This window comes from Longimonas halophila, assembly GCF_002554705.1.
GTDB lineage: Bacteria > Bacteroidota > Rhodothermia > Rhodothermales > Salinibacteraceae > Longimonas > Longimonas halophila.
The window spans coordinates 1-57,671 of record NZ_PDEP01000012.1 but is presented as its reverse complement, the minus strand read 5'-3'; the positions used below and the strand labels follow the sequence as shown (position 1 = coordinate 57,671).

Sequence of the window (57,671 nt, the reverse complement as noted above, 5' to 3'; positions counted from 1 at the left end):
GTGCGCGAGTCGCTGCCGGAGGAGATCGAGCCGCCCCGGATCTGGCGTTTTGACCCAAACGAGACGTCGATTGTGAGCATTGCGGTGGCGTCGAGCCATGACCTGGAGACGCTCACGCGCATCTTAGACCGTGACCTTTCGAGTCGCTTTGAGCAGGTGCCCGGCGTGGGCACCATCGAGCTAAGCGGCAATGTCAACCGGGAGATCCGTGTCAACCTGAACCGTGACCGCCTCAAGTCGCTCGACCTCACCGCCGATGAGGTGCGCCAGGCTATTGCCGCTGAAAACGTGGTCGTGGGGGGCGGCAATGTGAAAGACGGGCTCAAAGACATGTATGTGAGGGCGCTGGGCGAGTACACCGACATCGCGCAGATCGGCAATACTGTTGTGGCGTACGCTGATGGAACGCCCATTCGGGTGTCCGACATCGCCACGGTCGAAGACGGATACGAGGACAACTTCCGGATGACGGAGCTCGACGGCATGCCCATCATCCAGATGCGCCTGCAGAAGATGAACGATGCGAACACCGTGGCCGTGGCCGACGGCATCCGCGCAGAGGTGGAACGTGTTAACGCGGAGCGTGATGACATGGAACTGACTGTCGTCAGCGATCAGAGCACGTTCATCCAGGCCTCCATCAGCAGCGTGCAAACGTCGCTCCTCTGGGGCGCGCTGCTGGCCATTCTGGTGCTGTACGTATTCCTGCGCAATGGCTCTACCACGTTCGTCATTGCACTCTCCATCCCGATCTCAGTCATTGCCACGTTCGGGCTGCTCTACTTTGGCGGACTCACGCTCAACATTATGACGTTTGGGGGGCTGGCGCTGGGCGTGGGCCTCATTGTGGATAACGCCATTGTGGTGCTCGAAAACATTGTGCGGCATCGGGAGGAGAACGGCAAGAGCCTGCCCGAGGCGGCATCTGTAGGGACGCGTGAGGTGGGGGGCGCCATCGTGGCCTCCACCCTGACCACGTCCGTCATCTTCTTGCCGCTGGTCTTTGCACAGGCGTCGAGCGCCTCGCTCTTTCAGTCGCTGGCGCTGGTGGTGGTCTTCTCGCTGGTGTGCTCGCTCTTCGTGGCACTCACGCTGGTGCCTATGCTCTCCAGCCGCTTTCTGACCATCAGCGCCAATCCCGAGGCCAACACGCAGTCGCGATTCCAGCAGTGGTTTTCGCGAGTTGAGGATGCGTACAAGGATCGCCTGCGCACCGTAGTCGCGTATCGTAAGACGGTATTCGGCGCCACTGCGCTGCTGCTGGCAGGTGCTATTGCTCTGTGGCCACTCCTGCCGGTGGAGTTGGCTCCGCAGACGGATGCCGATGAGATTCGTATTGACATGAGCATGGATTCGGGCACGAACTTAGCGGTGGTGCAGTCCTATTTGCAGGAACTGGAGACCGTCGTTGAGCCGCTCATCCCGGAAGAAGACACGCGCTTCGTGATTAGCGAGATACGCTGGGGGCGCGCCCGCATCGACATTGCGATGAAGCCGGCAAGCGAGCGCTCCATTGAGCCGTCGGAGTTGGCTGCGCAGCTACGCAACGAAATCGAGGGGGTGATTCCGGGAGTTGACACGCGGGTTCGGGCCCGCACCGGGCTCTGGGTGCTGCGCCGGGCCTTCAGTAGCGGAGGCGGCGGTGAGCAGGAGCTCGAAATTGAACTGCGAGGCAACGACCTCGACCAGGCGCGCCTGGTGGCAGCCGACCTGCAGCGCAGGCTCGAAGGCGTGCCCGGCATCGCGAGCGTAGACCGCGACGACGACGACCGGGGCAGTCCCGAGCAGAATATCCGGTTCGACCGCGCGCGTATTGCACAGGTCGGGCTCAACGTGCAAGATGTGGCCCAGGCGGTGCGCGTAAACCTTGCCGGAGCCCTCGCCGGGCAGTTCCGCGTGGATGGCGATGAGTTTCCCATCCGCGTGCGCCTGCGCCCCGAGGACCGCCTCACGGTGCAGGACCTCGACAATATTTCGGTGCGCACCCCTGATGGGGCCACCATACCGGTCGCCTCACTTGTAACGATTGAAGAGGGCCGCGGCCCCGGCACGATCCGGCGCATTAGCGGACAGCGTGTGACTTACCTGGAAGCCACCTTTGAGGAAGGGGCCACGCTCAACGAAGTGGTCGGAAGCGCCCAGGCCGCCATTTCACAGATGAACCTGCCCGAGCAGTTCTCTGTCACCTTTGGCGGCGAGTACCGCGAGCAGCAGGCGGCCCAGCGCGATTTCTTGATCTCGATCTTGATGGCGCTCGTGCTCATCTACATGGTGATGGCCGGGCAGTTCGAGCGCTTTCTGGATCCGCTCATTGTGATGCTGTCGGTGCCGCTGGCGCTCATTGGCGTGGTGCCCACACTGTTTCTTACGGGGACCACGGTAAACATCCAGAGCATCATGGGCCTGATTATGCTGATTGGGATTGTGGTGAACAACGCCATTGTGCTGGTCGACTACATCAACATTATGCGGCGCGAGCGCGGTCTGTCGATGATCGACGCGGTGGTGGAGGCCGGACGCCTGCGCCTGCGCCCCATTCTGATGACCGCGCTCACCACCATGCTCGGGCTCTTTCCGCTGGCACTCGGCTTGGGGGCCGGGGGCGACATTCAGGCGGCACTGGCGCGCGTCGTGATTGGTGGCCTCTTTGCCTCCACGCTCATTACGCTGGTGCTCATTCCCGTGGCGTACATCACCGTTGAGCAGGCGGCGGCCCGTGTGCGCGGTAAGCTTCCTAACTGGTCGTGGCTGCCCGAACCGGGAACAGGAACGGTAGATGTGAAGACCGCCCAGTCGTAGAGAGCGCAGGCCAGCCGCACATTCGTTTAGGACGCACGCGGAGCGGGTGCACGGCAATCGAGCTACTCTGGAGACGCTGAGGCAGCTTGCACCGCGCGCCGATAGGCGGCTGGCGTGGTATGCGTTATGATGCGAAAGCGGCGTGTAAGATGACTCTGGCTTGTAAAGCCGACACACAGCGCAATGTCGGCAATGGATGCCTCGGTGTGAGCCAGCAGGTGTTGCGCTTGTCGCACACGCTCATGCAGCACATACTGATACGGTGACATGCCCACCGTTTTCTTGAACAGACGGCTGAAGTGGGCAGGACTCATATCTACATGCGCGGCCAACTCAGACACAGAGAGTCCATCTTCAAGATGAGCACGGATGTAGTCATGCAAGCGCCGCCGCGTGGGAAGCAGGAGAGACCCCTCCGCTGCCTCAAGGAGGGATGACGTTTCCTCTTGCTCTGTGATGACACGGAGCATCATCGTGTGCACAACAGACTGCGCAAGCGTGTGCGCAGAGTCATCCATAATTTGGTTCAGCGATGAGGCCAGCAAGTATCGAAACTGGTCGTACGCTACAAACTCGGTACGCAGTGCTGTGTGAGCCGGTCTAAATCCGTATGCAGCACCGATATGATGGACTAATGCGGGCGGCACGTACACCAGCATGACAACACACGACTCAGCAGATCAGCCCCATTGGCCTTCAGTCCTCATCTCGATAAAGTATGCCGTTCCGGGACGCCCCAATATTGTGTGCGTCTTTGCATAAGGATCAAGACGATATTGGCCGTCTGCTTCGCCCTCCAGTATAACGCCCAGTAGGTGGTGCCGAAGCGGAGGCATGGCATGCAACGGCTCCGTGCTATTGAGCCGAATTTGCTCAATGAGTAACGGGACATCCGTAGGCACTGAGGTGGCAGGGGCCACGCGCCAAAGGCGCTCACCGCGAATATGGTAACGGGCCTCGAATGCATTGGAAGATGACGTATCAGAAGGCACTGCAGTGAAAACACTATGGGGGGACAGAACTCCGAGAGCGTATCAAGGCCAGGTAAGTTCGTGTTTATGAAAGAGTGCCATAAGGTCAGACTGCACGAAGGGTTTAGAAATGTATTCGTCAAATCCTTTGCGGAAGAGCTGAACTTCAGGATTTGGGTATCCCATTGCGGTAATGGCAACTGCTGGGACATCCTTGTTGCACGAGGTGTGATGATTGCGCGCAAAGTGAAGTACGTCAAACCCTGATCCGTCGGGCAGTCGAATGTCGAAGACCAGCAGGTCGAAACGCTGTGTCGTTAACACCGAGCGGGCCTCGGCACAGGTTGCGCAGGGTGTAAGGTGCCACGACGAGGGGCAGACATGTGCAATAAGAAGCCGGGTATCGGCATGGTCGTCCAGTACGAGCAACCGGGGGGTATCCACATCGAGAATAGAGGAGGGTTAGAAGAGTTGAATGCTGCGGAGAGATAGGAGAGCTGCCTTAAGGCTCCTCCTCAACGTAGTCGAACATCGAGGGCGGCGGGGCAGCCCCAGGCGTATCGTTGGTGGCAGAGGCGTCATTCGTACTCTGTTGCGTGGCCCCGTCGCTCTCCGCTGACGAAGATGGGGCTGCAGAAGCGGAATCGGTGCCTTTAGGACGCCCACAGAACTTCCTGTACTGGACGATCAGCAGGCGGATGAATGAGGCGGGCGAGCGGTTGCTACTCTGAGCTTTCTCTGACACCCAGTCTAACTGCCTCGTAGAGAGCGGAATATCCACATGACTGGAGGGGCCTGGGCTCTGTGCATTGGAGCCCTCGACCTCCGCATTGAGGTCTGTCATGGTATAGAATTACATAGCAGAGAAGCAAAACATTTATGTAAACACCGCTAAGGGTATGTGGCATGTGCTGCAATGTATTGCAGCATTGTGCGATTGATGGTAGCATCCTGCGGTTTTTGGATATGACACCAACTCTGCATGCTTCGTTGGTATACGAAGGTATTGAAGAGTGAACGCGTGCAAGGGATTCCAGCGCGTAGACCCAGGCCAAGCGTGAGCAGTCGGCGTTAGGATGATGACCTGCGGATGAGGAAAGGGGGATAGTGAACGTCTTTATGACGCAGGTAGAGAAATGCGTTTTCGAGGTAGGCGACAATCACTTGCAGTTCAATTGCCACTGTTTCTCTGGGTTGTACGTTACTCCAGCGTGTTGCTGGGCGTCCATCGGTAGGTGACGATGGCCGGGTCGGGGCTGGAGACGGCCAGTGTAATGTCGTAGCCGTCGCTGTGGGCACGGACGCTCAGGTCGTGCGGAAAGAAGTCGGTGTTGGGCTGCGGGTTTGCTTCGATGAGGCGATGCTGCAACGTGCCGTCGCGGCCAAACACATCCACCTGAACCCAGCCCGAGCGCACATTCAGCACAAAGAGGCGTCCATTGGCAAAGGTAGCCGAGGGGATGAGCAGGGGCGGCTCGTGGGTGTCGCCCTGTAGGAACGCGTAGCTGCGCTCCAGCATGGGCGAATCGAAGCCGCGCAGGGCCAGTGTGTCGGGGGATGCCGAGGCTGTCTCCAGGTCGAGCGGCAGGCGGTCGACCACGGGGCGAAAGCCGGAGAGGCTCCACAGCGTATCGCCCTGGATGCGTAGAAAGCCTGCGTAGCGCCAGTACGGCTGGGAGAGGGGGCGCTCGGCCTGCAGGGTGCCGTTCCAGTCGTACTGATACAGGGTGGATCCGATGTCTTCGCCCAGCACCTTCAGGTAGAACGCATCCGAGTGGGCGGCGGCATACACGAGCGAGGCCGCGTCGGCGCGCTCGATTGCGAAGCCGGCATCGGGCAGCACATCGCCATTTTCAACGCCGACCACCGTATCCGACCCGGCGTTAAAGACCCACAGGGTGTCGCCTGTGATGCCTGCAAGGTAGGGCACGTCGAAGGCGTCGCTGGTGAGTTCGCGGCCGTAGCTGCCATCGGGGGCAATGACGTGCAGGCTGTTGCGCTCGGCATCGGCCACGACAAGCGTGCCGCTGGGCCGGTAGCGCAGCGAGCGCGGGTAGCGCAGCGGATGGGTCTCTGTCGACGCAATGGTACGCACGTGGCGCAGCGAATCAGCCGCCACCGTGGCGGCGCGCTCACGCGAGAGCGAATCGGAGGGGGCAATCGCATCGAACGATCCGCTGCTACACCCCGACGGCAGACAGCCGCTGAGCAGCAGGGTCAGCATGGCCAGTGGGAGGAGCAGACGCGTGCGAACAGACGACAGCATAACGGTGGGGAGCGTGCACATGAGGATACCGCACACCATCATATCCCGACCGGCGGGGTTCGGTCCTGCTTTGCGGGGGCTTGATGCGGGACGTGCTGCCCTGATACCAAAAAAGGGTAGTGGGTAGACGCTAAGTGATAAGGCTATCGTAGAATGTAGGTTTGTCTTATTCGAACCCCCTCTCCCTTTATTCCGCTGCGCTCCATGAGTCGTCCTGCGGACTCGTTTGGGTTTCTCCCCCTTTTCCAAGGGGGAGATGTCGATAGACAGAGGGGGTTGTCTGGCTCCGATGATGTCGGCCATATGACAATCACTTACCATTGAACCGCTACCCAAAAAAGAAGCACCTGCCCGTGAAGGCGGGTGCTATCCAGGTCGTCATCGCTCCAGCTGAGCACGTAGCAGCTTTCAATCCTCACCTGCCCGTGAAGGCAGGTGCTATCAATCAGCGTGGCACTGAGCGCCGCCACCTGGTCGACCGTCTTTCAATCCTCACCTGCCCGTGAAGGCAGGTGCTATGCAAGCTCGGCGAAGCGCTCAATCGCGTCATCGGTCTTTCAATCCTCACCTGCCCGTGAAGGCAGGTGCTATATCCACTCACATGGACGCTCTACACCGACGAGTTCCTTTCAATCCTCACCTGCCCGTGAAGGCAGGTGCTATCCGAAGGCGACAGCGTGTCGCTCAGTGCTCACGTCCTTTCAATCCTCACCTGCCCGTGAAGGCAGGTGCTATCGACCGCCTGGAGTGCGAGCAGCGCGATCGTGGATCTTTCAATCCTCACCTGCCCGTGAAGGCAGGTGCTATTTGACGGCGCTGACCCGGAGGCCGTGCAGAGCTACGTCTTTCAATCCTCACCTGCCCGTGAAGGCAGGTGCTATATGAGACGCGCACGCGGGACTTCCAGGTGAAGGCCGTCTTTCAATCCTCACCTGCCCGTGAAGGCAGGTGCTATTGTGCTAACGGTTAGCACTGAGGCTTATGAGCAATACCTTTCAATCCTCACCTGCCCGTGAAGGCAGGTGCTATCTACGCACACAAACGCACACCCATCATGGCTGTCCTTTCAATCCTCACCTGCCCGTGAAGGCAGGTGCTATCGCCGCCTGGGCCGGATGGTCGATCGCCACGAAATCTTTCAATCCTCACCTGCCCGTGAAGGCAGGTGCTATCTCATCTGGACTTCGGGGTTGAGTTTGCAAAATTGCCTTTCAATCCTCACCTGCCCGTGAAGGCAGGTGCTATGGAAAAGACCTGCGGGGCGCGAGCCTGCACTTCCCTTTCAATCCTCACCTGCCCGTGAAGGCAGGTGCTATTCGTGAACACCTTGCGTGAAGACATGACGTCCATCTTTCAATCCTCACCTGCCCGTGAAGGCAGGTGCTATCGCGGTTGCTGTAACCTGATGTAAAACCAGTAGGTTTCAAAGCCGTTTTCGCGGACCCCTGTTTCCCCAGACCGGATGCGATATAGGTAACGCAAAGCGGGTATCTGTATCATGCTGGTTCTAAACGGCTTAGTGCAGATCGCGAACCCCCCAGGGAATGAGCAACCACTTGGGGTTCGCGATGCTTCTGTGTCACATAAGTAAACCGAAACACCGGCTGCATGTTCGCAGCATTTGCATCTTCGCTGTATGCCTTGTACTCTAATGTTACTTCTCTCAACTTCCTGTATTAAATCGTTATGTCTGCGCCTCTCATCGCCCATTCGGCTCCGGAGTCGGGCGGTCAGCCACAGCTGCTCCACGACCATGCCCGCAACGTCGCCGAGCGGGCGGCGGACTTTGCCGCGCCGTTCGACAGCGCCGCGATAGCCCGCTGGCTGGGCTGGTGGCACGACGCAGGCAAGGCGCATCCTCGTGTGCAGCGGTTTCTCGCCGATGAGAATTACAATCCAGGCGAACGCGATCACTCCAGCGTAGGCATGCTACAGGGGGCTGATGCGCCCGCGATCACGCCTGCTATCTGCGTCGCTGGGCACCACGGCGGACTTCCGAATGCGCTTCGGCTCAAGAAACGTATTGCCGCTAAAAAGAAAGAGCCCCGCATCCAAGAAGCGCTTGCAAAAGGGAACGCATTTATCGAGGCATCGGGCAGCGCGCATGGAGACGAGACGCAGATGCCCGAACTTACGGGAGCCAACGAAGAGCAGGTGCTTCAACTGGAACTCTGGACGCGCTTCGTGCACTCCGCACTCGTGGATGCTGACTACCTGGACACCGAGGCGCACTTCAACGCTGACATGGCGAAGCTCAGAAGCGCAGGCCCGCGGCCCGGCGTGCTCCTGGAGCGACTTGAAGCCGACCAAAAGCAGTTCGCGAACCCAACGACGGAGATCAACCGCATCCGTAACCAGATCTACGAAGATGCGCTCGCTTCGGGCGATGGAGCGCAGGGCATGTACAACATGACGGTGCCAACTGGCGGCGGAAAGACGCGTTCGGTCATGGCCTTTGCGCTGCGACATGCGAAAAAGCATAGCTTAGATCGCGTGATTGTCGCGCTCCCCTACACATCAATCATCGACCAGAATGCCAGGGAGTACCGCGACATCTTTGGGGCGGATGCTGTGCTTGAGCATCACTCGGCTGTACAACGTGCCCATAAGGCAGACTTTGCGCCTACCGAGAGCGAGAAACGTGACGTGCTGGCTGCCGAGAACTGGGAGGCTTCTGTTGTAGTCACGACCACAGTGCAGTTGCTCGAAACGCTTTTCTCCAACCAAAACAGTCGCCTGCGCAAGCTGCACCGGTATGCCAACAGCGTAATTGTGCTCGATGAGGTGCAGAGCGTGCCCGCTGGGTTGGTGGCGCCTACCATGTGGGCCTTGCGTGAGCTTACCCGTCTGTACACGAGTTCGGTTGTCCTCTGCACGGCTACACAGCCCGGTTACGGACCCGTGGGGCATTACCCGTCCACTCCGATTATTGATGGTGCAGACGTGTTGTACGACCGGATGCAACGGGTGCGCTACCACGATAAAACCGATGCAACATGGAGCGCGGCGCGGGTGGCCCGCGAGATGCAGCGTGCAGAACAGGCACTCGCCATCTGCAACACTACCGCCGATGCGCAGCGTGTTGCCGAAGCCGCTGATGCGTACTACCTCTCGACACGACTCTGCCGCGCGCATCGTGACGAAGTCATGAGCGTGGCAAAGAAGCAACTGAGCACGGGCACGCCGGTACGCCTGGTATCAACGCAGGTCATCGAGGCGGGCGTAGACATCAGCTTCCCGCTGGTGCTTCGAGACGCTGCGCCGCTCGACTCCATCATCCAATCCGCTGGACGCTGCAACCGCAATCGGGAGCAAGAGGCAGGGAGGGTCATCATCTTCCGGCTGGACGACGGATCGTGTCCGCCACCGCCCTACAAAACAGGCCGAGAAATAGCGCTGGGGATGCTTCGCGACGGTGTAGATCTCAACAGCCCCGACGCCGCCAAGCAGTACTTTGCCGAGCTCTACAACGATTTTCCAACAGACAAGCATGGCGTTCAGGATATGCAGCGCCGCTTCAACTACGAAGACGTAGCGGCTGCCTACCGTCTGATTACGCAAGACGCCACCGATGTGCTTGTGGACTACGGCGAGGCAATGCCCATTTTCAACACGCACCGCAGTCAGATTAAACACCTGGGCTACATCCCACCGCACGTGCGGCGTGCCTTGCAGCCGTACATGGTGAGCGTGTACAACTGGGAGTTCAACAAAGCGCTTGACAACGGCATTGTGCGGGAGGCCGAACCTGACGTTTGGGTCTGGGATTCGATGTTTTACGACGACACGTATGGGCTGCAACTCGATGTGGAACGGCCCGAACAAATCGAGCAGATGATCTGGTAACCCTTCCCGAGCCGCACCTGCGCTGGTCGCGCACACCCTCTCACTCTCTACCCATTTTCCGAGTTGATGTATGTCTGAATATGCTCCATTGCAAGTGGTTGTAGGCAGCACGTTTGCCTGCTTCACGCGTCCAGAGATGAAGGTTGAGCGCGTAAGCTACGACGTGATGACACCGTCAGCGGCACGCGGCATTCTGGAGGCTATTTTCTGGAAGCCAGCGTTCATGTGGCGCATCCAGACGATTACGCCGCTCCAGCCCATTCAGCACATTCAACTGCGCCGCAGCGAAGTCAAAAAGAAAGCCGTCTCCCCCAGCAAAAAAGACTGGATGGAGGGACGAGAGGTATCGACCATTGATGTGGATGCAAAAGAGAAAAGCCGCCCTAACACCCCGAGCGTCCGAGCCCTTCGTTCGACGCTGGCGCTCAAAGATGTTGCGTATCTGATTGAGGCTGATGTCCATCTGGTCGGCTACGGCAAAAATGAGCATCCGGCCAAGTACCGCGATCAGTTTCGGCGGCGTGTAGACCGGGGCGCGTGCTTTAAGCGTCCGTACATGGGCTGCCGCGAGTTTGCCGCCTGGTTTCGACCGCCGACCGACCAGGACACCCCGGTGCTTGGCGATCGCCCCCTCGGGCGCATGCTGTTCGACATTGCATACGATGAGATCAACGCCGAGACGCAGCATTACGAGGCCACGCCGCACTTCTTCCACGCCGCGTTAGATGACGGTGTGATGCACATCCCACAAGCGCTCTACCAAAATACCCATCCCGATGCTTGATTCGCTGCTTGATGTACATGACCAGATCACAGATCGCCTTCCTCCAGATGCTTACAAAAGGCGACCGGTGCGATGGATACTCAAACTAAGGACAAAAGACACCTCATATAATCTGATACCAACGGAAGGCAGAGCCAATGTGCCAGACCGTGGACGTGCCGGAACTGCAGTCCGTCCGCGCCTGATCGACACTGCTGAATATACATTTGGGCTGCGGGACAAGGTGTCTAAAAAAGACCGTGGCCAAAAGACACACCAGGGATACCGCGACTTGGTGAAGCAAGTAGCTAACGACCTCGACCTTCCGGAAGTACAGACCCTTTGGAAGTTTGTGCAAACCCACACTGCGGTCTTGTATGGCGACCTTCGTTTTATGGCTGAGGTACGGTACGGGCGTGTCCAATTGGCACCGATTGATCCAAGTATGGGACGCCAAGACATCGTCCTTGTGAACGTTGATGGCACGCTGCTTCATGAGATGCCTGCGGTACAAGCATGGTGGGCCGACTTCATGGCTTCACTGGAGAGTGAGAAAGCCGACAGGACGGGGCCGTGTGCACTAACAGGAAAAGATGGTGGAATAGCCGCTACGCACTACGAAGTTCGTCGATTTGGGAGTGCACTCTCGTCGTACAATGAAAAAGCATTCGAGTCATACGGATTGGGCCGCTCTGAAAATGCTTGGCTCACGCATTCATCGCAGCGCAGAGTTGGAAGAGCGCTTTCCTGGCTCGTAGATAGCGATGATTACACGTACACCCTCAACGAGACGTATTGGGTCTACTGGACGGATCCAATGGATACCTCGTTCAGCTTGAATCCGCTTCAAGACGGTGACACCAACTACATCGAGGAGCTGCTAAGCAGTTACTACGACGGCAGACTCACCGAAAACGACACGCCGCTCTGGACGATGTGCCTCCAAGAAAACCAGGGGCGCCTCATCGTCCGTCATTTCGAGCGGGCTACTGTGGGGCAGGTGCAGACCCGGTTGGCCCAATACTTTGAGGCGATGGAAGTGAACGGGCGATACCACGGCAGTTTTGCGCTGCTTATGGGTCTCATACAGGTATCTTCGGGCACCAAAAGCCTGAACGACATCCCGCCGTGGATGGAAGAGGGCCTGATGCGCACCGCCCTCACCGGACGTCCTGTGCCGTATCCGTTTCTGCTTAAGGCGCTAAACCGCAACCAGGCGCTTGGCGAAGTCTCTGCCCAACGCGCATCCCTCCTCAAACTCTATCTCATCACACACAGCATTCCTATGCCTTCTGCTCTCGACCCGACCTACGACAGCGTGGCCTATCAACTGGGCCGTCTCTTCTCGGCGCTGGAACAGGCCCAGTCTCAGGCGCTCGACAACCCGAATAGCACGATCACTGACAAGTTCTTTAAGAGCGCCTCAACCACGCCTCAAAGCGTGTTCGGCAAGCTACTTGGCCAGGCGCAGGCGCATCTTTCAAAGCTGCGTAAGAACAACAAATCCGCCTACACCGATATTCAGAAGCGGATTGGAGCAATCACCAGCCAGATTGCACCTGGAAAGATGCCCAAAACGCTCTCGCCCGAAGCGCAGGCTGAATTTGCGCTGGGCTACTATCACGAGCGTCAGGCTATGTTTGAGCGCATCGAAGCCGCCAAAAAGAAGAAGGCAGAAGACGAAAAAGCGGACGTTGCATAGCCCGCGCCGAATCCACTCGCGCAATCGACTATCCCCAAACTTCCCATTCTACCATGAGTCACCTCGACCCCGAAAAGCGCCACGACTTCGTCTATCTTTTCGACGTAACCGACGGCAATCCCAATGGCGATCCCGACGCCGGAAACCTGCCCCGTACCGATCCCGAAACGATGCAGGGATTGGTGACCGATGTATCGGTGAAGCGCAAGATTCGCAACTACATCGACCACGCATCAGACGAGGCCAAGCACAAAATCTACGTGCGGCAGGGCGATGTGCTGCATGACAAGCAGAAGCAGGCCTACGAGGCCCTGGATCTTGAATCGGGCGAGGCGGACGTAGCTGATGTGCGCAAAGCGCGATCCTGGATGTGCCAGGAGTTCTTCGATGTACGCTCGTTTGGTGCGGTGATGAGCCACAAAGAGCTGAATTGCGGGCAAGTGCTGGGCCCCATGCAGCTTACCTTTGCGCGCTCCATCGACCCGATTGCCCCGATGGATATGACCATTACACGCTCGGTACCGATCTCGGAGGAATCGCGCGAAGAAAAAGGCGAAAGCATGTTTGGCCGCAAAGCCATCGTGCCGTACGGGCTCTATCGCGGGCACGGCTTTTACAATCCGACGCTGGCCGACCAGACGGGCTTCGACGGCGACGACCTGGAACTCTTCTGGAACGCGCTTAAGATGTGCTGGGAGCTCGACCGATCGGCGTCGCGCGGCATGATGGGCCTGCGTGGACTGTTCGTGTTCAGCCACGACAACAAGCTGGGCAATGCGCCTGCTCACACGCTCTTCGACCGGATCACGGCGCATACCGAGAGCGATGCGCCGCGTTCGTTTTCGGACTATGCGGTAGCCGTTGACGACGCCAATCTGCCCGATGGCGTCACGTTGTCTGTGCTCATATAGCGGGGCGCACCAATGGCTTGATACCGTCTCGTACGCTCGTAACGACTGCCACATCTATGGAATGGGCCGACGACGACCGCATCATGATTTCAGCGCTGGAGCACTACGCGTACTGTCCGCGGCAGTGTGCGCTGATCCATGTGGAGCAGAGCTACGAGGAGAACATCTACACGCTGCGGGGCAACCGCGATCATGAGCGCGTGGATCTGCCGCTCGACAACACACGCGACGACGTGCGCATTGTGCGCAGCCTGCCGCTGTATTCCGACCGGCTGGGCCTGGTGGGCCGCGCCGATGTGGTGGAGTTTCAGGGAGAGACGCCGTATCCAGTGGAGTACAAACATGGTGCTGAGCGCTACCACCGTCCGGCGCGCATCCAGCTGTGTGCGCAGGCGCTCTGTCTGGAGGAGATGACCGGCGCGTCGGTAACGGCAGGGGCGATTTACCACACCGGCGCACGCCGTCGGCAGGAAGTCGAGTTGGATGCGTCGCTGCGCCAGGCCACCGAAGACATCGTGGCCGAGGTGCGGGCTATGCTGGAATCGAACCGCGTGCCGCCGCCCGTGAACGACGACCGCTGTCCGCCGTGCTCGCTGCAGCGCGTGTGCATGCCTGAGCCCATGGCCGCCTCCGACCGCCAGTCGTGGTGGCAGCGCGCGCTCTTTCGCATCGACGACCCGCCCGGTGCGGCGTAGCAACATGGCCTCTCGCATTCACACGTGCACGTCCGCTTCCCCCATAAACGGCTTTTCGCTCTATGCGCCAGCTCCTCAACACGCTCTACGTAACCACCGAGCCCTCGTACCTGCGCCTTGACCACGACACGGTGCGCCTGGAGGTCGAGGGCGACAAGAAGGCGCAGATTCCGCTGCATCATCTGGGCGCTATCGTGTGCTTTGGCAATGTGCTCGTGACGCCTGCGCTTATGGGGCGATGCGCAGCAGATGGGCGAGCGGTGGTGTTTATGAGCCACACCGGACGGTTCCGCGCTCGCGTGCAGGGGCCGCAATCGGGAAACGTGCTGCTGCGGCAGGCGCAGTACGAACAGGCCGAGTCCGAAGCGGATCGGGCGGCCATTGCTCGGGCCTGTGTGGCGGGCAAGGTGCAGAACAGCCGCCGCATGGTGGTGCGCGCGGCCCGGTCGGTCGATGACGACGACCGGCAGGCCGACCTGCACTCCACCGCCAAACGCATGGCGCGCACGCTTGATACGCTGGAGTCGGCCACCGACCCCAACGCCATACGCGGACTGGAGGGCGAAGCCGCCAAGACCTATTTCGACGTGCTCTCGCATCATATCCGTCAGCAGCGCGACGCCTTTCAAATGAACGGGCGCTCGCGGCGTCCGCCGCGTGACCGGTTTAACGCGGTGCTTTCGTTTCTGTACACGCTACTGCTGAACGACTGCGTGTCGGCGGCGGAGGGCGTGGGGCTGGATCCGCAGATGGGGTTTCTGCACCGCCCCCGACCGGGGCGTCCCTCGCTGGCGTTGGACCTGATGGAGGAACTGCGCGCGCCTGTTGCCGACCGGCTGGCGCTTACACTCATCAACCGCCGCCAGCTCACGCCGGATGACTTCCGTACACCCGACGGCGGGGCCGTGCTGCTGAATGATGACGGACGCAAAACCGTGATTACGGCGTATCAGGAGCGCAAGCAGCAGACTGTGACGCATCCGTTTTTGGATCAGTCGATGGAGATTGGGCTGATCCCGCATGCGCAGTCCCGGCTGCTGGCGCGTACGCTGCGCGGCGACATGGAGACGTACATCCCGTATCTGGTGCGATAATAATGAATGACCCAAGCTGCGGGGTAGAACACCAACCTTCCACAATCTGTCATTCTGAGGAGCAAAGCGACGAAGAATCTCTCCCACTGCGAGTAAAACAGGTGCGATGCCGAGACGTGCTCGTATTCACCCATCAGTCGCTCCACTCGCGTTTCGACTCCGCTCCGGGCTCTAAAAGCACTGCATTCCTTCAGGTGGGGCGCTTACAGCCCAGCAACTTGCGTTAACTAACAAACGGCTCCTATGGAGATTCTTGTGACGTACGATGTGGCCACGGTTGATGATGGCGGGGCGCGCCGGTTGCGCCGCGTGGCGCAGGTGTGTACGAACTACGGGCAGCGCGTGCAGCAATCAGTCTTTGAGTGCAGTGTGTCGAAAGCGCAGTACGAGCAGATGGTAGACGACCTGCTTCAGGAAATCGACAACGACAAAGACAGCATCCGCCTGTATCGCCTCTCCATGTCGGCTGCCGAGGCGGTGGAGACGTATGGTGTTGATGAGTCGATTGATTTCAATGATCCGCTTATTTTATAAGCGACCGTTGTAGTGCTATGTCAATCCCCACTTTGATAGTTGCCTTGCAATCAGCCCCCACGAAGCCTGTCATGGTGAGCGCAGTCCCGCCCTGTGGCGCCGACCGCTGTCGGCGGAACCATCTCCTTGGCGTTTAGCGGGAACGGTTCGGGACGGCACAGCACGCGTAGCGTTCTCGGCTTGACCTAAACAACCATGCGTGACACAACAGTAGCTGTATGATGTGGTGCGTTTGAGGCATCGCGAACCGGTAGTGGTCGCCGATCTGCACGGGGGATCGCGATTGTATGTAAAGCATTGATATTAAACGATATGGAGGAAGAAAGACAGATTGCGGATTCGGGACGAGTTGACACGACAGGAAGGGTTCGCGAAAACGACTCTGAAACCTGCTGGTTTTCCATCAGGTTACAAGGACTGCGATAGCACCCTCCTTCACGGGAGGGTGAGGATTGAAAGGCAACCCTTGTCTCTGCCATCACGGGCGGCGGCCTATAGCACCCTCCTTCACGGGAGGGTGAGGATTGAAAGAGAGGGAGTGAGTTGTTGTATGGTCGGGCTCCGTCTCCATAGCACCCTCCTTCACGGGAGGGTGAGGATTGAAAGCTCTTGCCCCTCCGTCTCCATCGTGGCCCGCTCGTAATAGCACCCTCCTTCACGGGAGGGTGAGGATTGAAAGATTGTCTGGGTCGCTTGCCCAAAGCGACTCGAGACGATAGCACCCTCCTTCACGGGAGGGTGAGGATTGAAAGAGCGCGTGGATGACAGCCCTATGACGCAAACGCTTAATAGCACCCTCCTTCACGGGAGGGTGAGGATTGAAAGAAGCATGTCCTCGTCGGTGTACGCGGCGCTCGTATAGCACCCTCCTTCACGGGAGGGTGAGGATTGAAAGGTAGACAGCCAGCACGACCCCGTCCCCGACGCCCTATAGCACCCTCCTTCACGGGAGGGTGAGGATTGAAAGCGATGTACGCATACCGCGAAGGCACGCACTGGTACATAGCACCCTCCTTCACGGGAGGGTAAGGATTGAAAGGCCTTATGGCCACTCAGCACGTCGTGCAGCTCGTATAGCACCCTCCTTCACGGGAGGGTAAGGATTGAAAGGTCGAGCAGATACAGCACGAGGCCAGCGAGACGGAATAGCACCCTCCTTCACGGGAGGGTGAGGATTGAAAGAAGACGGTGGAGCGGGCATACCAGTGTCTCGACAACATAGCACCTGCCTTCGGGCAGTATCTGTTTAGCCCTCTCGTCGCATGGCTCCGCCGTGCGACGCAGGCTGCTCAGGGGCTCTGCCCCGTTCCAACTTGGGCTAAACACTGCCCAGGACGTCTGCTGAGTTCCCAGTCGTGGGCTACAGGTCGCTAAACAGATACCACGGGCAGGTGAGGATTGAAAGATCCACGCAACCAGGTGTGTCTTCTGTGCCCAGATAACGCGGTGTGCAAGTTTTTCCATTGTCCTTCCGGGGCGAGCATCCCCCTTTGTCGCTGCGCGACATGTACGCCGCTTCGTGAAGGGGGAAAGGCCCGAACAGCGTGAGGGAATGGGGGATGTCAGGACCGTGTATTCTGCTACAAGGCGACCAGCAAAGGGAAAAGAGGTAGTGGGTAGACGCTAAGTGATAAGGCTATCGTAGAATGTAGGTTTGTCTTATTCGAACCCCCTCTCCCTTCGGGTTTCTCCCCCTTTTCCAAGGGGGAGATGTCGATAGACAGAGGGGGTTGTCTGGCTCCGATGATGTCGGCCATATGACAATCACTTACCATTGAACCGCTACCGGAAAAGAAAACCTGCACATGGCGTCAGATAGCACCCTCCTTCACGGGGGGGGGGATTGAAAGAGCTTAATCTGGGAGACGCGGGCGCTGCCAAAGCGATAGCACCCTCCTTCATTGGAGGGTGAGGATTGAAAGACGACGGAATCCCCGCAGGGCACCGCATACGACCCATAGCACCCGTCTTCACGGGCGGGTGCTTTTTTGTTGGAGAGCGGGGCGGAGCCCCTGCAACGTGCGTCACGAGGCGGAGCCTCGCGACGAGGTTGCAATGGTGTACATCTGCAACAAGAGAAGGATCACGCAGAGCGTAGTCACGACCAAGCGTATCCACCAGACAGGAGAGCCGGTTGGGGACTGGTGGGGCTGCGACGAGTGGGTGTTTGGGCGTGGGGTGTTGGCGGTGCGGTGGGACTGGTGGGGCCGCCGGGGCGCTTAACGTCTGCTGAATCGCTCAAGGACCGCATCTGAGCGTTGTATCCAGCAAAAATCGGTAAACGCGGCGGGTTTTTCATGTTGCGTGTAACTTATTCCGCTGCGCATCATTTCTATGAAGCGGTTCCAACCCGTTCGTTTCTCGGTTTACTGCTCCGATTTTGTGCTTATGGACGACGCTTCGATGCCCCGGGCCATGTGTCCGTACGTCCCCCACACCACCTACGAAGCCCAGTCGACCCCGGCGCCGCTGCGCGTGTGCGTGATTGACCTGGGGACGAACTCGTTTCATGCTATCATTGTGGATGCGTATGCGAACGGCAGCTTTAAGGTGGTAGACCGGATGAAGGAGATGGTGCGCCTGGGCGATAGCGGGCTGGCGGCGGGGCGGTTGGCCGATGAGGCGATGGAGCGCGGCATGCAGGCGCTGAAGCGCATCTACCTGCTGGCACAGGGACAGGGCGCGCGCTCGTTTTTTGCGTGTGCCACCAGTGCGATCCGCGAGGCGAACAACGGCGGGGCGTTCATTGAGCGCGTGCGCGACGAGATTGGGCTGCGCATTGATCCGATTAGCGGGGCGCAAGAGGCGCATCTCATCTTTCAGGGGGTACGGCGCGAGGTGGATGTCCATGCGCCCTCGGTGGTAGTGGATATTGGCGGCGGTTCGGTCGAGTTCATTGTGTGCACGGGCGATACGGTGCACTTGGCCACGAGCTTGAAGCTGGGCGCCGCCCGCATGACCGAGCGGTTTGTGACGTCGGATCCGATGTCGGCCGCCGACCAGGAGGCGTTGCGCACACATTTTCGGGAAGAGCTGGCGCCGGTGCTGGCGGCGATGCAGGAGCACGACGTGCGCACGCTGGTCGGCTCGTCGGGGACGGTGAAGAGCCTGGCGCGTGTGTGCCTGGACCAGCATGGACAGGGCGATACCTCGGTCTTTGAGGTGGATGTGTCGCTGGATGCGTTTCGCGATACGCTGGGCTTTATCGTGGGTACGTCTGCGGACGAGCGGGAAGCGCTTCCTGCGGTGGCGCTGAAGCGGGTGGGACAGGTTGGTGCGGGGGCGGTGCTCCTGCAGGTGCTTCTGGAGTCGCACGCGTTCAACAAGCTGCACGTGTCGGCCCACGCGCTGCGCGAGGGCATGGTGGTGCAGTTCATCCGCGAAAACCACGAGCGGCTGCAGCGCATTGCGCCCTATGCGGATGTGCGGCGCCGCAGCATCCATGAGGTGGCGTTTCGGTTTGAGTGGGATGAGAAGCACGCGCAGCACGTGGCCTCCACCGCGCTCTTTCTGTTTGACCGATGCCTGCCGTGGTACGCGGGACCATCCGACGATGGCGAACTGCTGGAGTACGCGGCGCTGCTCCATGATATTGGATACTACATTAGCCACTCCGACCACCATCTGCACTCGCGCTACCTGATTCGCCATGCCGACCTGCGCGGCTTTTACGATGGCGAGGTTGATCTCATTTCGCTGGTGGCGCGCTATCACCGGGCCGAGCATCCGCTGCCGGCGCATCCGCACTACGGGCGCCTTTCGCCGCACGATCAGAAGCGCGTGGCGCAGCTTGCAGGGATCTTGCGCATTGCCGAGCGCCTCGACCGCAGTCACTACCAGAACGTAACGACGCTTGCGGTAGGTGCCAATGAGGAGGCGCTTCACATTGACGCGTGCACCAAAGGCGATCCGGAGCTGGAAACGTGGGCGGCACAGCAAGCGAGCACGCTGTTTGAAGATGCGTTTGGTCGTTCCGTGCAGGTTACGGGGCACCGGGGCACGAACACGCGTCCGCCGGGCGAAGATGCCATGGCCTATTCGCTGATGCATGCCTCGACCGAGTCGTAGGGGGGACTTGTATTTCGGTAGGTAGGTGCCAGTTGAGTAGGAGATGGTTCCCCCGACAGCGGTCGGGGCTCCTGCGTCGGACCTCCATACGCTCACCATGACATGTTCTGGGAGTTGGGTTGTGAGCCCCTACACCATGCTGTCATCTTGAGCGAGGCACAGCCGACTCGAAAGATCTCCCGCAAGTTCAGAAGTCCCCTACATCTTGGAAGACCCCTGCCAGCGAAGTAGGAGATGGTTCCTCCGGCAGCGGTAGGGAATACTCCCCATGACATCTGCTGTGAATGCTCGGCAAATGCAGGAGGAGAGATACGGGTGAGCCCGTCTGAGGCCGTATTCATCCGGGATTAACCGCTGCGGCGCTTGCCCATGCGGGGGGACTTCCCTACTTTGCGTTGCAGGTTGAATATGGCTCCACCGCATTGAGCCGGGCCTGCCCGTGTTTCCCTCACCCGCTTGTGTGCATTCATGGCTCTTGCTTCGGTCACCTTTTTTGCGCTTGCCCTGATCGCAATAGCGTCGGCGGTGGGCGTGCTCATCGCACGGAGTCCGATTTACAGCGCGCTGTCGCTGGTGCTCAATCTGCTATCGGTGGCGGGGCTGTACCTCACCATGAACGCCTCCTTTATCGGCGTCATCCAGATTCTGGTGTATGCCGGAGCGATTATGGTGCTGGTGCTGTTCGTGATTATGCTTTTGAACCTGGACGCGTTGCCGAGTCCGCGCAGCATTGGGTGGGGTCCCATCCTCGGGTTTGTGTTGGGCATCGGGCTGCTGGCCCAGCTGCTATACGTTATGCTGACCAGCTTTGGCATTTCGCTGGAAGCTGCTGAGCCGGTAACAACGGCCATGGCGGTGGAGAACGGCTCCGCCAATACGCTGGGACAAATCCTTTTCACGGAGTATGCCCTGCATCTGCAAGTCGCAGCCATTCTGCTGCTGGCAGCCACCGTGGGCGCTGTGATGCTGGCCCAGCGTCGCTTTGCGTAAGCCTGCGCGTCTTGCCCCTCGGCGCATGAGGGATGTGTCGCTTTTGTGTCCTTTACTCACGCTTCCGCCTGCTTCGCTATGGAAGTTGCTCTCGACTGGTATCTGGCGCTCAGCGCTGTCATGTTCACGATTGGCGTATTTGGTGTGCTGCTCAAGCGCAACGCCATTGTGATCTTGATGTGCGTGGAGCTCATGCTGAACTCGGCAAATGTAGCGCTGGTCGGCTTCAGCCAGTCGTTGGCCGACCCCACGGGGCAGATCCTGGTGTTCTTCTCGATTGCCGTAGCCGCTGCCGAAGCCGCCATCGGCCTGGCTATCGTGATTGCGATCTTCCGCAAAAAGCGGACGGTCAATATCAACGACATCCATCTGTTCAAGCACTAAACAGTCGAGCCACGCCCCGGCGCGTGTGCCGCTTGCTTCGCCTCCACCTGACGTTGTCTGACGCCTCCGAGCATGGATTCTGAACTGCTGGTACGACTTATTCTTCTGCTTCCCCTGGCGGGTGCGCTGTTCAGCGGGGTACTGCCGCTGTTCCTACCCCAGCTCCGCACCAGCGAGGGGCTGATTGGCACGGTAAGCACTGCTGCGGTGGCGCTTCCGTTTGCGTTTGCGGTCTACCTCTTTGCTACCTTCTCGGGGGACCCGATCATCACCTCCTATTTTACGTGGATGGCGGCGGGCGATCTGTCGATTGACTTCGCCTACCGCATCGACGAGCTCTCGCTCATCATGCTGCTCGTGGTTACCGGCGTGGGCAGCGTCATCCACCTGTACTCAACCGGCTACATGCATGGGGATTCCGGGTTCTGGCGCTTCTTTGCGTATCTGAACCTCTTCATCTTCGCGATGCTCAACCTCATCCTGGCCAACAACCTGCCGGTGCTCTTCTTGGGCTGGGAGGGCGTGGGGCTCTGCTCGTATCTGCTCATCGGGTTCTGGTACACCGACCTCAGCAACAGCGCTGCCGCCAACAAGGCGTTCATCGTCAACCGCGTGGGCGACTTTGCCTTTCTGCTCGCCATGTTCTTTCTCTTTCGCGAGGTGGGCGCGCTCGACTTTGGGACGCTCCTCGCCGAAGGCCCCGGCATCGACACGACGGTGCTCGGGTTCATCGTGCTGCTGATCTTCATTGGAGCTACTGGCAAGAGCGCGCAGCTCCCCCTCTTTGTGTGGCTGCCGGATGCGATGGCCGGGCCCACCCCGGTATCGGCCCTCATCCACGCCGCTACGATGGTAACGAGCGGGCTCTACCTGCTCGCGCGCCTCTCGCCGATGGTGCTGGAGGTGCCGCACATCATGGTGATCATCGGCATTGTAGGCGCAATTACGGCGCTCATGGCGGCCACCATTGCCATCACCCAGAACGACATCAAGAAGGTGCTGGCGTACTCAACCGTCTCGCAGCTTGGCTTCATGTTCATGGCCGCCGGTGTGGGCGCCTTCTTCGTGGCCATCTTCCACGTTGTGACACACGCCTTCTTTAAGGGCTGCCTCTTCCTCTGCTCCGGCAGCGTGATCCACTCGATGGAGCACGTAGAGCACGACCTGGAGGCGAAAGGCCACAACATGGCCGGGTTCGATCCGCAGGATATGCGCACCATGGGCGGACTCAAAGACTACATGCCGTCTACGCGGTGGACCTATCTCATCTCTACGCTGGCCATTGCCGGGATTCCGCTGCTGGCGGGCTTCTTCTCGAAAGACGAGATTCTGTTTAAGTCGTTCGAGTTGGGCTACAGCGGCGCGTTCTACGGATACGTAGTCTGGGGCATCGCAGTCGTCACCGCGCTGCTAACCGCGTTCTACATGCTGCGCTCCTACATGCTTACCTTCGAGGGCGAGCCGCGCTGGCCCGATGCCGACACCGTGCACCCGCACGAGTCGCCTGCCTCCATGACGATTCCCCTCTGGATTCTGGCGGGGCTCTCCATTGTGGGCGGATACATTGGGCTTCCGGCAGTTATTCAGGGCGGCGACCTGAACTGGATTCATCACTTCCTGGGCGAACCGTACGGCGGTCCGGTCCACGAAATGAAAGACCTGGCCAAGGTGCCGCTGGCCCTGAAATGGGGCCTGGTCGGATTCGGGTCGCTCATTGCGATTGTGGGGGCCTACATCGGGTACCGCGCGTATCGTCCGGGCCAGGCTATGGCCTACGACACCGCTCTGCAGAACCGGCTGGGCGGCCTCTACACGTTCTGGGACGCCAAGTACCATATCGACGACTTCTACAACGAAGTGATCGTTGACGGCCTGCTGGACACCTCAAAGAAGGTGCTGCAGCCCATGGACGCCACGCTTATTGATGGCGTGGTGAACGGGGTGGCGGCGCTGTCGCAGTCGGTGAGCAACGGTGTGAGCCGCATCCAGACCGGGCTCATCCAGAACTATGCGCTTATGCTGGTGCTCGGTGTGGTGCTCGTGCTCGGACTTATAATGGTGGGCGCATAGCCCGATGGGCGTAGCACCAATGCTGCGCCTCCCCCTGCACCTTTTGTACTTGTTTACTTTCACGGCTTAACGTAGCGGAATACATGGACTTTGCCGCGCTCACATCGCTGGTTATCTTTCTGCCGCTCCTGGGGGCGCTGGCGCTCCTGGCGCTGCCCTCAGCCGAGTCTATCAAGTGGACGGCCCTGGGCACCACGGTGCTTACATTTGTGGCCTCCATTGGGCTGTTCATGGGCTACGATCCGTCCGTGAGCACGGCTGACATGCCGCAGATGGCGCACGTGGTTGGGGGCTGGTTTCCCGAAGGCGTGGACGTGAAGTACTTCGTGGGCATTGACGGGCTGAACATCCTGCTGGTGCTGCTGACCACGCTGCTCGGGCCCATTGTAGTGCTGTCGTCGTGGTACTACATCGAACACAGCCACAAAGGCTACTACGCGCTCCTCTTGCTCCTGCAGACGGGCGTGACGGGCGTGTTTATGGCGTTCGACCTGGTGCTCTTCTACGTCTTCTTCGAGCTTACGCTCATCCCGATGTATTTTATCATCGGCATCTGGGGCGGCGAGGATCGCATCTACGCGGCCATTAAGTTTGTGCTGTACACGCTGGTCGGCTCGCTGCTGATGCTGGCGGGCGTGCTCTTTCTGGGATACGCCGCCGGGTCGGCCCAGGGCATCGGCTTCACGACCGACTGGTACAATCTGATTGACTACACCATTCCGCTGGGGACGCAAACCTGGCTCTTTTTCGTCTTCGCCCTCGCCTTTGCGATTAAGGTGCCGCTCTTTCCGCTGCACACCTGGCTGCCCGATGCTCACGTGCAAGCGCCCACCGGCGGCTCGGTGATTCTGGCGGGCGTACTGCTGAAAATGGGGACCTACGGACTCCTCCGCTTCTGTCTGCCGTTCTTTCCGAATGCGGCGCAGAGTGCAGCCGTGCTCATTGCGGTGCTGGCCGTCATTGGCATTATCTACGGCGCGCTGCTGGCTCGGGTACAGCCCGATGCCAAGAAGCTCGTGGCCTATTCGTCGGTTAGCCACCTGGGCTTTGTGGTGCTCGGCATCTTTGCGTTTACGACGGAAGCGATGCAGGGCGCGGTTATCCAGATGATTAACCACGGCATCTCCACGGGCGCGCTCTTCCTGCTGGTGGGCATGCTCTACGAGCGGCGGCATACGCGTCTCATGGAGGATTACGGCGGGCTTGCCAGCTCGGTACCGGTGCTCACCACCTTCATGATTCTGTCGGTGCTGGCCTCTGCTGGACTGCCCGGACTGAACGGGTTCGTGGGCGAGTTCATGATTCTGCTGGGCTCGTTCAAGAGCACGGTGCTCGACAGTCCGATGCTCATTGCGCTGGCCACCTCGGGCGTTATTCTGGCAGCGGTCTACCTGCTCCACATGGTGTACAACACCTTCTTCGGCGAACTGACGCACACCGAGAACGCAGAGATGACCGACATGACCATGCGCGAGTTTGTGCTCATGGCGCCGCTGGCCATCCTCATGCTGGTGATGGGCTTCTACCCGCAGCCGTTCTTGAACCAAACGCAGCCCACGACCGATTTCCTCCTCGAAACCATTGAGGCGAAGCACATCGCCGCGATTGAAGCCGAGCAAGAGGCTACGGCGTCTGCCACGCATTCACCTGCTGGGCATGTGGAGGATGTAGAGTCCGCCCCCGCCCCGCTGTTCGAGTCGATGCCCACTGCGCTGCGCACCGCCGCCCCCTCTTCGCCGGCATCCTCTTCGCCAACCCGCTAACTGACACGCTCTCCTTGCTATGGCTGATCGTACGCCCCTCTCTCGCGCCGACATCGACGCGGCCCTCGACGACATGGAGGGCTGGGTCTTCGAAGACGATACCATTACCAAAGCCTACACCTGCGCCGACTTTCAGGAGGCGGTGGCCTTCATCGTGCGCATCGGGTTTCACGCCGAGGAACTGGCGCACCACCCTGAGCTCTTCAACGTCTACAATAGCGTCGATATTACGCTGACCACGCACGACGCGGGCGACACCGTGACGGAGCTCGACCTGGAGCTGGCTCGCCGCATCGACGCGGTGGCGCCTGAGGCGTAAGTGCGCCTGCACGGCCGGATGCGCGCTGTGCTCCTCTCTACCAATACATTCCTTTAACGAAGCAACAGTATGGATCTTTCGGGCGCATTTACTGCGATGTGGGCCGACCTCCCCGCTATCTTCTCGATGCTGATCGTGGGGGCGGCAGGGCTGGTTGTCATCCTGATGGAAGCCTTCCAGAACCGCGACCCGCGTATCCCGTGGCTCACAGCCGGCGCCTTTGGGCTGGCCATGGGCTGGGAAGCGTTCCAGTTAGGCACCGCACCGGATACGGCCTTCTTTGAACAGCTGCGTACCGGAGGCTATGCCGCCTACATCAACCTGCTCATTCTGGGAGCGGGCCTCTTTACCACCCTGGTGTCGCCGCCGTACCTGCGCCGCCTCAATCGCAACTTTGGTGAGGTCTACGCGCTGCTCCTGTTTGCTACGGTGGGGATGATTATGCTGGGCACCTCAAACACGCTCATTTCGGTGTTTGTGGGGCTGGAAACCATGTCGGTATGTCTCTACATTATGGCCGGGCTGCTGCGCGAAGATGAAGGCGGCATCGAAAGCGGATTTAAGTACTTTGTGCTGGGGGCCTTCTCCACGGGCTTTCTGCTCTACGGCATCGCCCTGATGTACGGCACCACGGGTACCATGCACCTGCCCGAAATGGCCGGGGCCTTCCCCGACGGCGTGCCCCTGCTCTTCTGGGCCGGGGTCGGACTCGTCATCGTGGGCTTTGGCTTTAAGGTGAGTGCCGCGCCCTTCCACATGTGGACACCCGATGTGTACCAGGGCGCGCCCACTACGCTTACCGGCTACATGTCGACCGCGTCGAAGGCGTCGGCGTTTGCCGCACTCATTCTCATCCTCTTCTTTGCGCTGCCCTCCGCCCAGGCGAGTTTGGTCCTGGCGGTATTGGCGCTCATCACGATGGCGGTGGGCAACGTCATGGCGCTGCGCCAAGCCAACGTGAAGCGCATGCTGGCCTACTCATCCATTGCGCACGCCGGATACATGTTTGTGGCGCTGGCCAGCGGTACGACGGCGGGATACAGCGGGGCGCTCTTCTACCTGCTGGTCTACACCGTCATGAATCTGGGCGCTTTCGGCGTGCTTGCGCTCCTGGAGTGGGACGGCATGGCCGGACGCAAACAGACGCTCAGTTCGCTTGCTGGCATGGGCCTTGAGCGGCCCGTGCTGGGCGCGTCGATGGCGGTGTTTATGTTCAGCCTGATCGGCTTCCCTCCGTTTGGCGGATTCATTGGCAAGTACTACATCTTTGCGCCCGCCGTGAGCGCCGGACTCACCTGGCTTGTGATCATTGGGCTGCTCTTTAGCGCGATGTCGGGCTACTACTACCTGCGCGTGATCTACGTCCTCTACATGCAGACCGCCGCAGACGTCGCGGAGGCGGACCGGGCCCCCGAGGGCGGCTTCGCGCAGCCCGCGTGGCTCTCGACCGCTGCCGTGGCCCTGTGCGCCGTGCTGCTGCTTGTGCTGGGCGTGGCCTTCAGCGGTGTGGTCGACGTCACCGAAATGCTGTTCATCCAGGCGGATGCGATGGCCCAGACGCCGTAACGAGCAAGACGCCCCTTCTTCTTCCCTGAGTGTCCGGAATGCACAGTCAGCTTTGAAATGACTTTCTCTTGGGGCAAGCCCTCGCTCCTTACCAGGGGCGGGGGTTTGTAGATTGATTTCACGCTCGGTAGCGCGGGACTGGAAGCGCAGCGTACGTCCCGCGCCTTTTGAAAGAAGGATCTCAACGCCGCTCTTGCAGATTGGGCATGATCCAATCGCATGAACTTGGTTGTCTCTCAGTTCGGCCCGCCAGAGACAGGGATAACGCACCGCACTCATTTCTGGCTCTGCGATGATGGGTCTGAGTAGATCTGACAGGTCTTGGAGACCTGTCAGATCTTTTTATTTGGGTGGTTTGGGCGCCGAGGACGCAAGCGGTACCGACAGTGGTCGGCACGGGTTACCCGGCTATGGGATCCCGGGCGGTCATCGCGCCTCGCCTTTCTTGAGCGCCCGGAATGGGCATCCGGTGGGGCGGTGGCCTGCTCGTACGGCACGTCTTTGCCTTGTACCTGATGTGGCATTCTGCGGATCGGAAGCGATGAGCGGGTCCAAGGCGTGCTCTGACTTTCCCCCTGTAAACAGTCGGTGGTGCCCACAAACGCAAAACGGTCGGCTCGCGCTGGGCGAACCGACCGTGGGTAGTAGCGGGGGCAGGATTCGAACCTGCGACCTTCGGGTTATGAGCCCGATGAGCTACCAAACTGCTCTACCCCGCGATATTTGTATGTGTGCTGCGCCGTGTCTTCCGTTGCAGCGTAGTAATAGACCCTTGCCCGTTCGCTTTGTTCTCCGTGGCGATGCGATTCACCACTCTTTTGCAGAAGCATGTTGCGCCGACGAAAAATTGATTGCGGGGGTGCAATTGCCGTGCACATTCGCTACCCTGCGTGCATCGAATCGCTTTGTATCGACCCGGTACGTTCCTGATATGGCCGACCTGCACCCCTTCCGCGCCGTCCGCCCCCAGCCGTCTGCTGTAGCGGACGTGTGCTGCGCTCCTTACGATGTGGTAAGCACGGCGGAGGCCCGTGACATTGCCTCCGGACGCTCGCGCTCGTTCTTGCGCGTGATTCGGCCCGAAATTGAGCTCCCCGAAGCCGACGATCAGTATGCCGATGCGGTGTACGAACGCGGCGCCTCCAACATGCGGGGCTTCATCGAGGCGCCCTACACGGTGCGTGAAGAGGAGCCCTCGCTCTACGTGTATCGGGTGGATACGGGCGAGCGCTCCCAGACCGGTGTGTTTGGATGCGTATCGGCCGCCGACTATGACGATGGGAAGATTCTGAAGCACGAAGCCACGCGTCCGGCCAAAGTGCGCGACCGGGCGCGCCACATCGAGGCGCAGCAGGCGCATGCCGAGCCGGTCATGCTCACGTATCGCGGCTCCGACACTATCGACGCCCTGGTGCGCTCCATTACGACCCGCGTGCCGCCACTCTTTGACTTTGAGGACGAGTCGGCCCGGCACACGCTGTGGCGCATCGAGGAGCCCGAGGCGTGGCAGCGGGCTTTTGATCGCGTGGCCCGCCTCTACATTGCCGATGGGCATCATCGCTGCAAGGCAGCCAGCCAGGTGGCGCGTCGGCACCGGACGAAGAATGGCACGAATCGGCCCGAAGCGCACTACTTTCCGGCGGTGCTTTTCCCCATGCATGAGATGCACATCATGGCGTACAACCGGACGCTTTCGGGGCTGGAGCGGTCGTCTGAATCCCTGATTGATGCGCTTGCCTCCTGCAGCACGCTTGTTCGCAACGTGGGGTACGCGGTGCCGCCGCAGAAGGGGCACGTGTGCGTGTATGTGGATGGAGCCTGGCACGACTTGGCCTTGCCCCCTGCGCAAGGACCGCGCACCGTTGACACGCTCGACGCGGCTCGCCTTACAGACGGTGTGCTGCGCCCGCTCTTTGACGTGACGGAGCCCCGCAAAGACGACCGAATCGCATACATTGGGGGCATTCGTGGACCGGAGGCCGTGCAGGCACGCGTAGATGCCGGAGGGGCTGATCTGGGTATCTCTATGCATCCGACGGCCATTGAGGAACTGGTGGCCGTGTCGGATGATGGCGATCTTATGCCGCCTAAGTCCACATGGTTTGAGCCGAAGCTCATCAGCGGAATGCTTGTGCACACGTTCTGAAGTTCCCTTACGAAGAGGGCTTAGAACCTGTTTTGATTTCTTATTTTGGGCTGCGAGCGGCTCCGCTGGGCTGCAACGAGTCCCCGATCTCGGCCCGTAGCCCCGGCTACGAACCTCTATCGTGGTCCTCGTTTCGCTCCAGCGGCGCTCGCTCTCGCCTTCAAACCAAAACCCAAACAGGTTCTTACAAATCATAGAGATGCAAGGCGTCCGGTACACCGGGTGCTTTTGCGCATGGGTTAATGCGGACGGAAGCGCACCGTGCATGCGCCATTGGCATAGCGCCAACGTGTTGTGCGGTGTCTTTCGTTAGGCCCCCTTGCTTTCTTCGTAAGCTAACTCTGACAATCCATGTTTACTCATAGAACGACACCACGTCTCGCATATTGGATTCTGGGCTCGTTCCTTCTTACCACGGTGCTGGCCGGATGCGACCTGTTCGGATCAGACGACGAGGAGCCCGCTGCTGATGAGGTCATCGTCATTGGCACCCAAGTTGACAGCGACTTTCTAACGACTGGGGAGTTTGGACTATCTGCCACACCGTTGGATGCGGGTGGGAGCGCGATCTTGGATGAAAACATCGACGCCGAAGTCGACTTGCGTCCGGCAGGGGGCGAAGGCAATACCGCTTCCGAGCTGGAACAGAGCATCGATTTGGTGGCAAGCGTGAGCGTAGATCGCGTGCGGCGTCCATCGGGGAACGACCTGGCGGTGCCGGTGAATCTGGACGGCAGCGGCAGCATGTCGGGCAACGACCCCGATCGGAGCCGTGTGGATGCTACGGAAGCTTTCTTCGACGAGCTCGAAGCGAGCGGCGTCTCATTCGAGTCGGCTGTATTTGAGTTTCCCGGCTTCAACACCGATCCCGACTTCGACTTTACCTCGCTCTATCAAGGCTTTACCAGCGACACTGATCTGCTGCGCGAGGCTGCTGACCAGGCTCGCTCTTCGGGGGGAACGCCGATGTGGGAGTCGCTTGAGGAATTGATTGCGTACTCAGAAACCGAGCGTCCGAACAGCAACTACGAAAAAGCGATCGTCTTGCTGGGCGACGGGATTCCGAATGGCGGCATCGTAACCCGCGATGAGGTCTGCCAGGCTGCCAACGACGCGGAGTCGCCGATCTATGGCATTGGCTTTGGCCCGGCGTCGGACGTATCAGACGTAGCGCAGAGCGCTGCGGTGGAGCAGATGCGCCGCATCTCTGAATGCACGCAGGGCACCTACATTGGCGTGCCTGATGAGGACCTGGAGGCGGCCTTTGCAGGGGCGTTTGCCGGAATGGCACAGGGCACGTCGCAGGGGTCGTTGGCCTTTAACGTACAGGTGGAATCGGGGCTGGAGCAGGTGCGTGAGCAAGGCATACAGCGCCTGGAGGGAACGCTCCGTGTGACCTCGGGCGGAGAGACCGTGGAGGGCGATTTCCTCTTCGGTGTGCCAGAGGCCAACACCACAGGGGCCTTCATTCTGCGATAACTGACACCTCTTGCACATGGGGCCGTGCCTCATGTGCTGGCATCTCTTCTACCAAAACGAGCGGGCTGCGTATCCCCAAGAGGGATGCGCAGCCCGTTTCGCATTGCATAACACCGTGCGGCCCTAAGAGCCTGCTTTGATTTCTTATTTTGGGCTCCGAGCGGCGGCGCTGGGCTGCAAATTGCCTCCGATGTCTGCCCGTAGCCCCGGCTACGAACCTCCATCGTAGTTCAATTTTCGCCTCAGCGGCGCTCGCTCTCGCCGTCAAACCAAAACCCAAACAGGCTCTAAAGCCGGTTGGCTCTGTGGCAAGGCGTGTGCTGTAGCATTTAGTTATCGTTCAGGAGCCACAGGTCGATCTCGCGCTTGTCGATGTTCGCGCTCACAATGCGCACGTTCACCGTATCGCCGGGGCGGTAGGTGGTGCCCTTATTCTTGCCGCGCATGGTGTACGTCTCTTCGTCGTAGACGTAGTAGTCGTCGTCCATGTCGCGTACGTGCGCCAGGCCCTCCACGAGCAGGTCGTTCAGCTCGACGAACACGCCGAACTTCGTGACGCCGCTCACAACGCCCTTAAACTCATCCCCGATGTGGGCTTGCGCGTACTCAACCTGCTTCAGCTTGACCGACTCGCGTTCGGCGCTCTCGGCATCGCGCTCCTTTTCGGAGCAGTATTCGCAGCGCTCCTCCAAGAACTCCTGGTCGGCTGCGTCGCCGCCGCTCAGGTAGCGCTTCAAGAGGCGATGCACCATCAGGTCAGGGTAGCGCCGGATGGGGCTGGTGAAGTGCGTGTAGTACGGAAAGTTCAGTCCGTAGTGACCAATGTTCTTGGTCGTATACACCGCTTTCGACATCGCCCGTAGCGCTGCACGGGTAATGACAATCTCTTCGGGCTGATCTTTGATCGCGTCAATGAGCGCGCCCAGGTCGGCTGGCGTAGCATTGCCGTCGGTGAGGGGGAGTTCGTGGCCGAAGACCTCCACGTAGTTGGAGAGCTTCTGGATGCGCTCGGCATCCGGGCTGTCGTGCACGCGGTAGATGAAGGGTTTCGGATCGTCGGAATCGGCCACGTGGCGCGCGGCGGTGCGGTTCGCGAGCAGCATGAACTCCTCGACCAGGCGGTTCGCGGGCATGCGCTCCTTCACCACAATATCGACCGGGTGGCCGTCGTCGTCGAGAACGACCTTCACCTCGTCGGTGCCAAAGTCGATGCCGCCGCCGTCCATCCGGTTCTTGGTAAGCATGCTGGAGATGGAGTGCGCGCGCTTCACCGGCAGGGCGGCCTCATCATCTGGATTATCGCCGTTGATAAACGCCTGCGCCTCGTCGTACGTAAGGCGGCGCTTCGAGTGAATGACGGTCTCCTCGAACGAGTAGTCGACCAGCTCGCCCTGCTTGTCGATCTCCATAATACAAGAGAACGCGAGCGTGTCTTCGTGCGGACGCAGCGAGCACAGCTCGTTGGACAGCTTCTCGGGCAGCATCGGCACGGTGCGGTCTACCAGGTAGACGCTCGTGGCGCGCTCCATGGCCTCCTCCTCGATGGCCGTATCGGGCTTTACGTAGTGGCTCACGTCCGCAATGTGCACGCCGACCTCCCACGTTCCGTTGCCCGTCTTGCGGATATGCAAGGCATCGTCGAAGTCCTTGGCGTCGTCGGGGTCAATGGTGAAGATGAATGCATCGCGCAGGTCATGGCGGCGCTCAATCTCAGACTGTGGGATGGAGGCGCGAATGGCGTCGGCCTCGCGCTGTACCGGCTCCGGAAAGTCAGTGCGCACGTCCATGCTCATCGCCAGCGAGAGGACCTGCACGTTGGGGTCATCGGCATCGCCCAGCACGTTCAAGATGCGGCCTTCGGGGGAGGCACGGCGGTCGGTAAACCGGTCGATCGACACGACCACCTTGTTGCCGCTCTTGGCCCCGTTGTAGGCGTCTTTCGCCACGATGACGTCTTGCAGGATGCGGTTGTCGTCGGGTTGCACGATAGCGTGCGAGCCCTGTGGACGAAATGTGCCCACGACGCGGGTGCGGCGGCGCTCTTCGACCTCAAGCACTTCGCACTCGCGCTTTTTGTCGGGGCTTTTCTGGGCGCCTACGGCCACGCGCACCAGGTCGCCGTGCAGGGCCGTGCCCATGTGCGGCTCGCGGATGAAGTACTCCTCGTCGGTTTCCACATCGGTCACAAAGCCGAAGCCCCGCGGATGGGCGCTGAGCACGCCTATGGTGCCGCGTTCAATGGCCTTGTGGGCGAACTTTTCGCCGTCGCGCTCGATGAGTTCGGCCTCAACGAGGCGTTCGAGGGTGCGCCCGAACTGCAGGAAGCGCTGGTTATCGTCGAGCTCCAGCTCTTGGGCGATTTCGTGGTCGCGAAACGATCGGTCGGGATGGTCCTTCAGAAACGACAGGATCGCCTGTCGCATCGGGGAAGGGGAAACAGAAGTAGACAACAGAGTTAACGTTCTAAGGAAAAAGAAAACAACAGACAAAGCAGAGGCGCCATTATGAGCCGTTATGGCGTGTCGGCGTCCTCCTCGTCGGGTGGGGCCGCGGTGCCGGACTCCGTATTCTCGGCAGGGCTCCGTCCCGTTACGCGATGCCAGAGCGAGCTCCAGGTGCTAAACTGGGTCTGATAGAACAGCCCCACACCGGTTGTGCTGGTCAGCGTTTGGCCCTGCGTGAGGGAATCGCCAGCGCGGCGGTAAAACACCTCCATCGACACCTGATTGCTCAGGCGCACTTCCACGGCAAACTCGCCCTGGGGGCCCGATTGCTGGGCGCGGAACTCGTCATTACCAGTATACACTCCTTCGCCGCGAATGATTAGCCGTTCATCCAAAAGGCGTAAGGCCACCCCATAAATAATATCAAGGTCATCGGTCGTTTCGCCCTGCACCCCCACATTGAAGTCGACATTGGGCAGAGCCGCGCTCAGGTAGCGGTTAAGCTGGCTGGATACAAGCTGCGACACGCTGTTAAACGCCAGTTGGCTACCGGTATTTGCCAGGCGCCCCGATTCACTCGGACCCGTGCTGGCTCCCCCAAGTGTTTCTGTGGTGAGCAAGAAGGTATTCGTCAGCAGTACGCTGGTGGCAAACTCGGTCATCTGTGCCTCCTGATTGAGCAGCGCATCGAACGTTTGCGAGCCTACGCGCTGATCCCGCTGGTCGCGGTCGAGCGAAAGCGAAAGCGCAACCTCGGGCGTTTCCACGCGCCCGGTGATGTCGAGATCAATGACGACCGGAATGCGTGCGCTGCGCTCCGAAAAGCCGGGCAGCCCCGCTGGCGAGGCTCGCGTTCGGAACGCCGCGTCGATGTCGAGTTCGGCGTTGATGGGGTCACCATCCCACGAAAGAGTCCCCTCGTTAATCGCGAAGCGTCGCACGAAGACCTCGCCCGCCGTGAACAGGTACGTGCCGCCAACTACATCCAGCGAGCCAAAGATCAGAAACTCCCCGTCATTACGCTGCAACTGCACGCGTCCGGTGGCTTCGGTGGTAATGACATCTCCGACGAGAGCATCAAACACGATATGCAGGCGCCCGCCCTGCGTGGCCTCAATGTTCAGGTCAATCTCCATACCATCCAGAAACGAGGTCTCTCCGGCAGGACGATCGGCGAAAATGTTGGCGCGGCGCGTAAGCTCCCCCCAATCCAGCATCTGACTGGTCGAATCGGCATAAATGAGGAATCCGCTGGACGGGCCTCCGGCATCCTCGACGACGGGGATGAAGATCTCGGTATCCTCGGAGGTGCGAGCGTCTTCGGAGACGAGTCTTGTGTTCGACAGCGGCCCTTCCAGTCGCACCGGCCCAGACGCGCGAACAAAGCCGTAAAACGGTAGGTCATTGGCCCGTGGCACATCCATAATCGTGAGATTATCAACTCGGCTTTCCAGGTCAAAGGAGAAGAACTGATAGTCGTTGAAGAGGACGCTTCCGCCAATTTCTGCAGCGCCGTCGTCGGTATCGGCAAGTTGGGCGTTCTGCAGGTGGATGCCTTTGCGGTCAACTTGTACAGGGCCGTTCAGCGTGTACGACAGGCCAAAGCGAGGGATAGAGAAGCCACCGTCTACTGTCAGGTCGGCGTTAAATACGGGGCGGCTCCACTGGCCGGTGATGGTAGCCTGACCCTGCGTAGCACCTTCGATATCGCTTAAGACATCAGCAAAGATGAAGTCGAAGAAGAAGAGGTCGGCGCGTCCGATGTCGAGCGCCAGGTCAATCCACTGGTCCTCGTCCCAGTCAGGCGCTTGCTCGGTGATACGCACGCGGCCCTCCATATCTAACTGGTTGGCCTCTACATGCTGGAGTCCACCGGGCACAAGCGCTTGTGTAGCCTCTTTCGGGTCGTCGACATCGGGCGTTGGTGCAAGCGATAGCCCAAGCTCCATGTCGGGCGCCCCGGCTACGTAGCGGGTGGTTGCCGAGAGGTTGCCCAGCAGGCGCCGGTCGAACGAGAGTTCGTTGACCTTGATATCGCCTGTGCCGATGGGGCGCGCCCAGGTACCGCGCAATTCAAAGGCGCCGTTGACCTCGCCCCCCAGCGGCTGCGACCAGCCTGCCAACTGCGACAGCGGAAACAGTTGCACGTTGCGCAGCTGCACGTTAATCGCATCGTCAGAATCGGGCGAAAAACCGCCGTCAATAACAATCGATTGCTCCACCTCGTCCCGGTCGGGCAACGATGCAGTGCTGGTGAGCCGGAGCGGGGTCGCTGTAACGCGCGTTGCGTACAGCTGCCAGGTGCTGGGTTGGAGCATGCGCCACTTGTAGGGGCCTGCTGTTGCTCCGATATGCTTAATAATGAGTTCGTTACGCAGGTCGAAGGCACGCAGATCGGCTTCCACTTCGATCGGTCCGGTTTCGTTGCGGCGCGCGGTGGCAAAAGAGAGCGTGCCGCGTCGCTGGGCATAGGAGAGGTGAAGCGTAGGCTCGAAGAGCGAGGCGCCCGGCGCTTCAAACTGCTGGGCATCGGCCTGCACGGAAAGGCGCAGGCGCTCGGGTAGGGTGTGTTCTGCATCGGCACCTACGCTGCCCTGTAGGTCGAGCGTGCGGGCTTCCGCAGCCTGCCATTGCACATGGGCTGCGGTAAGGCGCACGGTGGCGTTCATGGAGTCGGACGCCGCATACACATCGGTATGCAGCACCAAGCTGTCGGCGGTACGCGGTGCGTTGGGGAGCCAGGCCTGAAGCACTTCAGGCCGACGCAGTTCGACTTCGCTCTCGAAGGTGAACGGGCCCTCCGTGCGTGAGGGCGCCTGCCAGGTGGGGCGTTCACGTTGCTCGGAGAGCAGGGAGGCGGGCAGTGCTTCAGCACTACGCAGCGCAGCGGGAAACGTAGCCGTCGCGGTTCCATCGGCGGCGTGTTCGTATGCTATGGTACGTGCAACGGCCTGGGCCCAGGCGGGGAGCAGTTGCAGCCGGGGGGCCGTCCACCCACGGCCTTTGGCCGTTCCAGAAAGCACGTCGCCTGCTATGACGAGCTGCGCTTCCTGCTGCTCTGCCGACGAGGGCGGCACCAGTTCGGCAGAAAGTGTGTGTGGAGGAATGGCACGCGGTGCGGCCTCCTCTTCGGCCTCCCGCTGCGGCGTAACCGACGATGAATCCACTGCAATCTGCATTGCACCGGCCCGAATGGATGCCTGGCTAAGCTGCGCCTGGGCTTCTGCTGTTCCGCTCAGCCGCGTACGCTGCCAGGGGCCGCCCCAGGCGCTAACATCGAAGGCCTGGGCCCGGAGGGAAACGTCCAGCATGGGGGATTCGGATACGATGCCGCCCAGACTCCAGGTCGCCTGAAGCTCCTGATTTACAGCTTGGGTAAGTGTGGTCGTTCCCGACACGACGCCTTCGGATAGCGTGATGCGGCTCTGCATTCCGTCAACAGCGCCCCCGACCACCACCGAGGGCGCAAGCTGTAGCGTGGCTTCGGCAGTAGCGGTCTGCGGGGCGGTGCCGGTGCCTTCGACCGCGGCGCGGCCTGTAATCTCGGTACGCGCCCGGTTTGATTGGGGAAGCAGCGCATCGACCGACAGCTGTTCGGTGCTCAGCGTGCCGGCATAGACAAGGGGCTCGCCGGTGGCCCATTCCAGGTCGGTTGCTGCCTGGGCACGCCCGGCTGCCGACGTGGCCGTAGCTTCAACGATGCCTTCGGCAGAGGCCGGGCGCCAGTCTGACAGCCGCTCGGTTCGGGCGGTGGCGCGCACTTGGCCGCGTCCGTACACTTCCCCGGAGAGCGGAAGGGCGCCCTCCAGCGCAACAGGCAGCGCGTTCGGCGTCCAAGACGCAGCTATGCTACGCGTCAGGTTGTCGAGGTGCACAGCTCCTTCCACATCAATGTCGTTGGGGAAGCCCACAGCCGTGCCTTCGACCGAGAGGGTCGACGCGCTCTGTTGGAGGCGGAGGGTCTCGACCACGAGTTCATTGAGCGGGCCCCGCACCCGGGCCTCGATCGTAGCCGAGCGACGGTTGGGCAGACGCGGAAACAGGCGCCCCCATTCCGCCAGATCAAGCGGATCGGCCTGTACCGACAGCGTAAACGGCGCGTCTACGCTCTGCGTGCCCGACCACGTGCCCTCGACCTCTACCGACGAGTTCGGGGTTGTGATCGACACGGGTTGCAACTGCCAGCCGCCGTCGGTGTGTTCGAGGCGTCCGGTAAGGGCCTCGACCATCACGTCTGAGGCCGGATGCTGGAGGCGACGAAGCTCTACATCGACATACCGCCCGGCGGGGCTCCACTGCACCTGCACATCGGCTTCGGGCAGCTCCAGCGTTGCGTTTAGCAGGTCTGCAACCCATCCGTTGGCAATTGCGGGGGGCGGCGGGCCGTCGTGGCGTGTGGTGAGGTGGGCGTCGTGCAGGCGGAAGTGCGGAATGGAGAGGTTGAGTGGCGGACGCTCGGTGCTGGTGCGGCTGGTGCGCGCAAAGGCCTGTGCGAGCGGCACCCCGGCGTCGGTCTGCTCAGCGACCATGTGCACGGTGTGCACATCTACGGAGCGGAGCGTAAGCGTTTGGTTCAGCAGGGCCTGCCAGGTAGGGCGCAGCACCAACGAATCCGCCTGAACAACCACCTGTCCGTTCGGGCCGCGCACCTGCACATCCCGCGCAAACAACGTATTGACGAGGTTGCCGTCGAGCGTGCCGATGTGTAGCGAGCCTTCGAACTGGGCATTGAACTGCTGTTCGAGCTGGATGCGCAGGCCGTTGCGCCCCACCTCGGTTCGCGTCAGGCCAAAGAAGAGCACCAGGCCCAGCAAAAGCATGGTGAGCAGGCCAGTGGCGGTACGGCCAAACCAGGAAGACGACGAGCGGCTCACAAGCTAAATAGGCGCCAGGGCAAACAGTGCATGTGCCACATACACGACGAGCGTGTCGTTTGGATTCAGGGGGAGGGCGTTACGCCGTCGATTGTTGCACAAAATCCCAGGCCCGCTGCACCGATGCCCGCGTGCAGTCGTCAGCCACAAACGGGTCGCCCACTGCATGCAGCAGCACGAACCGGATGGTGCCGTCTTTCGTCTTTTTGTCGTGACGCATGGCGTCCCACAGCGCCTCGAACGCGAGGCCGGACACGTCGGGGGTAGGAAGCTGAGCGAGGAGTGCGTCGAGGCGGTCGTGGTCGAGTGCAGCGGGGGCGCGGCGGTGCGAGAGGTACAGCGCAGCCCGCATGCCCAGCGCTACGGCTTCACCATGAGCAACGGTGCCGTAGCCTGCTACGTGCTCAATGGCGTGGGCAAAGGTGTGTCCGAAGTTGAGCCATGCGCGCTTGCCGGCTTCGCGTTCGTCATCGGCCACCACCTGCGCCTTAATGTGCATGGCTGCGCGCACGGCAGGCACCGTAGCCTCCAGGTCGTGGTGGCCCAGTATATCCACGAGATGCCGCTCGGTGTAGTCAATGAGTTCGGGGTCGGCAATGAACCCGTGCTTTACGGCTTCGGCCATGCCGTTAACCCACTCGCGGGCGGGGAGCGTGAGTAGCGTTTCTGGGTCGACCAGCACCGCGTGCGGCTGGTAGAAGCTGCCGATCAGATTTTTGCCGACGGTGTGGTTGATGCCGGTTTTGCCCCCAATGGAGCTGTCGACCTGCGCCAGGAGCGAGGTGGGTAGGTGCACCAGCGGCACACCGCGTAGCAGCGTAGCCGCTGCGAACCCACCCAGATCGCCCACCACGCCGCCGCCCAGCGTACATACGGGGGTAGAGCGTTCCAGGCCCAGCGGCAGCAGCGTGTCGTAGAGCGTTGACAGCCGGTCGAGCGATTTGCTCGATTCGCCGGGAGGCACCACCACCACATGGGGTGTCCACCCTGCCGCCTCAAACGCATGCACAAGCGGCGTGCGGTAGTGCGCCGCCACGTTCTCGTCCGTAATCACCACCACGCGCGGGCCGTGCAGTCCCAGGTCATTGAGATGCGCAGACACGTCGGCCAGGTGCACAAACCGAATGGGGTACGTGCGGATGTCGGTATCTACCGAGAGTGCGTCAGGGCGGAGGCGAGAAGCGGGCATATCGGGCAACAGATAGGAGCAAAGCAGAAAGCGGGCGATGGTTAGCCCAGCGCTACGTCGAGCACCATCATAACGGTAAACCCGACGAGGGCGCCCATGGTGGCAGGATCGGCGTGGCCGTGGCGGTGGGATTCGGGGATGAGCTCTTCGATGACGACGTACAGCATGGCCCCGGCGGCAAACGCCAGCGCGTACGGCAGCAGCGGACGGATCAGCAGGGTCGTGGTGGCTCCAGCTACCGTAGCAAAGGGATACACCAGTCCCGAGAGCTGTCCGTAGCCAAAGCTGCGGAGGCGCGAGTAGCCTTCGCCGCGAATGGGGAGGCTCACGGCCATGCCCTCGGGCAGATTCTGCAGGCAGATACCAATGGTGAGCGCCACGGCCCCGGCCACGGTGGCGCCAACAGCGATGCCACTGTCAGTAGCAGCGGCTCCGAACGCCACCCCAATAGCCAACCCCTCGGGGATGTTATGCAGCGTGATAGCCACCACCAGCAGCGTAACGCGCTGCCACGACGTGCTCGGTCCCTCGGCCTCGCTAAGCGGTGCGCCGCTGTGCAGGTGCGGAATGAGGGCATCGGCCAGTCGCAGCACGCCACCGCCAAGCAGCACTCCCACGGCTGCAGGGAGCCAGACAATCATATCCTGCGCCTCGGCCATTCGAATGGACGGCTCAATGAGCGACCAGATGCTGGCTGCAATCATCACGCCAGCAGCAAAGCCAAGCATCGTGTCCAGAAAGCGGCGGTTGACGGTTCGGGCAGAGAAGACAAAGGCCGCGCCTACTGCGGTGGCGACCCAGGTAAGCAGGCCCGCCACCAGGGCTTGTGCGACCGGCGAAAGGGATTCGAGGAAGCCAAGAAGTGCCGATACGTCCATACAGAAAAGCCGTCGGCCAGGCAACATGCAAAAACGCCTCAAGCTGCAGAGCGCAACTTGAGGCGGTGAAGGCGGTCCGGACGGGACTCGAACCCGCGACCTCTGCCGTGACAGGGCAGCATTCTAACCAACTGAACTACCGGACCGTCGATTCGCGTACCAGGAAAAGGGGTGCGCCTCTGTTTGTTCCTGTAGTCGAATCTAAGTTTCGGCGAACGAACTCCGGCTCCTTTTCTCTCTCCGTGGGTGCGTGCGGGAACGCCCCATACCCCATGGCATCTTATGCAACGTGCTATGCGCGTTCACCTTGCTTGCTCATCATGCCTTGCTATTTCTATGGATGCTTCAGTAAACACCTCGGCGAACAATAACGCGGCTAATTCCTCGGCCCGCATTCGTCCGCTTAGCTTTAACCACGGCGTGTTGCTGTTCGATGGGGTATGCAACCTGTGCAACGGGTTCATCAACTTCGTAATTGACCACGACCCGGATGGCTATTTCCGGTTTGGTACGCTGCAGCGCGAGCCTGCTCAGTCGTTTCTTCGGTCGGTTGGATACGACGCGACGGCGCTCGATAGCGTGGTCCTGGTGCAAGACGGACGTATCTACCGCGAGTCGGGGGCGGCGCTACGTGTGATGCAACGCCTCGGATTCCCGTGGATGCTCATGGCCGTATTTCAGGCCGTGCCGCGCCCGCTCCGCAATGCCGTGTACCGCTGGATTGCAGCCAACCGCTACGACTGGTTTGGCAAGCGATCGCAATGCCGCCTGCCTACGCCAGATCTTAAAGCCCGCTTCATCGATGCGGAAGACGAGCCCACTTCGGCACCCGCAGCTCGATGACACTGGAAGCCCAGGTGTAAGAAATCTAATACGACAGCTGCACGCGCATGGTGAGCGTGTGCTCGGCGTCTCGGGCGTTGGCTGCTTCGGTGCCACCGAAGGTTGTTCGCTCGGCAACGGTCATAAAGCGGACATTACGCACTGGATACCATGAAAGTCCGGCTGCGAGGCTTGTGCCGTTTTCGACCTGGGCTTCCGGGTCGGCGTACTGTGGGAAGGCGTCTTCGTCGAACTGAAAGCGCTGCACCTTGGCACTCAGTTCGAACGCGCCCCACGTGCCCGCCTCGGGATCATAGCTGTTCTCGGGCGAGACGCCGCCGTATGAAGCCGACTCGCCGGTAAGCACCCAGGAGCCACCGATCTGCCAGGCGCGGTGGGCCAGCGTTTCAGTGTTGTCGCCGCGCTGCACATCATGCTGGCTGAGCGCATACTCGCCGATCACGCCAAACGGGCCGGCGTAGTAGTACGCCTGTGGCACCAGACGCATACGGCGTCCATCGGCTTCGACGCCGCCGCGATACGAGAAGAGCGCACTGCGGTGCAGCGTGCGGTACGAGGCAAGCCCGGAGCTGCCATTGGCGCTGCGCTCTGTGCCTACGGAAACGCCCAGCCCCGCGCCCAGCCCGCGCAGCCAGTCTGAGGCATCGCGGTTGTTGCGCCATGGCTCAATGAAGGCGCGCGCGATGAGGTCTTTAGGTGGGGTAGCATCGCCATCAAGGCTTGTGCCGTCGGGGGCCCCGTTGAACACGCCCACGCTGTACTGCAGGCGTTGGCCGAGGGTGCGCCCGTAGAGTTGGAAGCCCACATCGCGATTGGATACAAAGGCCGTAGGATAGCCGCGCTCCACATGCATGGTTGCGTTCGAGGACTGCAAGAACTCCAGCCCCAGGGGGGTACTGAATCGCCCGGCGCGCAGTGAAAGCCCTGATCCAAACCGGAAGTCGATGTAAGCATCCTGGATGGTTGCCTGCCCGCGCCCAAAATCGGACATGAAGCGGATGCTGAAGCGGCGCTGTAGGGTTGCACTGAGGCGTACGCGGGCTCGTCGCAAGAAAAAGGAGGACGACGTGCCGGGCGTATCACCCAGCAGCATGCGAGCGTCCGTCTGCAGGTCGCCGCCAATGCGGAGCTGGTAGTCGCCGTCGTCGTCGGCAATGCGGAATCCACCCGCATCTGCAAATACAGATTGGGCATGGGCGGCAGGCGCGCCGAGTAGCAGGCTCAGTAGCAGGCCCAGCACAGCGAGCGCTCCCCCATGCTGTGAAAGCAAATCAGAACACGAACAGGTGGATGTATCAGTTAAGCGCATAAAGTGGGATACATGAATAAAACAAATGATTAGCGGATGCACAGCGCATCCTGCCGACCGGTAAAATACGGGCGGATTTGCAGCTAAATGCCGGATGCAATAAGCAGCTCGATATCCCGATAGGGCATGCCAAAGAGTGTGGCCAGGCTCTTTTTGGTGAGGTGCTGGCGGTACACATAGGTGCCGCTACGCAGCCCTTCGTCATTCCAGAGGGCATCGTTGATGCTGCCCACCTCGCCGATGTGCTGCAGGTAGGGCACCAGCACGTGCGTAAGCGCATAGCTGGCTGTGCGCGCGACGTTCGAGGGCATGTTCGGCACGCAGTAGTGAATGACGCCGTGCTCGCGGTAGACCGGGTCGGAGTGCGTGGTGGGACGGCTCGTTTCGATGCATCCGCCCTGGTCCATCACCGCATCCACAATTACGCCGCCGGGCGCCATCGACTCGACCATGTCGTCGGTCACGGCAAGGGGCGAGCGCTGGCCATCCGACATCATGGCGCCAATGACGACATCGGCGGAGCGCACGGCCTGTCGCAGGTACTGGTCGCTGGCCATGGCGGTGGTGATGCGGCGGTCCAGGTAGTGCTCCAGCGAGCGCAGGGCCCCCAGCTCCTGGTCGAGCACAATGACCTGTGCGCCATAGCCAAGCGCCGTGCGTGCGGCCCATTCGCCAATGACGCCCGCGCCCAAAATGACCACGGTAGACGGCGGTACGCCCGAAATGCCGCCCAGCATAACACCCTTGCCGCCTTCATTGCTTTCAAGGTAGCGTCCCGCCACCTGAATGGCCATGGAGCCGGTGATCTCGTGCATCATGCGCACAAGCGGAAACGTACCGTCGCGGTCGCGAATGAACTCAAACCCGATGGCCGTCACGCGCAGGCGTTTCAGGTGATGCAGGTATTCGGGCGTTGTGCCGCCCAGGTTGAGCGCCGAGATGAGGATCTGCCGTTCGCGCAGGTAGTCGAGCTCCTCGCCGTTGGGCGGGCCCACCTTTACAATGAGATTGCACTGCGCGTACAAGTCGCCCGGATCGTCAATGAGCTCCGCGCCGGCTTCGGCGTATTCTTCATTCTGGAAGTGCGCCTGCACCCCTGCATTGCGTTCCACATAGACCTCGTGGCCCGAAGCCACCAGCGAGGCTACGCCACTTGGCGCCAGCGCCACGCGGCGTTCTTCGTTGGCGACCTCGCGGGGCACGCCGATGCGCAATTGCTGTTCGGCATCGCGCTCTTTCAGCGGTTGCTCCATCGTCATGAGTCCGTGCTCACGCGAGAGGCTCTGAAGCGATGAGATTTCCATGGGGTGGGGATGGTGGTGCTGGATGAGAGCGAGCGCATCGCAACCAGAGACGATGCCAGGTGGATAACTCAATCAGTATACAAAGTGACACAGGGAATTGCATCCACCCGATGTAACGTCCCCGGGTGCAGAGGCAGACGCAGTGCACGTCAGGGAGCAGCTACAGTCCAGCGGTGCATCACGATGCCGGCGGCTACAGCGGCGTTGAGCGATTCGGTGGCGGGATGCGAATCGGCCCCGTCGACCGACACGGGCTCGTCGAGCGCACCAAGCAGGGCGGGACTCAGGCCGTGGGCTTCGCTGCCCACAACGAGCAGCGACGGCTGCACCGGGTGCCAGTACTGCGCCGGGGTGCCGCCCATGTCGGCGCCGTATCCCGTAAAGCCGGCTCGGCGGGCCTGCGCAATGGCATCAACCAGGTCGGAGGAACGGGCCAGCCGCACGTCCCAGTGCCCGCCCATGCCCGCGCGCAATACCGATGGGTGAAAGAGTCCAGCTGTCTGTGGACCGGCCACCACGGCATCCACCCCAAACCAGGCGGCGGTGCGAATGAGTGTGCCTACATTGCCGGGATCCTGCACGCCGTCGAGCACAAGAGCCGTCTGGGCGGCGTCCCAGAGTCCGTTTAGCGACAGATCGGGCAGGCGCACGGTGGCCAGCAGGCCCTGAGCGGTGGCGGTGGGGGCCAGATCGTCGAGCGTGTCGGCCTCGGCGGTGTAGAGGGGAACATCGGTCAGCGCATCGCGCACCGCCTGGAACCGCGTGCTCCGCAGGTCCGATTCCGTACCGGCGACGTGCCCAAGCGTGGCCCCGCCCTGCACCGCGGCCTCAATCGCCCGAATCCCAACGAGCACGCTGAGCTGGGCGCGCTGCCGGTTTGGGCGGCGTTGCAAGCCGGTAAAGGTGGAAGCCATGCGGTTGGAAAGGGGCGTAGACATAAACGGAAAGCGCGTTGCGCGATAAATCGTAAAAATGGATGCGGATGCGCGGGCGTGGTGGCACGAGTGGAACCGCTCCCGTATGTTGGACGGTCCGTGCCTGCGGTCCCTACAGCACGCATCTGCATCCCCTGTACGTCTCACCAACCCAAGGTTGTCCCTATGCCGTTCAAATTTGATGTGCACGACCGCTCCGTCTACCGCGAGCCCGCACCCATCGACCAAGATTCACCGTTCCAGTCGATGATGGAGCGCTTCGACATCGCCGCCGAAATCCTGGAGCTGAATCCGGGCTTTTACGAGTACCTGTGCCGCCCGGCCCGCGTGTTTATGACGTCGGTGCCCGTGGTCATGGACACCGGCCACGTGAAAGTGTTTGACGGCATCCGGGTGATTCACAACAATGTGCTCGGTCCCAGCAAAGGTGGCATCCGCTACGCGCCCGATGTGACACTGAGCGAGGTGAAAGCGCTGGCCGCGTGGATGACCTGGAAGTGCGCTGTGGTCGACGTGCCATTTGGCGGGGCCAAAGGCGGGGTGGTTTGCAACCCGAGCGAGATGAGTCCGGGCGAACTGGAGCGCCTTACGCGGCGCTACACCTCCGATATGTTCAACGTGTTTGGGCCCGACCGCGACATCCCCGCGCCCGACATGAACACCAATGAGCAGATCATGGCGTGGATTCTGGATACCTACTCCATGCACTCGCGCCGGACCGAGAACGCCGTCGTAACGGGCAAGCCAGTGGCGCTGGGGGGCTCCGAGGGGCGTCACGAGGCTACCGGACGCGGCGTGATGACGGTAACGCTGGCGGCGCTGGAGCAGATCGACCGCTCGCCCAGCGACTGCACCGTGGCCGTGCAGGGCTTTGGTAACGTAGGCTCTGTGGCCGCGCAGCTGCTTCAAGAGCAGGGCTGCACCGTCGTGGCGGTGAGCGATGTGACCGGTGGCTACTACAACGCCGACGGCCTCGACATTCCAGCCGTGCAGCAGTACGTCAAGGAGAACGGCGGCTCGCTGGAGGACTACACCGAGGCCACGCACATTACCAACGAAGAGCTGCTTACGCTCGACGTAGATGTGCTCGTGCCCGCAGCAAAAGAAGATCAGATCACCAAGTCGATTGCCGAAGACATGCAGGCCCGCGTCGTGGTCGAGGGCGCCAACGGCCCCACCGTGCCCGCTGCCGATGACATTCTGAACGAAAAAGGCGTGCTGGTCGTCCCCGACATTCTGGCGAATGCGGGCGGCGTCACCGTATCCTACTTTGAGTGGGTGCAAGACCGGCAGGGCTACTTCTGGTCGCTAAAGCGCGTCAACAAGCGGCTGAAGCGCACCATGACCGACGCGTTCAACCGGGTCTACGAAACCGCCGAGAAACACGACACCTCGCTTCGCATCGGAGCGTACGTGGTCGGCGTTAGCAAAGTCGCTGAGGCGCTTCGCCTGCGCGGCATCTACGCGTAATGACGCTTCCCTTCGCATCCTTCAAATCACGTATGCGTGCCCCCATGCGCTGCTCAACCACGCGCTTCTCAACCACCACTGTGGGTTTCGGATGCGTGGCCGGGCTGCTCGCGCTGCTCTGCACGGTCAGTCTGCTGGGCGGATGCGCCAACCCGGTCGCCCCCACCGGCGGCCCCGGCAATACCGAGCCAGCGCGCCTGCTTGAGAGCACGCCTGCCGACGAAGATGTGAACGTTTCACAGGATGTGGAGGTTGTACTTCGCTTCGACAAGTACATCAGCCGGGGTGCGATGGCGCAGGCGTTCTCCATGACGCCCGAGCCGCAGCAGCGCCCCGAGTTCGACTACAGCGGACGCAGCATTGCGGTCTCGTTTGCGGAGCCGCTGCGTGATAGCACCACCTACATCATATCGCTGGGGTCGGATCTGCGCACCGCACGCGGCAATGTGGAGCTGGATGCACCCATCACGCTGGCCTTCTCAACGGGCAATCGCATCGACCAGGGTCGCCTGGCGGGACGTGTGGTGGAGCCGAAAGAGGGGCAGCCCGAACAGGATGTTGATGTGTTCGCATATGCACTGCCAGAGGAGGCACAGGCTCCGCCCGACACGCTGCCCGAGGCCCCGGACTTCCGTACCCAGACCGATAGTGAGGGGCGGTTTTCCTTCCAGAACATCCGCGAGGAATCGTACTACGTCATTGCGGTGCGCGACAATAACCGCAACCGCATGCCGGATGCGAACGAAGCCTACGCCGTGCCGCCGGTGCCGCGCCTAAGCGCTGCCGTGGACACGGCCTCCGCCGACACCGCTGCGGTCGAGGTTCCCTGGCTCCTGACCGACCCGCGTCCCGACCCGCCCCAGGCGGTACGGGTGCGGCCACAGACTGTGCAGCGGCAGACTGTGCGGTTCAGCCAGCCGGTAGCCTGGCGCGAGCGCACCGCTGCGTCGTGGACGCTGGTAGATTCGACCGCGCAAGACACCATTGGCATCGCCTCGGTACACACGGCAACCGACACGCCGTACGAGGTGGCGGTGGTGGCCGAACAGGCGCTGCGTGTCGAGGCCGTACATCGCCTTACGGTGCCGCCACAGGCGCTTGAGGATTCGCTGGGCCGCGCTGTGCCCGACACCACGCTGCGCTTCACCCCGTCGACCGATGAGGGCGATCCGACGCCCGAGTTTTCAGGCTTCCGCCCCGACCGCTCTGGTGGTGAGGAGGGCCGTCCGCTCACACAAGACGAAGCGCCGCTGCTCCGCACCACGCGTCCGCCCGAAGACGACGCATGGAACGACAGCATCACGGCCACCGACACCACCGGCACCGCACGCACCATTGTGCCCGAAAGCCAAGACGGCCTGCGCCATCGCCTGGCGTTCGAGCCGCCGCTCACCCCCGAGATGCCCGTCGACGTACGTGTTGGAGCTGACTTGTTCGCGAACATCGATACGGTGCAGACGCAGCGCTACCGGCGTCTCTCGGGCGACGCACTTGGCGCGATTGAGGTGCCCATCACGTACGTGCGCCGTGCTCTGAATCCACCCGACACCGCCGCTACCACCGCGCCGACGTTCGAATCCATTACGCTGGGGGTGGCCCCGCCTGACACGCTGCTCAGCACGCAGGAGGCACGCGTGACTGCCGCTGATACCGCACAGACCGCTCTACGCGCCCGCTCCGACTCGCTACTGCAACGCCCCGAGCGGCTGGTGCTGGAGATGCACGACACCTCACCAAACGGATGGCCGACTCGCCGCATTGAAACAGACACCACCGGCACCGCCCGCTTCGACCGCGTGCCCGAGGGCGTCTACCGCTTTCGGCTGTGGCACGACCGCGAGGGTACCGGACGCTGGTCGCCGGGCCAAATCGCCCCGTACCGCCGCGCGGATCCGGTCGTGTGGAGCGAATCGACCGTGGAGGGCCGCGCACGGTGGACGAACGTGCTCGATAGACCGCTTCAGCTTCTTGAACTGACCACCGACTGACCATGCCCGAGGCCACCCAGGCACGTCCGCTCCTCACCGCCGCTGCCATGCGCGCTGCCGACGCACACACCATCGACACGCTTGGCATTCCGGGCCGTGTACTCATGGAAACCGCTGGGCAGCGCGCCGCGCGTATCATTATCAAGGAGTACGACCCAGTAGCGGGGCAGCCCGTCGCTATTGCGTGCGGCAAGGGCAACAACGGCGGCGACGGGCTGGTTGTGGCGCGCGTGCTGCTCGACCATGGCGCCCATGTGCATGTGTTGTCTCCTATTCCGGCATCAGCGTATTCGGGGGATGCGAAGGGGAACGCGCAGGTGCTTCATCAGCTTGCGGATGCGTACGGCTCAGCGCTCCGGTGGACGGTCGTTGACACGCCCGAGGCCCTGCCCGATCCCGACGAACTGATCCCATCTGTGTGGGTGGACGCGCTGCTCGGCACGGGCCTTTCCGATGCGCCGCGCGAGCCGCTGGCCACGCTCATCCGTCGCATGAATGTGCACGCGGCCCCCACCGTGGCGCTCGACGTACCCTCGGGGCTCAACAGCGACACGGGGCAGGCGCATCCACCCACGGTACAGGCCGACACTACGGTCACGTTCGGCGCAGAAAAGGTCGGGCTGCGCCTGGGCGTGGGGCCGGAGCACACAGGAACCATTCGGACCGTGCGCATCGGCATTCCGCAGCATGTGCTGCATGAGCATGCCCACAAGTCGGGCTCTGCCTACGGCACCACCGATGCATATATGCAGGCGCAGTGGCCTGGGCGCACCCGGCAGTCGCACAAATACAACGTGGGGATGGCGCTCGTGGTGGGCGGCAGCGCCCCCTATGCCGGGGCTCCGGCGATGGCGGCACGGGCAGCGGCACGCAGCGGGGCCGGATACGTGGCGTGTGCGGTACCCGAATCTATCCAACAGACGGTAGCCAGCCATTCGCCCGCATTTCCCGTGCACGCCTGGCCCAACCGCCGTAACACCGCCGCCGAAGCGCTGCACGATCCGCTGCAGAAAGCACGCGCGCTGCTCATTGGACCCGGACTCGACCCCGAAGCCGCCGCCCCGATCGTCCACAGCCTGCTTGACGCCTTCGACGGCCCCGTCGTGCTGGATGCGGGGGCACTGCACGTGGTTAAGGAGCGGCTCCTATCGAAGAGCGACACGCCTGCACCGTGGGTGCTGACCCCGCACGCAGGCGAGTTCGCTCGGCTTGCTGGCATGAAGCCCGCCGACCTTGACGATGCCTCCCGTATCCACCTAACCCAACAGTATGCAGCGGAATGGGGCGTTACGCTGCTGCTGAAGGGCTACCCGAGCGTGGTGGCGAATCCAGAGGGACGGACGTTTGTGGGACTGGCGGGCGGTCCGGCGCTGGCTACGGCGGGCACGGGCGATGCCCTGGCCGGGCTCATTGCCGGATTTTCCGCACAGGGTTTGCCTCCGGTAGATGCCGCGGCCTGTGCCATGCACCTGGGCGGACGCGCCGCCGAGCATGTGGCGGCCCAACAAGATGCCCGCACGCTCACGCCGCTCGACCTCATCGACGCGTGTCCGCATGCGCTGGATGCGTTGCCTTCTCTCAACAAATAACACAGGTCATGGCCAATCTGCTGCACACGCTACGCCGCCCCAACGTGTGGGCCGTGCTCTGGACGCTCGGCATTCTCGTTGCCGTGACGGTGCCGGCCCCAACGGTGCCCACCGGGCCGCCTGAGATTGGTCTTGACAAGATCGTGCATCTCATTATGTTTGCAGGGTTTGGGCTGCTCTGGATGCGGGCGCTCGCATCCTGGCCTCGATCTCGCACGCTCTGGGTTGTGGGCGGAACGGGACTGGCGCTGGCGGTGGGAAGCGAACTGGTCCAGTACGCTGTTTTGGCGACGCGCCAGGGCAGTCTCTACGACGGTGTAGCGAACGTGCTCGGACTGGCGCTGGGTATGGCGTGGGCCGTGTGGCCTCCGGTGCGGTCGGATGCTGAAGCGAAGCCCTCATGATGGCGCTGGGGCCCATGAATCCGGAAGCAAGGCACGCGGCACGCGAATGGCCGCTGGCACGCGGTGCGAGGCGCGCATCCACTGGGGCAGCTTGCGTGCAATGAGCGGTGCCGTGAGCAGCCCCTTTGAGCCGAGGCCCAGCATCACCCAGGTGCGCGGGTGCTGGTACGGCCCCACCAGTGGCAGATTTGTAGGGTTGTGCTTCACACGTACGCCCACGGCCACCGACTCCACCTGTGCATCGCCAAGGGCCGGGAGCATCGTCTGCGTTTTCTGGAGGATGCGCTGGGTTTCTGCCTCCGACGGCTGCAAGTCTGCAAACTCGTGTTCGTAAGAACTGCCGAGCACAAATGTGTCCGGGCCTGGCACGATGTATCCGCGCCCAGAGATTGGAGGCGGGGGCAGCCCCGAGGGCGCGTTGCGGAGGCGCACGGTGAGCGTCTGTCCTTTGATGCCGTGCAGATCGAGTGGGTCCAGGGCGGGAAGCGAAGGGTAGCCCTGTCCCACGCAGCAGAGCAGGTAGTCGTAGCGCTGCGTGGAGCGCGAACCGCCCGATGTGGTGTGTACGGCTACGCCATCGTCGTGCGGCGTCCAGTCCGTCAGGCGGGTGTGGGGCGTGTAGGTAGCCCCGTGGGTGCGAGCGCGGACCAGCGCTGCGCGCACGAGGGCGGGCACATCCACCGCGCCGCCACGGGGCAGCCAGAGCGCGCCGTCGTGGGCCTGCACCTGTGGGTAGCGCCCGGCGAGCGTATCGGCAGCCCACCAGTCGCACCAGCGTGGATGCTTGGATGCGGCATCCTTGAAGAAGCGCACCTGCTTCGGTTCGGTGGTAGGGCGCAGCACACCACTGTCGTTGAACGCAGATTTAGCACGCGCCCGTGCCACGGTTTCCGTGAGCGCGCCCCACGCCTCCGCCGCCCGCCACGTCAGTTTCGCGCGCCGCCCCATAAGCGGATTCGCCAGTCCCGCCGCTGCACCCGACGCCCCCGCTGCTGCCTCTTCGGCATCAATGACGTGCACATCGTATGTATCTGACAGATAGAGTGCGGCGCACGCGCCTGCGAGTCCGGCACCGGCAATGCAAACGGAAGGGCGAGGCATAGAGCAAAAGCATAAGCACAGAAGACACGCAGCACATGTCAACGAATCCTCATCACGGGCGATCCTCATCACGGGCGGATGTTGGATGCACAACGCAACACCACCCTCACAAACCGCTTCCGCTGCCTTGCGTGTAAGTATCTGAAACGCAATCTCAGCCATTCACGCAACGCCGTGTACGTATGACCGATGCTTCCTATCTCATTGTTGGCGGCGGCACCATTGGGCTCGCGCTGGGCTGGACGCTCGCACGGCGCGGGGCAGACGTTACCCTCGTGGAGCGCGACCGGGCCGGACGTGGCACCTCGTGGCTGGCGGCGGGCATGCTGGCGCCCGATGCCGAAATCGGCTTCGAGGAACTGGAGCTCTACCGCCTCAGCCGCGAGAGTCTTAGCCGCTGGCCCGACTTCGTCCGCGACCTGGAAGCCGACGCCGACATGTCTGTCGACTACCGCGACGACGGCACCCTCATTGTGGCCGACGACCCCGACAGCGAGGAGGCCCTGCGCCGCCTGTACGACTTTCAGACCGAGCACGGCCTCAACGTGACCTGGTGCTCCGGGGCCGAGGCGCGTGAGATTGAGCCGTTTCTGGCACCGCGCCTGGCCGCTGCCATCCACGCGCCGATGGACCATCAGGTCGACAACCGGCTGTTGCTCCAGGCGCTTCGTGTGGCCTTCCAGAACGCGGGCGGCACCCTGCACGAAGACACCGAGGTTGAGGCAATATTGCCGAACGAAGACACACCCGGCATCCGCCTGACCAATGGCGAAACCCTGACCGGGCAGGCCGTGGTGGTGGCGGCCGGCGTGTGGTCGCGCGAACTGGACGGGTGGACGCCCGCGCACACCCCGTCTGTGCGTCCGGTGAAGGGGCAGATGCTCCAGTGCCGCATGCAAGGCGCATTCGAGCTGTCACACGTCATTCGCGGGCCCGACGCCTACCTTGCGCCCAAGAGCAACGGACGCCTCGTGATTGGCGCGACCAGCGAGGAGCGCGGCTTCGACACCACCGTCACCGCAGGCGGACTCTACGACCTGCTCGAAGGCGCGTGGGAGGTCGTGCCCGGCATCTACGACCTGCCGGTGGACGACACGTGGGCCGGGCTGCGTCCTGCCAGCCGCGATCATGCACCGCTGCTGGGCCCATCGGGAGATCCCGGCATTTGGACCGCTACCGGCCACTACCGGCACGGCATCCTGCTCACGCCCGTCACCGCCCAAGAGATGGCGCGCCAGCTGCTCGACGGAGAAACCTCCGATTGGATCGCGCCGTTTTCACCGTCCCGTTTGCACACAGCAACTGCCCCGACCTCATGAGTACCGACACCGCAGCCACCATCCAACTCAACGGCGATCCGCGCGCCATCGACCCGCCGCACCCGCTCATGGATCTGCTGCATGACCTGGAAATCCACGCCGACACGCAGGGGGTGGCCGTCGCCATCAACGAAGACGTTATCCGCCGCGAAGATTGGGCCGATACCACCGTGCAGCCCGGCGATGAGGTTGAGGTCATCCAGGCGCTTCAGGGCGGCTGAGCCACGCATCCCTCAGAACCCATAGAGCTCTGCGTCCGACGGTCCCCCGTCGGACGTGCACGACAGAGATGCTCCTGCGTCTCCAGTGACAATGCGACGGCGTGTAGAGCACTGCCACTACTCATTGCACCAACCGCTCTTTTTCCAAGCAAATCCCCTTATTTTTATGGCGGATGCGAAAGCCGTTGCCACTCCCTCTACCGATTCCAGCCCCAACGCAGATGCGCTTACGATTGGGAGCTACACCTTAACGTCGCGGCTCATGGTAGGCTCCAGCGGATATCCCAACCCGCAGGTCATGCTGGATGCCATCGACGCGTCGGGCGCCGACATGGTGACGGTGGCCATCCGACGTGTGAATGTAGAAAACCCGGCCCCTGAGAGTCACCTCGATTTGCTGCGGAAGGGCGGCCACACCATCTTGCCGAATACCGCCGGTTGCTACACCGCCCGCGAAGCCGTACTTGTGGCCAATCTGGCCCGCGAGGCGCTCGACACCGACCTCATCAAGCTCGAAGTCATCGGCGACGACGAGATGCTGATGCCGGATGTCGAACAGCTTCTCAAGGCGGCCAAGACACTCGTCGACGACGGCTTCACGGTGCTCGCCTATGCCAACGACGACCCGATCACGTGCCGTAAGCTCGCCGATCTGGGCTGTGCCGCCGTCATGCCGCTCGGCGCACCCATCGGTAGCGGCATGGGCATCGTGAACCCGTATAACCTGCGCATCATCCGCGAAGAACTCCCCGACACGCCGCTTATTGTAGATGCCGGCATCGGCACGGCCAGCGACGCCGCACAGGCGATGGAGCTCGGCTACGACGGCATCCTGCTCAACACGGCCATTGCCGAAGCCAAGCATCCGGTCGATATGGCCCGCGCCATCCGTCACGGACTCGAAGGCGGACGGCTGGCCTATCGGGCGGGGCGCATCCCGCGTCGGCGCTACGCGAAAGCCTCGTCGCCCCAGCAGGGCCGCGTCGGATCGTAGTCAGCACCTGAGCTCGCATAGCGCGCAACGGCCTATGCAGTATCGCGATCGCCATCGCGTTTGCGTTCTGCGCGGATCATGCGGTTGATGATGTAGCGCACAAATTGCCGCTTCGACAGGTCGCGCTTCTCAGCCTGTTGCGTCAGCCATTCCATCTCGTCAGGGGCCAGTCGCACAGACACTGTTTCCGCAGCTGAGTTATCGAGCAAGGTATCAGAGACGGGAATCTTCATAGTGGTGTGATGTAAAAAGGGGGACGGTACTACGTGCTCTGCGGAATGAGCGGAAGGCCAACGGCTTCGTTCTGCAGGCGTTCAACGCGGGTGTTATACGTCTGGCACTGCAGTTCAAGCGTAGGCCACACGGTTGCATCCACCAGGTGCCCGCCGAGTGTAGAGCCATCCGGGCGGCCCAGCGTGGCATGTGCATGCACACGCACGGCGCCTTCGTGCCATGTCAGGTTGCCGGTTACGTGCAGCACTTCAACCTGCTGGTTGACGGCAATCGGGTCGTACACCTGTTCTTCACGGTCAAAAAACGCAATCGTCGCCTCTGAAAATGCACCGATACCGTAAAACGTGGCGCTGGGCACGTCGTGCGTAGTCGCAAAATCGATCAGGCTCTCCATGAAGTCGGCATTCTGATCCAAAACCAGCAGATGCGAGGCGTCCGGGTCGAGTGAAAGGGCACGATAGCTCATACGTAGAAGTCACGATAATACATGGAGAAAGACGGATGCGGAGGGTACGAGGCACGCACCGACAGAGTTTATCGGATGTCCGGCCTGCGTTGCACCTCCGCAGCGGGTCTCGTATCATGAAGCTGATCGCTCGCCCCGCCATCTATACCGTGCGCTCGTGTTAGCTGCTCTGTGCTCCTCTCGCTGGCTTGCGTGGCTCCGCACGCCCTACGGCATGGCCGGGATAGCGTGTGCCCTCGGCCTGCTCACCCTGGCATGGCCGCTGCCCGCCCCGCCGCCCGACGCGCCCCAAACCCTGCGCATCACCGACCGCCAGGGTGTGCCGCTGCGTACGCTTTACCCCAACGGACGCCACCGCCCCGTCTCCCTTGCCGACGTAGACACAGTGGCCGTGCAGGCACTTCTGGCTACTGAAGACCAGCGGTTCTACACGCATGTCGGCATCGATGTGCTGAGCGTGTTGGGGTCGGCGTGGGCGAATCTGCGGGCCGGACGCGTGGTGCGGGGGGCCTCAACTATCACCATGCAGGTGGCCAAAGCGATGCGTGGGCAGCCCGAGCGCTCCTGGTGGAATAAAATCGCCGAGGCCCATCTGGCGCTGCGGCTGGAACTGCGCTGGTCAAAGGATCGGATCCTACAGACGTGGCTCAACCGCGTGTCGTTTGGCAACCGGGCGCACGGCATTGAGGCCGCCGCCCGACTCTACTTCGGCACCTCCGCCCGCGACCTGACGCCGCATCAGAGCACCTACCTGGTGGGATTGCCGCAGCGTCCGAGTTCCTACAATCCATACCGATTTCCCGAGCGTGCCAAACAGCGACAGCAGCACGTGCTGGGGGCGCTGGTGGACCAGGGGGCCATTACCGCTGCCGACAGTGCAGAGTGGGCGCAGGTGCCGCTTCAGGTGCGGCAGCCGTCGCAAACGCACCGCGCGCCGCACTTTACCACCATGCTGTTGCAAGAGACTGAACAAGCCGACCGCTCGGCTCGCGAGTGGCGTACCACGCTCGATGCGGCCCTGCAGGCCCGCATCGAAGCCCGGGTGCGCACCCGGCTGCACCAGCTCCGCGACCAGCATGTCACCAACGCGGCCGTGCTTGTGCTCGACAACGAACACGGCGCCATCCGCGCGTACGTGGGCAGCCGCAACTTTTGGAACGAGGTCATTGCCGGACAGAACGACGGCGTACGCATGCTGCGTCAGCCGGGGAGTACGCTGAAGCCCTTCCTCTACGGCCACACGCTCGACCGGGGCACGTACACCCCCGCATCCATCCTGCCCGATATTCCGCTGCACGTGCCCAGTGCCGGGGGCGCGTTTACGCCTTCGAACTACGACGATCGGTTTCATGGCCCGGTGCCCCTGCGCGAGGCCCTGGCCGCCAGCTACAACGTGCCCGCCGTGCGCGTAGCCCGCGAAATCGGGCCGCCTGCGCTGCTGGCTACGCTACGACAAGCCGGATTCGACACGCTCACCCGCACCGGTGCGCACTACGGTGTCGGATTGGCGCTGGGCAATGGCGAGGTGCGGCTGCTCGACCTGGCCGAAGCCTATGCCGGACTCGCACGCGGCGGCACCCGCCCCACCGCCCACGCCCGCACCTGGACACGCACCGCCACCGGCGATACGCTGCATCATGCCCCGCCAGACCCATCGCCGCTTGGACTTGCCTCCGCGACCACAACACAGCTTACGGATGTGCTGTCGGATGCGGAAGCTCGCGTGCCCGGGTTTGGGGCCGAGACGCCGCTGGAGCTTCCGTTTCCCGTGGCGGTCAAAACAGGCACCTCGAAAGACTACCGCGACAACTGGACGGTCGGCTACACGCCCCGGCACACGGTGGCGGTGTGGGTCGGCAACTTCGATGGCAGCCCGATGCAGAACGTGAGCGGTGTAAGCGGTGCGGGCCCGCTCTTCCACGATGTGATGCGCATGCTGGGCCCGGGTGGTGCATTTGCCGGGCATCCTGAACTTGTTGAAGCACCTATCTGCCCCGCAAGCGGGAGCACGCCCGGTGCGTACTGCCCCATCACACGCACCGAGTACTTCCAGCCCGGCACCGCCCCACGCGACACATGCGAGGTCCACCAGCGCGTTCGCATTGACCGGCGGACCGACACGCGTGCATCCAGCCTTACCCCCGCGCAATACATAGAGGAGCGGCGCTACACGGTGCATCCGCCCCAATACCACGACTGGATGCGCGAGCAGGGCATGTCGCTTCCGCCTCCCGTCCGCGAAGGGGTCTCGGTACCCGACACCGCCCGCCCCGAAATCACCTATCCCACGCCCGGCACGCGGTTTATCATCGATCCGGTGCTGCGGGCCGCGCATCAGCGGGTCCACCTGCGCGGGCACACGCCCGCGGGATGGACCGACCCGGTGTGGACGGTCAATGGCGAGCGCGTCGACGGCGCGTGGACACTGTCACCGGGACGCCACACCGTGGTGCTCTCCGCCCGCACCGCCCACGGCACGCGCCGGCAAAGCGCGCCGGTGTCTGTGACGGTGTACAAAGGCGGCAGCAACGACACGATCGGCCCGTAGGGACACGGCGCGTATCTGTTTAGCGACTTGTAGCCCGGGACTGGTATTCCGATAGCGGTCGGAAGGACGTCCCGGGCGGTGTCTGGGCTAATTTAGCGGGGCAGAGGGGCCCGACGGGTCATGCTTGTAGTGCCCCTGAAAAGCCTGCGCGCACGTCTCCGGCGGGACTGACGGGGGCGAACGGAGGACGATTCACCCCAGGAAAGTTTTTATCAGAAGGCCCATAACCTCGTAGGGACACGGCGCGCCGTGTCCCTACACACGGATCTAACGCTCACCGCGGCATCTCAACCCTGCTACGCCACCGTCGTCACCACATCAATTTCGCTGTGAAGCGTGCGGTGCACCGGGCACTTGTTGGCGATGTCGAGCAGGCGACTGCGCTGCTCGTCCGAAAGGTCGCCCGTCACCGACACCGTGCGCGTAAAGCGGTCGATCTTGCCTTCCTTCGTATCGCAGTCCGCGCAGTCCTCGGCGTGGATCTTATTGTGCTGCACATCCACATGCGCTTCGTCCAGCGGCCAGCCCTTGCGTCGGGCATACATCTGCAGCGTCATGGTTGTGCAGGCCGCCAGGCCCGCGCTCAGATATTCGTACGGCGTGGGCCCCGTGTCTTCGCCACCCACCGAGGCCGGTTCGTCAGCGATGAGCTTGTGATGCCGCGCTCGCATTTCGGTGCGGTAGCCGTCGGACCCAGTGGTCGCCGTAACGCCCGACTCGGGAACGTCCGCATCCGCATCAGCCGACTGCTCCGCCGATGTCGCATCCAGATAGCGCACGGCCCACGCCGCCAGCACATGCGCCACGTACGTTGCATCGTCCGGGTTGGTGAGCAGGTGGTCGGCCTGATCGAGCGAGACGTAGCTCTTTGGGTGCTTGGCGGCCTCGTAGATCGCCGCCGCGTTCTCCACACCCACCGTCTGGTCTATCGGACTGTGAAAGAGCAGCAGCGGACGCCCCAGATTGCGAATTGTGTCGCGCATGTGCTGCGCCTCCAGATCGTCCAGAAACTGCTTCTTGATGGTAAACGACCGTCCGGCCAGTGTTACCGAGGCCTGGCCCTCCGTCTTAAGTAGAGCAGCGAAAGAACATTACGGGTTGCCGGCGATGGAAAGTTTTGCGTCGCTACCGATGAATGGAGCCACAGTCTCATGTCTCACCGAACGATACGTCAACCGTCGGACGAAGAGCGGTC

At 61.7% G+C, this 57,671-nt stretch carries 41 protein-coding genes, 2 tRNA genes and 2 CRISPR repeat arrays (1 of these 45 running past the window's edge); of the genes, 26 read left to right on the top strand and 17 right to left on the bottom strand.

Annotated features, from left to right (window positions below; genetic code table 11):
• A protein-coding gene (locus CRI93_RS12210) for an efflux RND transporter permease subunit (RefSeq protein ID WP_098062925.1) crosses the window boundary here: on the top strand, positions 1-2,799 show its 3' portion. The gene continues 345 nt to the left of window position 1, outside the view; only the last 2,799 of its 3,144 coding nucleotides appear in the window; its start codon lies beyond the left edge, outside the window; the stop codon is at positions 2,797-2,799.
• A 62-nt stretch (positions 2,800-2,861) separates the two neighbouring features.
• Here CRI93_RS12210 and CRI93_RS12205 read toward each other — a convergent pair whose 3' ends face one another.
• The 4 genes from CRI93_RS12205 to CRI93_RS12190 form a co-directional block, all read right to left on the bottom strand.
• Positions 2,862-3,317 carry a helix-turn-helix domain-containing protein gene (locus CRI93_RS12205; protein ID WP_176521854.1) on the bottom strand — a complete coding sequence of 152 codons (456 nt, stop codon included), beginning with the start codon at positions 3,315-3,317 and terminating at the stop codon, positions 2,862-2,864.
• A gap of 516 nt (positions 3,318-3,833) precedes the next feature.
• Positions 3,834-4,214, bottom strand: a complete 381-nt coding sequence (locus CRI93_RS15695; RefSeq protein ID WP_176521853.1) for a response regulator transcription factor — start codon at positions 4,212-4,214, stop codon at positions 3,834-3,836.
• A gap of 58 nt (positions 4,215-4,272) precedes the next feature.
• Positions 4,273-4,614, bottom strand: coding sequence for a hypothetical protein (locus tag CRI93_RS12195; protein WP_098062922.1), 342 nt, complete (start codon positions 4,612-4,614; stop codon positions 4,273-4,275).
• 357 nt (positions 4,615-4,971) lie between these two features.
• Complete coding sequence (locus CRI93_RS12190) at positions 4,972-6,036, bottom strand: hypothetical protein (protein WP_141491695.1); 1,065 nt, start codon at positions 6,034-6,036, stop codon at positions 4,972-4,974.
• Between the two features lie 405 nt (positions 6,037-6,441).
• Positions 6,442-7,423: a CRISPR direct-repeat array (repeat unit 37 nt; unit sequence CTTTCAATCCTCACCTGCCCGTGAAGGCAGGTGCTAT).
• Between the two features lie 299 nt (positions 7,424-7,722).
• Here CRI93_RS12190 and CRI93_RS12185 point away from each other — a divergent pair.
• The 14 genes from CRI93_RS12185 to CRI93_RS12115 all read left to right on the top strand — a co-directional run bounded on the left by CRI93_RS12185 (position 7,723) and on the right by CRI93_RS12115 (position 26,741).
• Positions 7,723-9,882: a CRISPR-associated helicase/endonuclease Cas3 gene (locus CRI93_RS12185; protein ID WP_098062920.1), complete on the top strand. Its 2,160-nt coding sequence runs from the start codon at positions 7,723-7,725 to the stop codon at positions 9,880-9,882.
• Positions 9,883-9,952: 70 nt separating this feature from the next.
• Positions 9,953-10,666: a type I-C CRISPR-associated protein Cas5c gene (gene cas5c, locus CRI93_RS12180; RefSeq protein WP_098062919.1), complete on the top strand. Its 714-nt coding sequence runs from the start codon at positions 9,953-9,955 to the stop codon at positions 10,664-10,666.
• Positions 10,659-12,347, top strand: coding sequence for a type I-C CRISPR-associated protein Cas8c/Csd1 (gene cas8c, locus CRI93_RS12175; protein WP_098062918.1), 1,689 nt, complete (start codon positions 10,659-10,661; stop codon positions 12,345-12,347). Before cas5c ends, cas8c begins: the two co-directional genes overlap by 8 nt.
• A gap of 53 nt (positions 12,348-12,400) precedes the next feature.
• Entirely contained in the window at positions 12,401-13,258 is an 858-nt protein-coding gene (gene cas7c, locus CRI93_RS12170; RefSeq protein WP_098062917.1) for a type I-C CRISPR-associated protein Cas7/Csd2, read from the top strand.
• A gap of 56 nt (positions 13,259-13,314) precedes the next feature.
• Positions 13,315-13,953: a CRISPR-associated protein Cas4 gene (gene cas4 / locus CRI93_RS12165; protein WP_098062916.1), complete on the top strand. Its 639-nt coding sequence runs from the start codon at positions 13,315-13,317 to the stop codon at positions 13,951-13,953.
• Between the two features lie 62 nt (positions 13,954-14,015).
• Positions 14,016-15,047: a type I-C CRISPR-associated endonuclease Cas1c gene (gene cas1c, locus CRI93_RS12160; protein ID WP_098062915.1), complete on the top strand. Its 1,032-nt coding sequence runs from the start codon at positions 14,016-14,018 to the stop codon at positions 15,045-15,047.
• A 243-nt stretch (positions 15,048-15,290) separates the two neighbouring features.
• Positions 15,291-15,581 carry a CRISPR-associated endonuclease Cas2 gene (gene cas2 / locus CRI93_RS12155; RefSeq protein WP_098062914.1) on the top strand — a complete coding sequence of 97 codons (291 nt, stop codon included), beginning with the start codon at positions 15,291-15,293 and terminating at the stop codon, positions 15,579-15,581.
• A 422-nt stretch (positions 15,582-16,003) separates the two neighbouring features.
• Positions 16,004-16,763: direct repeats of the CRISPR family, unit length 37 nt; unit sequence ATAGCACCCTCCTTCACGGGAGGGTGAGGATTGAAAG.
• 1,206 nt (positions 16,764-17,969) lie between these two features.
• Positions 17,970-19,649: a Ppx/GppA phosphatase family protein gene (locus CRI93_RS12145; protein WP_245850500.1), complete on the top strand. Its 1,680-nt coding sequence runs from the start codon at positions 17,970-17,972 to the stop codon at positions 19,647-19,649.
• A gap of 468 nt (positions 19,650-20,117) precedes the next feature.
• Positions 20,118-20,639 (top strand): NADH-quinone oxidoreductase subunit J family protein, encoded by a 522-nt coding sequence (locus CRI93_RS12140; protein ID WP_098062912.1) that lies wholly within the window; start codon positions 20,118-20,120, stop codon positions 20,637-20,639.
• Positions 20,640-20,717: 78 nt separating this feature from the next.
• On the top strand, positions 20,718-21,023 hold the full coding sequence (gene nuoK, locus CRI93_RS12135; protein WP_098062911.1) for an NADH-quinone oxidoreductase subunit NuoK: 306 nt from the start codon (positions 20,718-20,720) through the stop codon (positions 21,021-21,023).
• A gap of 72 nt (positions 21,024-21,095) precedes the next feature.
• Positions 21,096-23,093, top strand: a complete 1,998-nt coding sequence (gene nuoL / locus CRI93_RS12130; RefSeq protein ID WP_098062910.1) for an NADH-quinone oxidoreductase subunit L — start codon at positions 21,096-21,098, stop codon at positions 23,091-23,093.
• Positions 23,094-23,176: 83 nt separating this feature from the next.
• Positions 23,177-24,856, top strand: coding sequence for a complex I subunit 4 family protein (locus CRI93_RS12125; RefSeq protein ID WP_098062909.1), 1,680 nt, complete (start codon positions 23,177-23,179; stop codon positions 24,854-24,856).
• Between the two features lie 19 nt (positions 24,857-24,875).
• Positions 24,876-25,175: a 4a-hydroxytetrahydrobiopterin dehydratase gene (locus CRI93_RS12120; protein WP_098062908.1), complete on the top strand. Its 300-nt coding sequence runs from the start codon at positions 24,876-24,878 to the stop codon at positions 25,173-25,175.
• A 69-nt stretch (positions 25,176-25,244) separates the two neighbouring features.
• Entirely contained in the window at positions 25,245-26,741 is a 1,497-nt protein-coding gene (locus CRI93_RS12115) for an NADH-quinone oxidoreductase subunit N (RefSeq protein WP_098062907.1), read from the top strand.
• Between the two features lie 645 nt (positions 26,742-27,386).
• On the opposite strand, the gene CRI93_RS12110 is transcribed toward CRI93_RS12115, so the two are convergent.
• Positions 27,387-27,460, bottom strand: a tRNA-Met gene (locus CRI93_RS12110).
• A gap of 212 nt (positions 27,461-27,672) precedes the next feature.
• Here CRI93_RS12110 and CRI93_RS12105 point away from each other — a divergent pair.
• Positions 27,673-28,887: a DUF1015 domain-containing protein gene (locus tag CRI93_RS12105; RefSeq protein ID WP_176521852.1), complete on the top strand. Its 1,215-nt coding sequence runs from the start codon at positions 27,673-27,675 to the stop codon at positions 28,885-28,887.
• Between the two features lie 351 nt (positions 28,888-29,238).
• Entirely contained in the window at positions 29,239-30,366 is a 1,128-nt protein-coding gene (locus CRI93_RS12100; RefSeq protein WP_098062905.1) for a vWA domain-containing protein, read from the top strand.
• 329 nt (positions 30,367-30,695) lie between these two features.
• On the opposite strand, the gene rnr is transcribed toward CRI93_RS12100, so the two are convergent.
• The 5 genes from rnr to CRI93_RS12075 form a co-directional block, all read right to left on the bottom strand.
• The gene (gene rnr, locus CRI93_RS12095) at positions 30,696-32,789 is read right to left on the bottom strand and encodes a ribonuclease R (RefSeq protein ID WP_098062904.1); all 2,094 of its coding nucleotides are present in this window, start codon (positions 32,787-32,789) and stop codon (positions 30,696-30,698) included.
• Positions 32,790-32,878: 89 nt separating this feature from the next.
• A complete protein-coding gene (locus CRI93_RS12090) occupies positions 32,879-37,684 on the bottom strand; it encodes a translocation/assembly module TamB domain-containing protein (protein WP_098062903.1) in 4,806 nt (1,601 codons plus the stop codon).
• Between the two features lie 79 nt (positions 37,685-37,763).
• Positions 37,764-38,873 (bottom strand): 3-dehydroquinate synthase, encoded by a 1,110-nt coding sequence (aroB, locus tag CRI93_RS12085; protein ID WP_098062902.1) that lies wholly within the window; start codon positions 38,871-38,873, stop codon positions 37,764-37,766.
• Between the two features lie 41 nt (positions 38,874-38,914).
• Positions 38,915-39,751 (bottom strand): ZIP family metal transporter, encoded by an 837-nt coding sequence (locus CRI93_RS12080; protein WP_098062901.1) that lies wholly within the window; start codon positions 39,749-39,751, stop codon positions 38,915-38,917.
• Positions 39,752-39,823: 72 nt separating this feature from the next.
• Positions 39,824-39,897, bottom strand: a tRNA-Asp gene (locus tag CRI93_RS12075).
• 190 nt (positions 39,898-40,087) lie between these two features.
• Between CRI93_RS12075 and CRI93_RS12070 the strand changes: the two genes are divergently transcribed.
• On the top strand, positions 40,088-40,594 hold the full coding sequence (locus CRI93_RS12070; RefSeq protein ID WP_098062900.1) for a thiol-disulfide oxidoreductase DCC family protein: 507 nt from the start codon (positions 40,088-40,090) through the stop codon (positions 40,592-40,594).
• 25 nt (positions 40,595-40,619) lie between these two features.
• Here CRI93_RS12070 and CRI93_RS12065 read toward each other — a convergent pair whose 3' ends face one another.
• The 3 genes from CRI93_RS12065 to CRI93_RS12055 form a co-directional block, all read right to left on the bottom strand.
• The gene (locus CRI93_RS12065; RefSeq protein ID WP_176521851.1) at positions 40,620-41,864 is read right to left on the bottom strand and encodes an OprO/OprP family phosphate-selective porin; all 1,245 of its coding nucleotides are present in this window, start codon (positions 41,862-41,864) and stop codon (positions 40,620-40,622) included.
• 122 nt (positions 41,865-41,986) lie between these two features.
• Positions 41,987-43,207 (bottom strand): alanine dehydrogenase, encoded by a 1,221-nt coding sequence (locus CRI93_RS12060; protein WP_098062898.1) that lies wholly within the window; start codon positions 43,205-43,207, stop codon positions 41,987-41,989.
• 149 nt (positions 43,208-43,356) lie between these two features.
• Positions 43,357-44,145: a TrmH family RNA methyltransferase gene (locus CRI93_RS12055; protein WP_098062897.1), complete on the bottom strand. Its 789-nt coding sequence runs from the start codon at positions 44,143-44,145 to the stop codon at positions 43,357-43,359.
• Positions 44,146-44,307: 162 nt separating this feature from the next.
• On the opposite strand from CRI93_RS12055, the gene CRI93_RS12050 reads away from it, so the two are divergent.
• Genes CRI93_RS12050 through CRI93_RS12035 form a run of 4 tightly spaced genes read left to right on the top strand, consistent with a single transcriptional unit; the run spans position 44,308 to position 49,593 of the window.
• A complete protein-coding gene (locus tag CRI93_RS12050; RefSeq protein ID WP_098062896.1) occupies positions 44,308-45,612 on the top strand; it encodes a Glu/Leu/Phe/Val family dehydrogenase in 1,305 nt (434 codons plus the stop codon).
• Between the two features lie 44 nt (positions 45,613-45,656).
• Complete coding sequence (locus CRI93_RS12045) at positions 45,657-47,600, top strand: Ig-like domain-containing domain (RefSeq protein WP_176521850.1); 1,944 nt, start codon at positions 45,657-45,659, stop codon at positions 47,598-47,600.
• 2 nt (positions 47,601-47,602) lie between these two features.
• A complete protein-coding gene (locus CRI93_RS12040; RefSeq protein WP_098062894.1) occupies positions 47,603-49,189 on the top strand; it encodes an NAD(P)H-hydrate dehydratase in 1,587 nt (528 codons plus the stop codon).
• An 8-nt stretch (positions 49,190-49,197) separates the two neighbouring features.
• A complete protein-coding gene (locus tag CRI93_RS12035) occupies positions 49,198-49,593 on the top strand; it encodes a VanZ family protein (RefSeq protein WP_098062893.1) in 396 nt (131 codons plus the stop codon).
• On the opposite strand, the gene CRI93_RS12030 is transcribed toward CRI93_RS12035, so the two are convergent.
• Entirely contained in the window at positions 49,588-50,694 is a 1,107-nt protein-coding gene (locus tag CRI93_RS12030) for an NAD(P)/FAD-dependent oxidoreductase (RefSeq protein WP_176521849.1), read from the bottom strand. The genes CRI93_RS12035 and CRI93_RS12030 overlap by 6 nt on opposite strands.
• Positions 50,695-50,876: 182 nt before the next feature.
• Here CRI93_RS12030 and thiO point away from each other — a divergent pair, with 182 nt between their 5' ends.
• The 3 genes from thiO (at position 50,877) to thiG (ending at position 53,228) form a co-directional block, all read left to right on the top strand.
• Positions 50,877-52,013: a glycine oxidase ThiO gene (gene thiO, locus CRI93_RS12025; RefSeq protein WP_098062891.1), complete on the top strand. Its 1,137-nt coding sequence runs from the start codon at positions 50,877-50,879 to the stop codon at positions 52,011-52,013.
• A complete protein-coding gene (gene thiS, locus CRI93_RS12020) occupies positions 52,010-52,234 on the top strand; it encodes a sulfur carrier protein ThiS (protein WP_098062890.1) in 225 nt (74 codons plus the stop codon). Before thiO ends, thiS begins: the two co-directional genes overlap by 4 nt.
• Positions 52,235-52,400: 166 nt before the next feature.
• The gene (gene thiG / locus CRI93_RS12015) at positions 52,401-53,228 is read left to right on the top strand and encodes a thiazole synthase (RefSeq protein ID WP_098062889.1); all 828 of its coding nucleotides are present in this window, start codon (positions 52,401-52,403) and stop codon (positions 53,226-53,228) included.
• A 32-nt stretch (positions 53,229-53,260) separates the two neighbouring features.
• On the opposite strand, the gene CRI93_RS12010 is transcribed toward thiG, so the two are convergent.
• Together CRI93_RS12010 and CRI93_RS12005 are read right to left on the bottom strand one after the other, a co-directional pair.
• Complete coding sequence (locus CRI93_RS12010; RefSeq protein WP_098062888.1) at positions 53,261-53,461, bottom strand: hypothetical protein; 201 nt, start codon at positions 53,459-53,461, stop codon at positions 53,261-53,263.
• A 29-nt stretch (positions 53,462-53,490) separates the two neighbouring features.
• Positions 53,491-53,928: a PPC domain-containing DNA-binding protein gene (locus CRI93_RS12005; protein WP_098062887.1), complete on the bottom strand. Its 438-nt coding sequence runs from the start codon at positions 53,926-53,928 to the stop codon at positions 53,491-53,493.
• 214 nt (positions 53,929-54,142) lie between these two features.
• Between CRI93_RS12005 and pbpC the strand changes: the two genes are divergently transcribed.
• A complete protein-coding gene (gene pbpC, locus CRI93_RS12000) occupies positions 54,143-56,476 on the top strand; it encodes a penicillin-binding protein 1C (protein WP_098062886.1) in 2,334 nt (777 codons plus the stop codon).
• A 296-nt stretch (positions 56,477-56,772) separates the two neighbouring features.
• Here the strand turns inward: pbpC and CRI93_RS11995 are convergent, their stop codons facing one another.
• On the bottom strand, positions 56,773-57,459 hold the full coding sequence (locus CRI93_RS11995; RefSeq protein ID WP_098062885.1) for a bifunctional alpha/beta hydrolase/OsmC family protein: 687 nt from the start codon (positions 57,457-57,459) through the stop codon (positions 56,773-56,775).
• Positions 57,460-57,671 lie beyond the last annotated feature (212 nt).

Coding starts and splice junctions, on each gene's coding strand:
- CRI93_RS12205 (WP_176521854.1), bottom strand. CDS start 3,317: ATGGATGACTCTGCGCACACGCTTGCGCAGTCTGTTGTGCACACGATG.
- CRI93_RS12195 (WP_098062922.1), bottom strand. CDS start 4,614: ATGACAGACCTCAATGCGGAGGTCGAGGGCTCCAATGCACAGAGCCCA.
- CRI93_RS12190 (WP_141491695.1), bottom strand. CDS start 6,036: ATGCTGTCGTCTGTTCGCACGCGTCTGCTCCTCCCACTGGCCATGCTG.
- CRI93_RS12185 (WP_098062920.1), top strand. CDS start 7,723: ATGTCTGCGCCTCTCATCGCCCATTCGGCTCCGGAGTCGGGCGGTCAG.
- cas5c (WP_098062919.1), top strand. CDS start 9,953: ATGTCTGAATATGCTCCATTGCAAGTGGTTGTAGGCAGCACGTTTGCC.
- cas8c (WP_098062918.1), top strand. CDS start 10,659: ATGCTTGATTCGCTGCTTGATGTACATGACCAGATCACAGATCGCCTT.
- cas7c (WP_098062917.1), top strand. CDS start 12,401: ATGAGTCACCTCGACCCCGAAAAGCGCCACGACTTCGTCTATCTTTTC.
- cas4 (WP_098062916.1), top strand. CDS start 13,315: ATGGAATGGGCCGACGACGACCGCATCATGATTTCAGCGCTGGAGCAC.
- cas1c (WP_098062915.1), top strand. CDS start 14,016: ATGCGCCAGCTCCTCAACACGCTCTACGTAACCACCGAGCCCTCGTAC.
- cas2 (WP_098062914.1), top strand. CDS start 15,291: ATGGAGATTCTTGTGACGTACGATGTGGCCACGGTTGATGATGGCGGG.
- CRI93_RS12145 (WP_245850500.1), top strand. CDS start 17,970: ATGGACGACGCTTCGATGCCCCGGGCCATGTGTCCGTACGTCCCCCAC.
- CRI93_RS12140 (WP_098062912.1), top strand. CDS start 20,118: ATGGCTCTTGCTTCGGTCACCTTTTTTGCGCTTGCCCTGATCGCAATA.
- nuoK (WP_098062911.1), top strand. CDS start 20,718: ATGGAAGTTGCTCTCGACTGGTATCTGGCGCTCAGCGCTGTCATGTTC.
- nuoL (WP_098062910.1), top strand. CDS start 21,096: ATGGATTCTGAACTGCTGGTACGACTTATTCTTCTGCTTCCCCTGGCG.
- CRI93_RS12125 (WP_098062909.1), top strand. CDS start 23,177: ATGGACTTTGCCGCGCTCACATCGCTGGTTATCTTTCTGCCGCTCCTG.
- CRI93_RS12120 (WP_098062908.1), top strand. CDS start 24,876: ATGGCTGATCGTACGCCCCTCTCTCGCGCCGACATCGACGCGGCCCTC.
- CRI93_RS12115 (WP_098062907.1), top strand. CDS start 25,245: ATGGATCTTTCGGGCGCATTTACTGCGATGTGGGCCGACCTCCCCGCT.
- CRI93_RS12105 (WP_176521852.1), top strand. CDS start 27,673: ATGGCCGACCTGCACCCCTTCCGCGCCGTCCGCCCCCAGCCGTCTGCT.
- CRI93_RS12100 (WP_098062905.1), top strand. CDS start 29,239: ATGTTTACTCATAGAACGACACCACGTCTCGCATATTGGATTCTGGGC.
- rnr (WP_098062904.1), bottom strand. CDS start 32,789: ATGCGACAGGCGATCCTGTCGTTTCTGAAGGACCATCCCGACCGATCG.
- aroB (WP_098062902.1), bottom strand. CDS start 38,873: ATGCCCGCTTCTCGCCTCCGCCCTGACGCACTCTCGGTAGATACCGAC.
- CRI93_RS12080 (WP_098062901.1), bottom strand. CDS start 39,751: ATGGACGTATCGGCACTTCTTGGCTTCCTCGAATCCCTTTCGCCGGTC.
- CRI93_RS12070 (WP_098062900.1), top strand. CDS start 40,088: ATGGATGCTTCAGTAAACACCTCGGCGAACAATAACGCGGCTAATTCC.
- CRI93_RS12060 (WP_098062898.1), bottom strand. CDS start 43,207: ATGGAAATCTCATCGCTTCAGAGCCTCTCGCGTGAGCACGGACTCATG.
- CRI93_RS12055 (WP_098062897.1), bottom strand. CDS start 44,145: ATGTCTACGCCCCTTTCCAACCGCATGGCTTCCACCTTTACCGGCTTG.
- CRI93_RS12050 (WP_098062896.1), top strand. CDS start 44,308: ATGCCGTTCAAATTTGATGTGCACGACCGCTCCGTCTACCGCGAGCCC.
- CRI93_RS12045 (WP_176521850.1), top strand. CDS start 45,657: ATGCGCTGCTCAACCACGCGCTTCTCAACCACCACTGTGGGTTTCGGA.
- CRI93_RS12040 (WP_098062894.1), top strand. CDS start 47,603: ATGCCCGAGGCCACCCAGGCACGTCCGCTCCTCACCGCCGCTGCCATG.
- CRI93_RS12035 (WP_098062893.1), top strand. CDS start 49,198: ATGGCCAATCTGCTGCACACGCTACGCCGCCCCAACGTGTGGGCCGTG.
- CRI93_RS12030 (WP_176521849.1), bottom strand. CDS start 50,694: ATGCCTCGCCCTTCCGTTTGCATTGCCGGTGCCGGACTCGCAGGCGCG.
- thiO (WP_098062891.1), top strand. CDS start 50,877: ATGACCGATGCTTCCTATCTCATTGTTGGCGGCGGCACCATTGGGCTC.
- thiS (WP_098062890.1), top strand. CDS start 52,010: ATGAGTACCGACACCGCAGCCACCATCCAACTCAACGGCGATCCGCGC.
- thiG (WP_098062889.1), top strand. CDS start 52,401: ATGGCGGATGCGAAAGCCGTTGCCACTCCCTCTACCGATTCCAGCCCC.
- CRI93_RS12010 (WP_098062888.1), bottom strand. CDS start 53,461: ATGAAGATTCCCGTCTCTGATACCTTGCTCGATAACTCAGCTGCGGAA.
- CRI93_RS12005 (WP_098062887.1), bottom strand. CDS start 53,928: ATGAGCTATCGTGCCCTTTCACTCGACCCGGACGCCTCGCATCTGCTG.
- pbpC (WP_098062886.1), top strand. CDS start 54,143: ATGGCCGGGATAGCGTGTGCCCTCGGCCTGCTCACCCTGGCATGGCCG.
- CRI93_RS11995 (WP_098062885.1), bottom strand. CDS start 57,459: ATGCGCGACACAATTCGCAATCTGGGGCGTCCGCTGCTGCTCTTTCAC.